The organism is Lentibacillus saliphilus (genome assembly GCF_019093865.1).
Lineage (GTDB): Bacteria > Bacillota > Bacilli > Bacillales > Amphibacillaceae > Lentibacillus_B > Lentibacillus_B saliphilus.
Genome location: NZ_JABJXD010000001.1, coordinates 288,358 through 346,028, shown reverse-complemented (window position 1 = coordinate 346,028; position 57,671 = coordinate 288,358). Strand labels below are relative to the sequence as shown.

Here is a 57,671-nt window from a genome sequence, read left to right as displayed (position 1 = left end):
AAGAAGCGGGCTTCAATGCGAAGGCATCCAAGTTTCCGTTCGCTGCAAATGGTCGTGCTTTATCACTCAATGAAACAGATGGTTTTGTGAAATTGATAACGCGGGAAGAAGATGGCCTTGTTATTGGTGCACAAATTGCTGGAGCTAATGCCAGCGATATGATAGCAGAAATGGGGCTTGCAATTGAAGCTGGTATGACAGCAGAAGATATCGCCCTGACAGTTCATGCCCATCCATCTTTAGGTGAGATTACGATGGAGGCTGCGGAAGTAGCACTTGGCACGCCAATCCATATGATGAAGTAAATGCAAAAAACCGTGGTACGTTCACTCAAATGTACCACGGTTTTTTCTTATTTCTTTTTTGCTGCTAACGTTTTCGCTTCAATCTTAAACGATTTAATAAGCGAAATGACGATGAGAATCATAATAATCGCAAACGGAAATGCGACGATAATTGAAGCGGTCTGTAAGGCACCAAGCCCTCCTTGCCATAACAAAACGGCTGCTGCTCCTGACTGAATGATTCCCCAGAAAAACTTCACACTGTTTGGTGGGTAAAGGCTTCCACCTGTTGTTTGCATCCCAAGGACAAAAGTAGCTGAATCTGCCGATGTAATAAAAAAGGTGCTAATTAGTAAAATCGCTAACACGGACATAAATGAACCGAATGGAAAATGTTCTAGCATCGCAAATAGGGCGATTTCTGTTCCCATATCTTCTACATAATGGATGATGTTCACACCTTCAAAATATTCAAGATGAATTGCTGAACCACCAAAAATTGCAAACCACAATGCGCCAAATATGGTAGGGACAACTAGGACGCCAAGAACAAATTCTCGAATCGTACGCCCTCTTGACACTCTAGCTATAAATGTTCCAACAAATGGTGCCCATGCAATCCACCAGGCCCAATAAAAGAGTGTCCAGCCACCGAGCCATTCGCTTGATTCACTAAATGGTGTCATTCTAAAGCTCATTGATGGTAAGTTTTGCACATAGCTGCCAAACGTCGTTGTGAATAAGTCGAGAATAAACTTTGTCGGGCCAGCAAACAGCAAGAACAACGATAACAATATTGCCAGGATAATGTTTGTATTGCTTAAAATCTTAATACCCTTATTCAGTCCAGACATGGCGGATATCATAAACAAGACGGTAACGATTGCAATGATGATAAGCTGTAAGCTCGTACCTTGCTCTAAACCAAATACAAATGATAAGCCACCACTAATTTGGATGGCGCCAAATCCGAGAGACGTCGCAACTCCGAATACGGTTGCGAAAACGACGATAAAATCAATTAATGTACCGAACCATCCTTTTGTATAATCACCGAATAATGGTTCAAGAATCGCACTAACTACACCAGGTGCTTGTTTGCGAAATTTAAAATATGCAAGCGCTAATGCGATTGTTGCGTATACCGCCCACGGGTGGAGCCCCCAATGAAAGAAGCTATATTGTAACGCGGTTTTTGCAGCTTCTTTTGTTTCAGCATCTCCATAAGGTGGGTTATGAAAATGGCTTAATGGCTCAGCAGCACCCCAAAAGACGAGTCCGATCCCCATGCCGGCACTAAACAACATCGCAAACCAAGTTAAATAAGAATACTCTGGCTCATCACCAGGCCTTCCAAGCTTTATGCCGCCGTACTTTGAAAAAATTAAATAAATCGCAAACACTAAAAATACAGATGCGCTAATTAAATAAAACCAACCAAATTGGTCCACTAAAAAACCTTGTATAACACCTGTAACGAGATCAAGGTTCGCATGAGGCAATACATTTTTAGGTATGACACCCCAAATAATAAATAATAACGCAACGATTGCTGAAATATAAAAAACCTTTGTCACTTTTTTCACTACTAAAATCCTTTCTCTCTGTTCTTCTCCGTTGTGTTTAATATGACCAATTTATTATTTTAACATGCCCTTAAACCCTACACTATGATTTTACTCAATGAAAAAATAAACTGTATTCTTTATAACCGCGTTTAAATCTTTCATAGCCAAAGTAATGGTCATTTTGTATAATGAGACTGTAGAAAACTTCAGGGGGTCAGACAATGAAAAAAACAATTTTGTTAGTCATCATGTTGATTATGATGCTAGCAGCGTGTTCCACCACTCAAAATGATCAAAATGATCAAGGTGAGGGACAAGCAGATAACGACGTTGACACAGAAGAGAATGAAGATAATGCCGAGGCATCAAATGATGATTCAACAAATGAACTGGATGAAGAAAAAAGTGATGAAGCACAAACTGAAGATGAGGAATTAGTTACGGAGGATGAGGTTGAGCCATTATATGAGGTTTCGCAATCAACATGGCATGTCGTTCCTACGAATGAATCAGCTAATGAAAAGGTCGTGCTTTTGACGATAGATGATGCCCCTGATCAATACGCGCTTGAAATGGCGCGCACTTTAAAGGAACTTGATGCGGGCGCGATATTTTTTGTGAACGGTCATTTTATGGAAACTGAAGAAAAGAAAGCGATCGTTAAGCAACTATATGACATGGGCTTTTTAATTGGGAATCACACGTATAGCCATTCGTCACTCCCTGATTTGTCAACTGAAGAACAAAAAGAGGAGATCGTCCGAGTTAATGATATGGTAGAGGAAATAACAGGTGAGCGGCCGGCATTTTTCAGAGCGCCTTTTGGAGCCAACACGGACTATACAAAAGAAGTTGCAAAGCAAGAAAAAATGGTGCTTATGAATTGGGTATATGGTTATGATTGGGAGAAGCAATATAGAACGCCAGAAGCACTGACTGACATAATGGTCAATACAGATCTTTTAGGAAATGGTGCGAATTTACTCATGCACGATCGTGAATGGACAAGTGCTGCACTTGGTCAAATTGTTACAGGTCTTCGCGACAAAGGATATGAAATTGTAAAACCAGAATTGATTAAAACCATACAGTAAATGGCTACCAATGAGCTGTCTTCGCTAATGAAGATAGCTTATTGTTTTTTTTATGTCTAAATAAGCTTTCACCCTTAATTAGGTCACATCATATAGATATATTGTGTTATACTATTTTAAGTGTTATTATTAATGTGTTATCGATCATTGTAATTCTAAGGGGGGAAAATCATGGGGACGATTGTTTGTAAGGATTGTCAGTCGATAATTGAACATTATAATGATGAAAAAGTGACAACACTGTATGGTACGTGCCCGACCTGTTGTACACCAAAGTAATACAAAGGTCGCATGAACACTGTGAATTGTAGAAATATAATAGTAGATGACATAAGCCGTTCTCTTGAACGGCTTATTTTCATGAATCAATAGATGGTATGTGAGGATACATGGTAATATTGATACAATAAAACAAAGGGAATGGGAGGTTTATAATTATGAACTGGGAAACACGACTAACCAAGTTGTTAAACATTAAATATCCTATTATTCAAGGTGGCCTTGCTTATTTAGCATATGCCGATCTAGCTGCTGCGGTATCAAATGCGGGTGGTTTAGGACAAATTACAGCTATGAGTTTACAAAATCCCGATGAATTGAGGCGAGAGATTAAACGAATTAAACAGATGACAGATCAACCATTTGGTGTGAACTTTGCGATCGGTCAGCACGGTAGGCCTTATGAAGATATGGTACATGTTGCGGTGTCAGAATGTGTCCCTGTTATTTCCGTAACTGGTGGAAATCCAAAAGGTGTACTTGACATTGTGAAAGATCATCCTATAAAGATACTTGTGCTCGTTGCGGCACGAAAACAAGCTGTCAAAGCTGAAGCGCTAGGAGCAGATGCTGTCATGGTCGTTGGGCAAGAGGGTGGTGGTCATTTAGGTCGCAATGACACAGGCACATTTGTTTTAACACCCCAAGTTGTAGATGCTTTAAAGATTCCTGTTGTGGCTTCGGGGGGAATTGTTGATGGTCGTGGTCTTATGGCAGCGTTAGCACTTGGCGCAGAAGGCGTGGAGATGGGGACGCGATTTATTGCGACAGAAGAATGTCAATCTGCCCATGAACTTTATAAACAAGCACTTGTAAATGCGGATGAAAATGCCACAGTCGTTATCAAACGATCACTCGGTACACCCGCTCGCGCACTTAAAAATAAATGGACGGATCATATTTTAGAATTAGAAGCACAGCAACTGGGATATGAAGCCTTGAAAGATTATATTAATGGCCGTGCCAATCAAAGGTACATAAATGAAGGGTATATTGAAGAAGGCTTTGCTTGGGCTGGACAAGGTGTCGCACGCATAAACGACATTCCGAGTGTCCATACTTTAATTCAAAATATGATAACCGAGGCTGAAGGAATTAGACGAAAATGGGAGGACTTAGGTTGAACTATACTTATCCAATTGATGACACGTGGACCACTGAGGAAGTTGTCGATGTGATCGCATTTTACACATTAGTTGAAAAGGCTTATGAAAAAAAAGTTGATCGACAAAGCATTTTAGATGCCTATCGAACATTTAAAAATATTGTACCGTCTAAAAGTGAGGAAAAACAGCATTTTAAAGTATTTGAACAAGCATCAGGCTACTCCAGTTATCATGTAGTTAAAAAAGCAAGAGAGGCTACAAATGATATGATTCAGATGTAGCCTAAGCCGATTTACGGGTTATAATGATCTTGCATGCATCGCTAATTGATAGAACGGAATTAATTGATCAAACGTATCTTTTACGGTAGACATAAATTGTTCAGGATCATGAACGCGTGGGTCGTCAGCTAGTAAGTGGCGTCCAATCAGAAATTCTGCTTTTTTCACATCACGAAATCGCTCTAAATGTGATTGATCCAGTTGCGCAATCGGAAAGGCGTCTTTTTTCATATGGTCAAGAGACGCAACGAAATCTGTCGGTAATTGTTTAAGATCATCCATTTTGTTTAAATAAGCCGAGGCAATGTCTTTTTTGCCGTCGAGTTCATAAATAAGTGCTAGCCAAATAAAGACATGGGAATCAAACAAGCCAACTTGAAAGTGTGGATGTTTTTTATAGCCTCGCTTATTGTCAGCAATTGCTAGCCATGTATCATTTGGAGGATTGACTGATCGTCTCGCGTGCTTGGCGATGTGGAGATGCATTTCGTTACCGAGCCTGGCTGCGAGATGATCGGTTAGGTCTGTGCCGATTTCTTGAAATTTAGGTTGAATATTTTGTTGTATGGCTTCCATACGTGCTTGGAGCCCGTCAATTTTAAATGTCGCAAAATCTTGTGTCGTAAAGTATTGAACCATATTACATACACCTCATTATTAGAATAAGTATTGAAATATAATTACATTAATTATTGCGGATAACACGACCTTGCGTCAAGCAGACACACTTTCACAACGACAGTAAGTAGAACGGGAAAAAGTGCGGAATATAAAATTTGAGCCTATTAATATGACGTTTTAGCCCCTCAAATAAAGAAAAGTCCGAACGTATTTTGAGTCATGACATATATATAATTAAAGTGATTTCAAGGGGTGCAAGATGTCATGAAGTTTGTAATGGAAGCGATTCGTAAACAGGAGTTAGAGGAGAAACGTCCGGTTATCCGGCTTGAAATTGATTATGAGCTGGCAACGCTCCATGACGCCTTGATTTTAAATGATCGCGTTCAAATTATAAAATCAAAAGAGCGTCTAGAGTTGTTACGTAGACAATGGTTGGGTATGAATGAAACATAGCACATTGAATGTCCCTCTATATGAACGATATATAGGGGGCTTTTCGTGCTTGTATGTTTTCTGTTCCTTTGTGCATCATGACGGTTGAACAGAAATCTGTTAACATATATATCATAAAAAGGGAGGCGTAACAATTGATGGAAGCCATTAACCGCCATGCGATAAAATGGATCTATGAAGCAGGACAAGTTATACGTGAAGCGATGAGTCAACCGCTGACAATTGATACAAAATCCAATCGAAATGATCTCGTAACATCAATGGATCGAAATATTGAACAATTTTTTGCGGAAAGAATTAGAGCGACCTATTCGGATCATTTGATTTATGGTGAAGAGGGATACGGTGATGAAGTTACCTCTCTTCAAGGAATTGTCTGGTTGATTGATCCAATAGACGGCACAATGAACTTTGTCCATCAAAAGCAACATTTTTGCATTTCCATTGGCATATATAAAGATGGGATAGGTGAGATCGGTTTAATTTATGATGTGGTGGCAGATATACTTTATAAGGCGATGAGAGGTAAAGGTGCTTACAAAAATGATAAACGTCTTCCTAACTTAACAAAAGAACAAGCTCTGGAAGACAGCTTAATCGGTATGAATCATCATTGGTTATGTGACAATCGCATCGCTGATAAAGCCGCCATGCAACAGCTCGTTAAAACTGTGCGAGGAACGCGTACATACGGGTCTGCTGCGCTAGAGTTTGCTTATGTTTCAGAGGGCATACTTGATGGGTATATGGCGTTAGGCTTATCAGGATGGGACGTGGCAGCTGGCATGGTACTCGTTTCTGAAGTAGGGGGTATGACGACTGATATAGATGGGTCTACGGTTGATTTGTTATCAAAAAATGCCATACTCGTCTGTAACAGTGCGGTTCGTACAAGATTAATGGAAGAATTTATTAAGCCTGGGAGGAAGATGGAATAGATCACGATAGGCATCCTAAATGCTGAATACAATCTCTGTTTAGGATGCCTGTTGTCTATTCTGTTTGTTTGTTGCGTTTGAGTGAAAGGCCGAATGCCATTAAGGAAAAACCGAGGATTACAAACAAAGCAATTAACCACATGTTTCGATAAGCGATGGCAACCCCTACGAGTGTAAACATTGTAATGACGAGTATTGCTAACAAAAGCATCGGTAAGTTTATCTTCTTCATATAAAACACCCCTATTTGTCTATTATTTAGTACATACAAAGATTACAAGCGGAATACATGCAATAATATGGCAACTCATTCCAAAATCTAGTATGATAGCATGTGAGTCTATTAGTGATGGAGGCGAAAAATGAATTCAGAGTTCAGTTTTTTATTCAACTACATATATGACAATTTCGGTGTAGAATATATTTGGGAAATTTTTTATGTGTTAAATCTCATTTTTGGTATTATTTCTTACAAGCTTGGCTTCGCGCGAAAGCTTACATTTCTTAAATCGCTGTTCGTGTATATCATGTTGGCGATTGGTACGATTGTGATGACGTTTTTCAGTGTGTTGTTTAGGATGCCAATGACTGAGTCACTGATCATCATCGCACTTGTTATGGGTATTTATAGGTTCCGGTTGTACAGGGAGCGTTCGAAACGAAACAGTGGTTAAAACGCGTTGTATATGGATAGTCATGGCAGTTACCATGTCTATCCATTTTTTTATTTATTGCAAATTAAAGGGTTGTAAAACGCCCGCTAATTGATTTTTACTTTATATAAATTCATCTTGTTGTTCTTTTCCATCATAAAATCGGAAACGTCCGGTTTCCTGTCGTTTAATGGTCTTTTTAGCGATCCTGTCGTCGCACGCTTGACATAAATACATATGAATTCGTCTATTTCGTAATTTTTTTGCTTGCGGTGAATCATCTTTTAGCGATTCAACCTTTTCACAAATGACACATTTAACCTTCATGTTCTCACCTCATTTTTCACGCTTCCATGTCTATCTAAACTGAGCATATGTGCATATGTCCTATGTTTTAATATAGAATAAACAGGGTAACATGTCTGTATTATCATACCGTAATTTGAAAGGGTGTTTCAATGAAAAAGACATATTTTATAGCAATAGGGGCAAGTGTGTCAGCTGCTGCGCTTGCAGGTGCGATGATGTCACGGACAAAACAGGATCATAAACGTTCCATTGCGTCCAACATTCAAGAAGCAGGGATGCCTGATCAAACAGAACATCGTGATGCTGCCCAGCTAGAAAATGCGAAGATGGTATCAGAGGGCTCGCAGTTTGGTGTCCATTATTTTAATAACGCTCAAGAAGAACAATAAAAATGTTGCCCGTTACATGGGCAACATTTTTTAAGATGTTTTTTACCAATCAATACTTTTAGTCATTTTGTTTATGATCATTTGATTGCTCTTTCTCTATGTTGTCTAGTTTATCTCTTTGATCTTTAGGGATGACATCTTTATTTTGATCAGGATCTGTCGGTCTATTTTGGTTTGGAGGCAGCTCAGGCATATAGCGGCCAACAATAGCCGAAAGCTCATCTATGATGCCTTGTATTGGATAACCTTGGGCAATTTTGTTGCCCATTCTTCTTAACCGTTCAACAATATCGCCATCTGCTATAACGACTGCTGTTTTACCGTATGGGTCATGCTGCAGTGCTTCTGTTACTGAATATTTAATTGTCCCAACTCTCGATCTGTCAAGATCTTTGTCAACATCAATTGCCACAACTGCATATGGGCCAGCGACAATAGCAGCCGCATCTGAGACATTTGGAATGTCACTTGCAACGTGTGACAAATGGTCCGCTATATCTCTATTTGAAGCCCGTTTCTTTTGCTGGTTAGGATTAGAATCTTTAACTTGTACGATTCTGTCATTATTATTGGCTTCTTCTTTTGGGATGGCTTCATCTTCTTGTTGGGAGCAGCCAGCGCCTACAATGATCATAAGTGAAAGCACCATTAAACGTATCATAAAGTCCCTCCTTAAAGGAATATCATATATAAGCTATTTTGATTCTGTTGGACGTATTTATGCAAAAAAAGATCAATTAATAAAAGCTTTTCAAAGCGGGTGTTCGATAAAAGTAATGATTTATTGTGGGTTTGATGTCTATAGATTGTATTATAAGGTGGCTTAAATATAAAAAGCTGCTCCAGCGTCATTCAAGAACGCAAAGCAGCTTTTTCTTATTTATTGAACCTCAATGCATTTCACATGTTTAATGGGTTCATTTTTATTCGAACCGTCTCCATAAATTAAATAAACTGGACCATCCGTTTTAAGTGGCCTTCCATCGACAGCGAACAAAAAATATGAATGACGTATGGTGTCCAGGGGCAGTGTGATTGTTTCATCTTTTAATGTAAGTATGACTTCTGTAGCTTCTGGGTGAGGTGCTGCCGTCGTTAAAAAAGGTTTGATCGGCATGACATATGTACTTTTTAAAATTTTTTCCCGTTCAAACCGTTTTATGCTTCGGTTAACGGGCGGCTTTATCATGTCTCGTCGAAGCTCACGATCCCATCTTTCTGAAGCGTTCTTAATGGGGGCTGTATCATTTACGTTAGCGGGCGTGGTTGAGAAAGCATTGTCGAGCTCAATTTTACGGTCATCAAAAATCCACACAGTAGGATCGAGTGTAATGGGATACGTAACATTTCCTGTAATTGGAACAATCATAATACTTTTACCACCTTTATCTTTATATGTCACAAGAATAGCAAAGATGAGGTGTTTTTTCCCAATGAAACGATTTATATTGTTCAGATTGAAATAAATTTGCAATTCTATCCACATAACGATAAAATGATAGGAGAATGCGATTGTTGCGTCAGTTAAAACACGAAATGTGGACATGGACGTTGTCGCAATTAAAGTTATGTTACGGAGGGATGATCTTGATTCCTGAGATGACAATGAATGACCGCGAAAAAGCATACGCTCTTCTAAAGGAAGATGCCGATCATATATTGCGATTAATTGAAGTTCAAATTGAAAATCTGACCATGCCTCAATGTCCACTTTACGAAGAAGTGTTAGATACGCATATGTTCGGTTTATCAAGAGAGATTGATTTTGCTGTCCGTTTGGATTTGATTACAGAGGCAGACGGTAAACTGTTGCTTGAGAATCTTGAACGGAAGCTCAATATCCTGCATGAAGCAGCTCAAAAAACGCCTTAGATTGATAAAGTTGTCGATTTATACTAATAAACTTTGCCCTGTCAATGGCAAGGTTTTTTGTTTTATTTGAATAATAGGTTGATGTTGATTTTAATCGAAAAGCACCACTTAAGGGTCTTAAATTTTCGAAAAACAATGACATGAGTGCTGAAATATGTTTATAATATAGAGGACAACGCCACAGAAAACATTATGTTCACTGCGTTTATTGCGAAAATACGAACCATTAAGAATTTGGCTATATAGGAGACGTCCGGAAATGATACGAAGACTAAAAGACTATGATTTCACACTATTGATTGTTCCTGTACTCCTTGCTTTGTTTGGAGTCGTTATGGTCTATAGTGCCAGTATGGTAACGGCTGTTGTAGAAGGCTTTGACAGTACCCATTATCTTGTGCGGCAATCTCAATGGTTCGTCCTTGGTTTAGGCTGCTTGATTGCGCTTAGCTTAATCCCTTACCAATTTCTTCAACGATTGGTCAAAATAATTATTATAACCGTTGTTCTCATGCTCATTGCTGTTAAATTGTTTGGGACGACGGTTGGGAATGCACAATCATGGTTTCGAATTGGTTCAATTGGGATACAACCAGCAGAATTTGCGAAGCTTGGCTTAATTATTTATTTATCATCGGTCTATTCCAAAAAACAGGCTTACATTAATGATTTTACAAAAGCTGTATTACCACCACTTGTTATGACAGCATTAATTTTAAGTCTGATTGTCTTACAGCCAGACATTGGTACAGCTTTTATTATATTAATGATCGCAGGATCAGTCATTATGAGCTCAGGTATTCGCACAAAGCACTTACTTTTTCTAATTATGATAGGGGTTATTGTTCTCGCCATTGCTGTTCCAAATATGGTCACAGAAGTCCGTATTAACCGTTTTACAGGTGCTTATCAACCTTTCGAGGCACCAGACTCTTCTGGACATCATTTAATTCAATCTTATTTAGCAATTGGTGTTGGTGGACTAACTGGGGAAGGATTAGGTCAAAGTGTGCAAAAACTAGGCTTCTTATTCGGGGCACACACAGACTTTATTATGTCGGTAATTGCTGAGGAACTTGGATTTATTGGGGTTATTATTGTACTTAGTTTGCTCGCAACGATTGTATTGCGTGGCTTATATATTTCAAATAGGTGTAAGGATAGCTTTGGAGCACTCTTAGCAATTGGGATTTCGTCAATGATCGGAATTCAAGCTTTCATTAATCTGGGGTCTATTAGTGGTATATTACCAATTACAGGTGTAACGCTTCCCTTTGTGAGTTATGGTGGATCATCCTTACTCGTCTTAATGGCGTCTGTCGGGATTTTAAACAATATTGCAAAGCAAGTAAAACAACGAGAACAGGATGATCAACAACAATCGAAACAGGATACAGACCATCATAATACCAATAGAGGAGGAACAAGATGGGTCAATTGAAGCGGATTAACAAGATACTTGTTGCTAATCGGGGGGAAATTGCAATTCGTGTTTTCCGGGCTTGTACGGAATTAAACATTCGTACAGTAGCCATCTATTCAAAAGAGGATACGGGCTCTTATCATCGCTATAAAGCAGATGAAGCATATTTAATCGGTGAAGGAAAAAAACCGATTGATGCGTATTTAGATATGGATGGCATTATAGAATTGGCTAGAGAAGTTGGCGCTGATGCAATCCATCCTGGATATGGGTTTCTATCAGAAAACATCCAATTTGCCCGCCGTTGTGAAGAAGCTGGTATTATTTTTATTGGACCTACGAGCACGCATTTGGACATGTTTGGTGATAAAGTAAGAGCGCGAACACAAGCTTTAAAAGCAGGTCTCGATGTTATCCCTGGTAGTGATGGTCCGGTAACAACTGTAGAAGAAATTGAAGCATTTGGAGATACACACGGTTTTCCGATCATTATTAAAGCCTCTCTCGGAGGTGGCGGTCGCGGCATGCGGATTGTACGTAACCGTGAAAATATAACAGAGGCTTTTACACGTGCAAAGTCGGAGGCGCGCGCTTCATTCGGCAACGAAGAGGTGTATTTAGAAAAGCTTATTGAAAACCCTAAACATATCGAGGTTCAAATCCTTGGCGATCAACAAGGACATATTGTTCATTTATTTGATCGCGATTGTTCAGTTCAAAGGCGCCATCAAAAGGTTGTAGAGGTTGCACCTTCACTATCCATATCTGAAGCTGTGCGCGAACGCATTTGTCGAGATGCTGTTAAACTTATGGAAAATGTTCATTATGAGAATGCTGGGACAGTCGAATTTCTTGTGACAGGAGATTCTTACTATTTCATTGAAGTGAATCCCCGTATTCAGGTTGAGCACACAATCACCGAAATGATTACAGGTGTGGATATCGTTCAGTCACAAATTAAAATTGCTCAAGGTCATGGCTTGCATGATGATCCGATAGGCATTCCTGAGCAAGAACATATTGCTACGAATGGGTATGCGATTCAATCGCGTGTAACAACAGAAGACCCTTTGAACAATTTCATGCCGGATACTGGTAAAATTATGGCTTATCGCACAGGTGGAGGCTTTGGAGTTAGACTAGATGCAGGAAATGGTTATCAAGGTGCCGATATTTCGCCACATTATGATTCTTTGCTCGTAAAAGTGTCCACGTGGGCACTCACTTTTGAACAAGCTGCATCCAAAATGGTCAGAAATCTTAAGGAGTTCAGAATAAGGGGCATTAAGACGAATATACGTTTTCTAGAAAATGTGATGACACATCATAAATTTATATCTGGAACGTACACGACGACCTTTATTGATGAATCCCCTGAATTATTCGTTTTTGCCAAACCAAAAGATCGCGGTACGAAAATGCTGTCTTATATTGGGCATACAACAGTAAACGGATTTGAAGGAATTGAGCCGAGAAAGAAGCCTGTATACACTGAACCAACTGTGCCAGTCGTAGATCATCTTAAAGATATCCCTAAAGGGACGAAAAATATTCTTGAAACAAAAGGTCCAGAAGGATTAAGTGCATGGTTGAAATCACAAAATAAAGTGATGCTGACTGATACAACATTTAGAGATGCCCATCAATCTCTTCTTGCCACGCGAGTCCGATCAAAAGATTTAGTTAAAATAGCGGAGCCGACAGCTCGGTTATTACCAGAGTTATTCTCTGTTGAAATGTGGGGCGGTGCAACGTTTGATGTGGCGTATCGATTCTTAAAAGAAGATCCTTGGGAGCGTCTCCTAAAGATTAGAGAAAGAATGCCAAATGTATTATTGCAAATGCTCTTAAGGGCAAGTAATGCAGTAGGCTATAAAAACTATCCAGATAACGTGATTTCTGCATTTGTTGAAAACAGCTCTAAAGCGGGAATTGACGTGTTTCGAATATTTGACAGCTTGAATTGGCTTGATGGAATGATACCGGCAATCGAGGCAGTAGCAGAAAATGATAAAGTTGCTGAGGCTGCTATTTGTTATACGGGAGATTTGTTAGACAAAGGCCGCCAGAAATATGATTTGAGCTATTATAAAAACCTTGCTAAAGAATTAGAAATGTCAGGTGCACATATCCTAGCTATTAAGGATATGGCCGGCTTATTAAAACCAGAAGCGGCTTATCAATTAATTACAACATTAAAAGAAACGGTAGATTTACCACTTCATTTGCATTCTCACGACACGAGTGGTAATGGCATATACATGTATGCCAGAGCAATCGATGCCGGTGTTGATGTCGTCGATGTAGCTTGTGACCCATTTAGTGGTATGACATCTCAGCCAAGTGCACAGGCGCTCTTTCATGCACTTGATGGGACAAGTCGCCAGCCTAACATTAATGTTAAGCATTATGATCAGCTATCACAATATTGGACTGGTGTCCGCAGCTATTATGAAGAATTTGAAAGCGGTATGAATGCGCCTCATACCCAAGTTTATCAGCACGAAATGCCTGGAGGGCAATATAGTAACCTACAACAACAGGCAAAAGGCGTAGGTCTTGGCGACCGCTGGGAAGAGGTTAAGCAAATGTTTCGTCGTGTTAACTTCTTATTTGGTGACATTGTCAAAGTAACGCCTTCTTCAAAGATCGTTGGTGATATGGCGTTGTTCATGGTGCAAAATAACTTAACAGAGGACGACATTTATGACAGGGGAGAATCGATTGACTTTCCAGAATCCGTTATTGAATTCTTCCAAGGTTATATTGGTCAGCCATATAAAGGGTTTCCTCAAGAGTTGCAACGGATCATTTTAAAAGGGAAAGAACCGATAAAAGGGAGACCTGGTGAATTACTTGATCCGGTAGACTTTAATCAGATGAAAGAAACGCTTTTTAAAACCCTCGGGCGGCAAGTAACGAGCTTCGATCTCGTTGCACATGCACTTTATCCTAAAGTGTATATGGATTATTATAAGTTTTATGAAACGTATGGTGATACTTCGGTACTAGATACGCCGACTTTCTTCTATGGGATGAAGTTAGGAGAAGAACTTGAAATAGAAATTGAACGAGGCAAAACGTTGATCGTAAAGCTCATTTCTATTTCAGAGCCTCGTGCTGATGGTACGCGTCTTGTTTACTTTGAATTAAATGGACAGCCGCGAGAGGTCGTCATTAAGGATGAAAATGTTAAGTCCGAGTTAACAGCACGCGCAAAAGCAGATGAGAGCAATGAAAAACATATTGGGGCAACGATGCCTGGAACAGTTGTGAAAGTCCTTTGTAAGCAGGGCGAACGTGTGAATAAGGGCGATTATTTGCTCATTGCGGAAGCGATGAAAATGGAAACGACGGTTCAGGCACCATTTACAGGGGTTGTAAGAAAAGTTCATGTGAGTAATGGTGATGCCATTGATGTGAAAGATTTGTTAATAGAGTTTGAGTAAGATGAAAAAACAGGCTGCCTGGGAGGTTCCCGGGTAGCCTGTTTGTGTGATGGATGTTCTCAGACAATTATTGCGCGTTATTCGACTTTATTCTGTGGTTGCCCTTGATCATTTGACATCGGCTGATCCATTGCTGCATGTCTCGTTGACAGCATGACGAAATAACTTAATAAAGCAAAGTAGCAGGAAATGACAAGTGCATGCATAAGGGCAATGCCAAGATTAAGCATTGTGAAAATAATCATTGCTCCAAAGAAGACTTGTAGCACGATGAGCCCAAACGCAATGCCCCAACCCCACAACATGACCGGGTTATGTCGGTAGTGTTTGACGACTTTTACAAAAAAGATTAGCGTCCAAATAAATAAAATACCAGCCGCAAACCGATGTCCCATTTGAATCCACTGTCCTAGGTTATAGCTTAATAGATTGAAAGGCGCATCATTTGAACAAAAAGGCCAGTCAGCACAAACTAAGTTCGCATTGGCATGACGAACGAGCGCACCTGTATATACAACAGCGAGTGTGTATAACGTTAAGGCATAAATTTCAACGCGATGCTTCTTTTGGATATACAAGGAGGATGTATCAAACTTTTTGTCAATCTCAAAGATCAGCAACATTAATAAGAAGACTGATGCGAAAGAAATAAGTGAGATGCCAAAATGTAGTGCTAGAATAAAATCAGATTGTCCCCACATAACTGCCGCAGCTCCTATGAGCCCTTGAAGAATCAAAAAGAATAATGATAAAAACGATAGAAATTTAGCCTCGCGTATATGGCCAATGTGCCTCCAAGCCAAAATGGATAATGCCAATACAACGATACCTATAATACTGGAAACGAGTCGGTGGCTTAATTCAATAATGAGTTCAGGTGTAATATTGGTTGGCATAAATTCACCATTACATAATGGCCAGCTTTTCCCGCACCCTGCGCCAGAATCAGTTTTTGTCACTAACGCACCGCCCAATAATATGAATATCATTCCGATAACTGCAATTGTAGATAGTCGTTTTAATCTTCGTATCATTAGTTTGCCTCACTTCACTTTAATGGTATATAACATATGTTTAACTTAGATATGTATCAATTCTGTTTCATTTTAAGGTGGGTTGCCTCTATAAGCAAATGAATCTACTTAAAAAATGACGAATGTCACACAATTGTTATATTAACATGTTTTACCCCTGTTTTCACTATGGATAGATCATAAATCCTTGCATTGTTGTACGGAATTTGCTAGAAATAGTGTAGAGGCTGGTTGTCATCATGTTGGGTACCATGCACTTGAGACGAACTAAAATGGGCGTTCTTTCCAGGTGGCACATGTCTTTGTGACGTTTTTATAGGAGCTTCATGTTTGTGAATGATATGTCGGTTATCTGTCACAAATCAGTCAAAAAAATGTTGCTTAAAGACACTTATTCTTCATCTGTATTGAAAGTTCACAGAAACGTCACAAATAGTCATGGAGTAAAAACATATACACAATAACCAGTATCCGATACATATAATCAGCTTCAAGACAAGAGACAATGACTAATTTTTAACAGGGTAAACAAGATCTAACGTTCGATTAACGCCATCATTGTGCGTGGTGACGTTAAAGGGGGGGATAAAAGCACGTGGGAAAAGTGGGAGTTACGTCATCCTCGCAAGCCTTGGGGACTGTATCGATGCTTAATGAAGACAAATGGGTATGGATGAGGGACTTGAAAGCGCTCTTTAAAATGGGCATTGTGAATGCGAATCTAATGACTGTTTTTGTCGGATTCTGGCTGGCGCACTTTATTACAGAGACACCGTTTCTTGCCAATTGGGATGTGTTGCTTCTAACACTACTAGGCAGTGGACTTGTTATTGCAGGTGGTTGTGTCATGAATAACTGGTTTGATGTTGATATTGATCCAGTTATGGAACGAACACAGTCAAGACCAACAGTTACCGGAAGTATCTCTTTAACTACTGCATTTATTATTGGAATTGTATTTACCGTCGTTGGGATTGGGCTGTTGCTCGTCATCTCTATTACAGCAGCTATTATCGCGTTTATTGGTTGGTTTCTATACGTTGTTCTGTACACGATGTGGTCTAAGCGTCGATACACTCTAAATACGGTTATTGGAAGTGTGTCAGGAGCAATTCCACCACTTATAGGATGGACAGCAGTAGAGCAAAACCTTAGCATCGTCCCTGTAACGTTGTTTCTAATCATGTTTATTTGGCAAATACCGCATTTTTTAGCCTTAGCGATCAAAAAAAATGACGAGTATACAAAAGCGAACATACCAATGCTGCCAACTGTAAAAGGCTTTCAAATGGCTAAAAGGCAAATCGTTATCTATATTATTTGTTTGTTACCGTTGCCGTTTTTTTTAATGCCTCTTGGGAGTACTTTTATGATATTAGCTACACTTTTAAATATTGGCTGGTTATTGATTAGTTTAAAGGGATTTTTCGCAAAAGATGATTTAAAATGGGCGAATCGAGTCTTTATCTATTCACTCAATTACTTAACGGTATTGTTTTTGTTAATGGTGGTATCTACAATTGAATTTCCATTTGGTTAAGAACCAATTATTCATAAAATGGAAGCTATAAAGAGAAAGAGAGGTATACATTCATGAAAGGTTGGATGGGGAAATTTCGCGCACTATTCATACTAGGGGTATTGGCGCTTGTTCTTACAGGCTGCGGTAAAGAAAATCTGACTGCGTTTGTGCCAAAGGGATATGGTGCTGAAAGTTCAATGAAATTAATCATTCTTTCTATTGTCGTAATGACCTTTGTATTTTTGTCAGTTATGATCATTTATACAATCGTGTTGTTTCGCTTTAGAGAAAAGAAAGGTCAAGAGGATTATATACCGAAGCAAGTAGAAGGGAATAAGACACTAGAGACTATTTGGACAGTCATTCCTATTATTCTTGTATTTGTTTTGGCTATTCCGACGGTCATAGCAACTTTTGATCTTGCTGATGTATCAGGTGCTGCTGAAGAAGGTGCCATAAGTGTTGACGTTACGGGTAATCAATATTGGTGGCATTTTGAGTATCAAGGTGAAGAAATTCAAACGAGTCAGGATATGTACATTCCTGTAGGTGAAAAAGTCTATTTGAATATGATTTCATCTGATGTTATTCACTCATTTTGGGTGCCGACAATTGCAGGAAAAATGGATGTAAACGTTGAAAATACGAATCAAATGTACATTGAAGCTTATGAAGAAGGGGTTTACTGGGGGAAATGTGCGGAGCTGTGTGGCCCATCTCACTCATTGATGGACTTTAAAGTGGTTGCAGTCAGTCCAGAAGAATACGAGCAGTGGGTTGCTGACATGCAAAGTGTTGATCCAGAAGAAGAACCACAAGACGCTGTAGCTGTCGAGGGTAAGGAATTATTCGAAGCTAATAATTGTATGACCTGTCACGCTATTGGCTCAACAGGTAGCAATGTCGCACCGAACTTGACGAACTTTGGAAACCGGACAAAAGTTGCTGGATTTATGGAGATGACTCCAGAAAACTTGGCAGATTGGATTCAAGATCCTGAAAAGTTTAAGCCAGGTAATAACATGACCGGCACATATCCTGATGTATCTAAAGAAGATGCAGAAAAGATTGCTGAATACCTCATGCAGTTAAAGCATACGGAAATTACACCGGATGTTGCAGGAAACTAGATTGATAAATAAATAGACATAATGGGTTGGAAGATAGAGAGGGAGGTTAATAAATTGAGTATAGCAGCTACTCAAAAGAGAAGTTTTAGTGCTATATTGTGGGATTACTTAACGACTGTTGATCACAAAAAAGTAGCACATTTATACTTGTTTGGCGGTGGATTCTTTTTCCTGCTTGGCGGACTTGAAGCACTGATTATTAGAATTCAGTTAATCAAACCAATGAACGATTTTATAAGTGCCGGGTTTTATAATGAAATGTTTACAATGCACGGCACAACGATGATATTTTTGGCGGCAATGCCATTGATACTAGCTTTAATGAACGCAGCAATGCCTTTACAAATCGGCGCACGCGATGTCGCATTTCCTTTCTTGAATGCACTCGGTGTATGGTTGTTTATATTTGGAGGCATTTTGCTCAATATGAGCTGGTTCCTAGGAGGCGCCCCGGATGCGGGGTGGACGTCATATGTCCCGCTGGCAACAGATTCAGCAACACACGGTGTTGATTTCTATGTGCTCGGTTTGCAGATTGCAGGTGCAGGGACATTAATGAGTGGTATTAACTTCTTAGCTACAATCATTAATATGCGTGCACCAGGAATGACATACATGCGTATGCCACTCTTTACATGGACAACATTTATTACAAGTGTCCTCATTTTATTTGCGTTTCCAGCTTTGACGATTGGTTTGTTCTTGTTAATGTTTGATCGTATGTTTGGATCAGCATTCTTTAATGCGGCACTTGGTGGAAACGCCATTATTTGGGAGCATTTATTTTGGATTTTCGGTCATCCAGAAGTTTACATTTTGATTTTACCGATTTTCGGTATCTTTAGTGAGATTTTTGCTACATTTTCCAAGAAACGTCTATTCGGTTATACGGCCATGGTATTTGCAACAATGTTGATTGCATTTTTAGGCTTTATGGTCTGGGCGCATCACATGTTTACAGTAGGACTTGGCGCAATGGCGAACTCCATCTTTGCTGTTGCAACGATGGCGATTGCGGTCCCAACTGGAATTAAGATCTTTAACTGGCTTGCCACAATGTGGGGCGGAAGTATCAAGATTAATTCAGCAATGCTATGGTCACTCGGATTCATTCCAACTTTTACAATTGGTGGTATGACCGGGGTCATGCTGGGGTCAGCCGTAGCGGACTATCAGTATCATGATACGTATTTTGTCGTTGCGCATTTCCACTATGTTATTGTTGGTGGAACGGTATTCGGTATTTTTGCCGGCCTTCACTACTGGTGGCCTAAAATGTTTGGACGGATTTTAAATGAAACTTTAGGTAAATGGACGTTCTGGGTATTTTTCTTTGGTTTCCATTTTACTTTCTTTGTTCAGCATTTCTTAGGCTTGATGGGTATGCCACGACGTTATTGGGTATTTCTGAATGATCAAGAGCTTGACTTAGGCAACTTCATCAGTACCATTGGTGCGTTTCTGATGGGTGTCGGTGTCATTATGTTCTTGTGGAACGTTATTGCTACAGCTGTTAAAGGGGAAAAAGCTGAAGCGGATCCATGGGACGGGCGCACGCTTGAGTGGTCAATTCCATCGCCGCCGCCGTTTTATAACTTTAAACAGGTTCCGCTTGTTCGTGGACTCGATGCCTTGTGGATTGAGAAAACAGAAGGTAATAAGCAGATGACACCAGGTGAACCACTAGACGACATCCATATGCCAAATGGTTCAATCCTACCATTTATAATGTCATTAGGGTTTTTCATTGCCGGTATTGGCTTTATCTACCAAGTTGATCATAAGCTTTGGTATATCGTGCTTTACGGTGGCATGGCGCTAGCCCTTGGAACAATGGTTGTTCGTTCTCTGAAGGATGACCTTGGTTTCTATGTTAAGAAAGAAGAGCTGGAAAGGGAGGCTAAATAAATGAGTCACATTCATCCGTTGAATCCTGAAACGATGCCAAATGAACCAGAAAAGGCTACCCTTGAAGGCAAAAACAAATTTCTTGGCCTGTGGTTTTTTCTAGGTGGAGAGACAGTTCTGTTTGCGAGTTTATTCGGGACGTACATTGCATTGCGTAATTCAACAGCAGGGGGACCGACATCGCAAGAAATGTTTGGTCTAGAGCTTGTGTTTATTATGACAATTCTTCTCTTAACCAGCTCTTTAACGAGTGTTTACGCTATGTATCATATGAAAAATCAGGACTTTAAAAAGATGCAGCTTTGGCTTGGTGTAACAGGCTTGTTAGGACTGAGCTTTCTTGGTCTTGAAATTTATGAGTTTGCCCACTATATTACAGATTATGGTTTTACGTTTCGAAGTTCAGCCTTTGGGTCTGCTTTTTATACTTTAGTAGGCTTTCATGGTGGGCACGTAACATTCGGTATTGCGTGGTTAATTACGATTATGATTCGCAATGCCAAGCGCGGACTTAACCTGTACAACGCACCAAAATACTATACGTTCAGTCTATACTGGCATTTCATTGACGTGATTTGGGTATTTGTATTTACGGTCGTTTACTTAATGGGAAAGGTGGCGTAAATAATGGAAAATACCAATTCTGATAAAATACGTGCGTATCAAAAGCAAAAGAATAAGGAAGAGATGCAAAAGCATTTAATCTCTTTTGGCTTAATGATTGTCTTGACAATCATCGCATTCGTCATTGTTGCAACTGGCATTATGGATAAAATGTTTGTCATCCCGGTGCTCGTCATACTGGCAGCCATTCAGGTTGCGTTTCAGTTTTATTACTTCATGCATATGAAGGATAAGGGCCATGAAATGCCGGCTACGATGATATATGGCGGTGTTTGGGGCGCACTTTTAACGCTAGCTGGTCTAGGTGTCATCAGCTGGTGGTAATACAAACAAAAAGGATCGGGTACACCCGATCCTTTTCTCTTGACGCATCTAATATGGAACGTCAGCTGTCTTTTTAATTCACTTCTTATGCATTAAAGTGTGAAGTGTATTAAAATAGGCGTGAATGAGTTTCATTGCATGGCTATAAAGGAGTGATACGAGATGTGGCTTGACCTACAGATTTTCGGATTTCGTGCTTTGTGGAGCCCTTATTTTTTTCTGTTTGTCCTTACACTGGGCATCGCATATTATTTGATAACAGGACCATACCGTAAATCTTTTTCTACAGAAGCTGAAAAACCAACATCGAAGCAACAAGTGTATTTTTATACGGCACTCATATTGCTTTATGTTGTTAAAGGCGGGCCGGTTGATCTGTTATCTCACATTATGCTAACTGCTCATATGACTCAAATGGCAATTTATTACCTTGTGTTTCCGATTCTCATATTGAAAAGTGTTCCAGAGTGGATTTGGATAAAGGTTACAAATCTATCGGTGATCAAGCCAATATTTAAATTGGTTACAAAACCACTTATTTCTCTATTGTTATTTAACGCGTTATTTTCATTGTATCATTTACCGGCAGTTTTTAATTTTGCTAAGTCAGGCCAGCTTGAGCATACGTCAATGTCTCTACTGATCTTGTTTTCGGCGTTTGTAATGTGGTGGCCGATTGTGGCCCCTATCAAACAGCAAGATACCATATCACCTTTATTGAAAATGGGTTATATTGTCGGGGGGAGTGTATTAATTACCCCAGCGTGTGTATTAATTATTTTTTCGGATGTACCTTTATACTCGACATACAGCTCACAAGGTGCTTGGATTCAAGCTTTAAGCTTATGTGTACCGGGCAATGTACTCGATGGGCTGCAGTTTCCGATATCAGGACCAGAAATGTTTTCTTCAATGAATATTTTGGAAGATCAACAATTAGGTGGAATTGTTATGAAAATCATGCAAGAAATCGTTTATGGGACAATGATTGGTCGAATCTTTTTCAAGTGGTTCAACAAAGAAAGTCTGAAAGTTGATCCACTTCCTTCGCATCAGCAAGCAGAGCATGTTCATACAGTATAATATAATGATAAAAGGAGTTGACTGATTGATGTCAACTCCTTTTATCTGTGTTTAACAGACGAAATCGGTTATCGTCTGTATTCTTGCTAAAATGCTAGATTTTGACGTTCCATTTAATAATGCCTGCTTCTCGAGCAGAAGTAAACGCAATAACTAATAATGGTCCTAAAATGAATCCAAGTAATCCCATCAATTTCAAGCCTAGGAACATCGCAATTAATGTGGCCAATGGAGACAAGCCGATTTGCTGTCCCATTACTTTTGGTTCCACTGTACGTCTAACCCCTAGTAAAATAATGGTTAGTATCGCCAACTGAACACCCATTTCAATATTGCCTGACAAAAACATAAACAAGGACCAAGGTCCGAGAATGATGATTGAGCCAATAATTGGAATCATATCGACTATCCAAATAATGATAGACATAATGAATGCAACTTCAGGCGCAATAAATAAAAGTCCAATGAGTGAGATGAAAAAAATAAAAATACTGACGAAGAACTGAGCCTTTAAAAATCCAAGGATGACGCTGGCTAATCGATTCGTCATAAACGATACCTTTTCCGCAGTCTCATCGGTGAACATGTTGTATACCTTTGCTTTAAGGATTGGTAGTTCTAACATAAATAAGAACAAGGCAATTAAGTAAACTAAAAACGCGATTAAATAGTTTGGAACACTTGTGAACACTTGAGCGATAGAATCGAGTGTTATTTTTTCTTTTGCTGTTTGACTCAATGATGTGACATTCTCTTCGAAGCTACTCATGACTTGATTGACAAATTCAGTTGGAAGGTTTTGGGCGTATGATTCAAAATTGCGCTCCCATTCTTCGTAAACGTCATTAAGTTGGTTAAAGTAAGTTGGTACTTCTTCAACAAATGTAATCACTTGTGAAATGGACTTCGTGACAACGAAGGTTCCGAGCAAGCTAATCATGAGCACAAAAAGAATAAAGACAATGGCAACGGCCATTTTCCGACTGGCTTTTAACCCTTTCTGCAGCATCCGTATAACAGGATTCAAACTGAGTGCTGTTATAAAGGCAAGAATAAGCGGAACAGAGATAGGTAGGATAAAGTAAAAAGAAAGTACCATTAAAATGATTAAAAAGATGATGGTCCATTGGCGTTTTGTAATAAACCGGAACAAGTTGATCGAAAGTCTCCTTTCTCAATGTATCTATAAAGAAATATAGCATTAAATGACGACTTTGAACAGATGTTTACACGAGTATTTACAACTTTAATAAGTCAAATTTACAAGTCGTTTAACGAAACACATATGACCGGTAAAAAAACCGACGCTCTCAAAAAGATGAGTGTCGGTTTGTGCCATTTAATTTGTTTGCTGTAATTCGGACCCCTGATGATCATCTTGGGGCTGTATGTCTTGATGTTCACTAATATCTGAAGTGACATTTTGTAAAAGCTTTTTAGCCCGCTCAATCAAGTTTTCAGGGAAATCCTCTTCTTCTCCATACTCTATACCATGCGGGTAATAGTGCTTACCTAAAAGTGGTGTTTTAAGCTTGATAACAGCAGTTTTGCGGTCGACATCACCTTCTATGGCATAACCTTGAACCCGAATGTAATATGTGATGTTTTTTTCTTTTGAGCCAACTTTATAATCATAAGTAACCCGCTCATAATCCCATTGGCCGGCACGGATAAATGCGTGATTAGCCATTAATTGATCTAATACTTTTATATCTATGATCATATCCTCAATGCCTAAGTTTTCTATTCTCATTCTACTCACCCCTTATTATATATCTATACATATAATGCTATCATAATATGAAATTATTGAAGTTGCAATGAATTAGATGCGCATCATGCGTAGGGGGTGTTAGACGCTCACTATCGTTCACATTGGGATTTAATCACGCATATATTAGCATGAGCCAAGAGATTGTGGAGTGGGGTGATTACGTTGACAGAGAAAGATTTACATCCGCAAGTACGTGAATTTAAAGCATTTATAAATCGGCATCCTAAATTAATCGAGTCTATAAGAAAAAGTGGCCGCTCATGGCAAGAGTACTATGAAAAGTGGACTCTGCTAGGTGAGGATGACCCGTACTGGAATAGCTATAAATCTGACGATCATAAAGTAAATGAAAAAAAGGAAGAAAAAGAAACGGATACAAAGAAACAGACGGAAATGTTCGAGCAATTAAAAAAGTTAACGGAAACCGTTGATTTAGATAAAATTCAAAAGCATGCATACCAACTCAGTGGAACGATTAATACGATCCAAGAGCTTATTGGTCAATTTCAAGATACTAAGAAAAGCCAGTTACCTCAGTTGCCGATCAAGCCAGACCGTGATCCATCTTATGATTGGTTTAAAGACTAGAGGAGGAATGAGCTGATGCAACCCTATGTATATGAGGCTTTACAAAATCGTCCTGATTTATTGCACGTCGTTAGGCATCGGCCAGAGTGGTACCGAATATTGACCCGGGAACCAGAAAAGCTGGTTGATCTCGAGAAAGCAGCAAAAGAATTTTATGGAAAAACGATGACACAACGTATTGAAAGGTTTGGGCAAAGGGCCGATATGGTTAACATGCTTATTCAAATGGCTGGAATTATGAAAGGATCATAGTAGGAAATAAAATGAATTGTACTTTCTCCCGACTTTTCATCCGTTCATTAAAATGGTAACATGTTTGGTAGAGGTGATTGACATGATTGCAACGATGGAATATGTAGATGTTTTAGATTGCAGTGAAGCGCTAGGTAAAATGATTTTGCAGTCAGACGTCATGGAAGCTTATCAACAAGCCAAAAAAGACATGAATGAAGATAAACAGGCACAACACTATATAAAAGCGTTTAATGATTTAAAGGCAGACTATGATTTGGTACGTATCATCCTGATTATAATGAGATTATGAAGCGTATTAGAGCGGCCAAACGAGCTATGGATATGCACGACACCATTGCGGCATTTAAAATTGCTGAGCGTTCTTTACAAGCTTTGCTTGATGATGTGAGTGGTCTGATTGCTCATAGTGTGAGTGAGAATGTTAAAGCACCAAAAGATGGCGCTGCGCTCTCAGACAGCGGATGTGGCTGCGGGAGTGGCGGTACATGCGGCTGTCAAGCATCATAATAGTCGATATGTATATATAGATTGGTGGGGATAAAATGATTAAAGAACGACAAGGTTTGGTTATATGGTTTCAGCATATGAAAAATACGAAACATATTAAGCGGTACGGTCATTTAATTCATGTATCAAAAAAGCTAAAATATGCGGTATTGTATGTGGACCGTGATCAAATCGATATAGTAGAACAAAAGCTGTTACGTCAATCATTTATTTCAAAAATAGAACGCTCCTACAAACCATTTGTTCAAACAAACTTTGAAAATGCAAAAGTGGACAAAGCAAAAGAATATGATTATAAAATGGGAATATAAAAAAACCTGCAGACACTGATCTGCAGGTCCTTTTTTGTCTTCTCCATAGAAAACAAAAAAGCAAAGGGAGAGGAGAAACCGGAAGAAAACTTATGGGGAAGTGTAAGTCTTCTCCGTGTTCTAAAACAGTCAAATGCATGTTATGACTGCTTCAGTATAGTATTATTGACGAAGGGTGTAATAATATACATGGTAGTTATCATGTTTTACACACTAATATTTTATGGTAGGATAAGATCAGGCTATATAATGAGGTGAAAACATGCGTGTCATATCGGGAAATCTAAAGGGACGCCCGTTAAAGGCTGTACCAGGAAAAACAACAAGACCGACAGCAGATAAAGTGAAGGAATCGGTATTTCAAGTAATGGGTCCGTATTTTACAGGTGGCCGATGCCTCGATTTATTCGCTGGTAGTGGCGGGTTAGGAATCGAAGCCATTAGTAGAGGGATGGATACGTGTGTGTTCGTCGATCAGTCTGGTTTAGCAATAAAGACAATTAATGCAAATGTGGATAATCTCGGTATTAGGGAGCAGTCGGATGTCCACCGGGCAGATGCCAACCGTGCAATCAATGCGCTCGCTAAAAAGGGTAACGCATTTGACCTTATTCTTGTCGACCCGCCTTACAAAAAAGTAAACTATGCTAAAATCATTGAGCGTCTTTTAGAGCATAACTTGTTGGTGGATAAAGGGTTGCTTTATTGTGAACATGACCCATTAGAATTGTTACCTGAATCAACCAATCAGTTATCGATTATTAAACAGGCGCAATATGGACAAACAATTGCAGTAACAATTTATGAATTCTCAAGAGAAGGAGAACAGATCCATGAATAGACTTGCGATATGTCCAGGTAGTTTTGACCCAGTGACATATGGACACCTTGATATTATTCGCCGTGGTGCACGTGTATTTGATGAAGTGATTGTAGCAGTATTTAATAATCAAGCAAAACATCCGCTATTCACTGCAGATGAACGTATACATCTATTAAAGGAAGTTACAAAGGATTTACCAAATGTCCGTGTTGATGTTTCAGATGGTTTATTAATTGATTATGCAAAAGAAGTTGGTGCTCATGCAGTACTCCGTGGTTTAAGGGCTGTTAGTGACTTTGAATATGAAATGCAAATAACATCAATGAACCGAAAGCTAGATGAAAATATCGAGACATTCTTTATGATGACGAACAATCAGTATTCATTTTTGAGCTCAAGCATTGTAAAAGAAGTTGCTAAATATAACGGGAATGTGTCAGGACTTGTTCCTAAGCCGGTTGAAGCAGCTCTGCAAGCCAAATATCAGATGAAACAATAATGGGTTATACATAAGAGGCCAACGAATCGCACATAGAGCTTTAAGTTTTGGTGATGTTAGTCAATCTCCACAAGGACTTGAAGACTGTTTCGTCACTTTCTATCCATAAAAATCATCATGCGTTTCAGGGCAATTAATGTTGCTAGCCTCTTCATCACTTTATCGAGTACTGCGACGAGCAAGAATAATAAATGCGATGAAGAGGCTTCCTAATGTCATAACTGGTCCATATTGGCTCATTAATTCTAAGATGTTAGTTGAAGCATCAATAGATGTATTACGGAAGACAAGCATCGTTTCTTCAGGCTCGGTGCTTTGCTTTAAGTAGATCGGTTTATAAAGGAATAAAGTTAAGAGTGAGCTGAACACGCCATGTAAAATTCTTGCAAAGAAATAAGGCTTAAAGCTTATGTCTGTTTTTGCGAGAATGCTTGCGACTTGTGCTTGAACAGAAAAACCATTAAAACCGAGAATGAAGCTGACGACAATGACTTTTGCCAACAACATATCCGTTGACAACTGTGAAATTAACTTTGCCCCAAGGGTGATTTCAAATAATCCAGATATAAATGGTAATGATAATTCTGGTGGCATCATCATGAGCTTAAATAAATATTGGATGTTATAGGCGATAAACGATGAAACACCGATTAAGTGGAGCAGCTTAGTTAATACTGAAAATAAAATGATAAATCCACCGACCATAACGAGTGTTTGGATAGAATGTAACACAGAATCGCCAATAATTTCACCTAACGGACGAGGGTCGTTAAGGCGTGTCCGGTGCATACTTTGGAACGCCTTTTTTATGTTAGGTCGTGTGCGTTTCGTTTCAGAAACCGATTGCTCTCTTTTTTTATAATACCGCATACACAATCCGACAAGTGTGTTACCAATATAATGCGCTAGGGCGAGTAATATACCCAAGTTAGGATCGTGAAAAAATCCAACAGCGACAGCACCGAAAATAAACAATGGACTAGAGGCGTTTGTAAAGGCCACGAGGCGTTCTGCTTCTGTTTTACTTAGTTGCTTTTCTTCCCGTAATCGAGCTGTGATTTTTGCGCCTGATGGGTATCCACTGGCCATGCCCATGGACCAGGCAAAACTGCCTGAGCCTGGTACGTTAAAAAGAGGGCGCATAATAGGCTCAAACAGAGAGCCAATAAATTTGACGACACCGAACCCTATGAGCAATTCAGCCGTAATAAAAAAAGGTAGCAGTGACGGGAATACGACCTCCCACCAAATATTAAGTCCACGAACACTCGCTTCTAGAGATTGTTCTGGATAAATAATTAACGCCAACGCCATACATAAGGCTGACGTGGAAAGCAATAGGGTCATCATTATTTGTTTCAAACTATAGGCCCCCTAATAAAATGAGCTTGGTTCTGTACTTATTGCAGTGTAAATAGTAAACTAATGCTAGCTTTCAGGTGAACGTTATTGTGCTGCAAGATTGAGGACAAGTCTTTTATCAATATACGCATGGAGACGGTGGAAATATGAATAGTACTTATAGACATTTTTTAATATTGGAAGGGGTCATATTATGAGATTGACGAAACGCCATTTATTTGGACTGGTAGCTGTAATCGTTATTGCATTTTTTCTATCAAGCTATAAGCTACCTTATTACATATACAAACCAGGTGGCGCCGATGCTCTCAATCCGATCGTAGAGGTAGCGGATGGGTATGAAAGTAGCGGTGATATGCACCTTGTCACTGTCAGTGGCGGTCAGGCAACTCCGATTCAGTATTTGTTGTCAATGGTTTTGCCGCATCATGAAATTAGGGACCTAGCTGAAGTCTTCCCTGATGATATAACACGAGAAGAGTACATGCATGCTCAATTGGAAATGATGGAAAATTCTCAAGAGGCATCTATGGTTGTTGCATATCAGGCCGCTAACGCAAATATCCAAATTGATTATAATGGCGTTTATGTCGCTCAAATATTTGATCAAATGCCCGCACAAGGTGTATTAGAATCAGGGGACCAAATCATACAAATTAATGGTCAAGATGTTAACAAGGCAGCAGATATGATTGAAATTGTCGATCAGTTGAATGCTGGTGACCCGATTGAGCTTGTCATTAAGCGTGAAGAAGCAACGATGACGAAGCAGATTACCCTTGTAGAATACGAAAACCAAGAGGGTAAAATTGGTATTGGTGTGGGTCTCGTGACAGATCGACATGTTGAAGTAGATCCAAAAGTCACGTTCTCTAGTGGGCGCATAGGTGGCCCAAGTGCAGGGCTTATGTTTTCATTGGAAATTTATGATCAGCTTACTGAGGAGGATGTGACAAAAGGGTACCAAGTTGCCGGGACAGGTCAAATTGATTATGAAGGCAATGTGTACCGGATTGGTGGTGTCGATAAGAAGGTCGTAGCTGCTGATCGAGAAGGTTGCGATATTTTCTTTGCACCAAATGAACAAGGAGATGCCGATTCCAATTATCAAGCAGCAGTAAAAAAAGCTGCAGAAATCGGCACTGATATGGAAATTGTCCCTGTTGACACGTTTAATGATGCCCTTGACTATCTGTCTAAACAATCACCTGCATCATAAAGCTGAGCTGTCATCGGAAAAACAAAGTGTGTTCAGATAACTCTTGATACCGGATTAACAAGCAGCTAGTGTGAGGCATTCATTAAAACGGGACCGCTTAATTCCTGCTTAAAAAGCCTCTTACGTGCCCCAGGCGGTAAAATGCTATAATACACATTGGATACACGTTCTTCGTGAGCGAGCATGTCACAAACACTATTCGAGAGCTTTGTAATCAACGGGACCTGCATCGTTTTCTTAACCTTGTTCAAATATGCTTGGCCATTTTTGGTCATACCCAGTATGCGAACATAAGGTAAAGATGCGTTCGGATCAGACATACGAGCCATATCCGTTTTGGTTGTTCCGGTTAAGATATGGACGAACATGCGTTGTAGCCTCGTCCGCGTATACCGTTTCGTTTTGAGCGCAGTGATCCAAGCCTCAAAAGATTCAGCTGTTTTCGCCGTTTTTTTAATTCGATGTTCAAGCCCCTCGTCGACACCGTGAATGCATGCGAGTTCGCTCAGGGTCATTGTGACCACTTTATAATGTAAATAGGGAAAATAGTGCTCCCAATCATGCCAGATCGAAGCTACGGCTTTATAAGATGTCAGCATATCTCTCATTGTATTTGGTAGGGCACGCGCGGCATCAGTTGTGACACACTTATGCTGCTTGATCTCATTTCTTATACTTGTGGCACTGGCGATATCATGAACGATGGAGGGATCATGATAGTTGCTTTTTGTCCGTTGAATGGTTAGACTTCGAATTGGTAATGTGCGGTCTCTAATTGAGCGAACGTAACTAAAGCCAAGTATATTATTTGGTTTAGCTAGGTCCATATGCTCTGAATCTAATCCAACACTTTTGTATGCCCGTTTGCTTGCCGTGGGAAATGACATGCCCTCGCTTAAACTTTCTTTTAATACGGAACGGTATTCCGTGAAATTATGACTTAATTGCTCGTAGCCGTGTTCAAATTTTTTTATGTCACCTGATTCACTTCCAAAACAAAGTGTATCGACACCTAGCTCATGTAATATGCGCACAGCACCATCCGCAAAATAAGAACTACCTTGCACAGAAAAGACGTAGGGCAGTTCTAAAACGATGTCCGCTCCACCTGAAAGTGCTGCTTGAGCTCTATGAAATTTATCAATAATCGCTGGTTCACCACGCTGTAAAAAAGAACCGCTCATAACGGCGATGATACAGTCAGCACCGGATTCTATTTTGGATTGTTCAATGTGATAGACATGCCCATTATGAAAAGGGTTGTATTCAACAACGAGACCACATGCTTGCATTCAATCAACTCCTGTATCGATTTAATGATATTGTACCAAATTTTGAGTTGTGTTAGAATGACGGCTTAACTCGGAATATTTGTTTATGGGATTGTTGATATCCGATTATTAAATGTCACACCGTGATCATAGACCAACCAACTTTTGACCATATTAGATAATAAATTGCTGTATGTAAAGAAAAAATGTTGACAAAACGTCAAATACAATTTAAAATAACCTTTGTTGCCTGAGGTGATCGTAGTGAAATTTACATTGGGTCAAATTAGGAAGAATGCTTTCAATGAACCGATGACGTTTGATCAGAAAGTCGATGTCTCTGACTTACAGACGATGGATAATGATATTAGAAAAATTGATTTTGTGAGTGTTTACGGCACCTGCTCTTATCAGGGGGACGAGATTGTTTTTTCCTTTAATATAAAGGGTGAAATGATTCTGCCATGTGCCCGAACATTGACAGATGTCGTTTATCCATTCGAAATTAAGGCGAATGAAGTCTTTTCAACATCTTTGTATTATAGTGAAGAGGATGCTGAAAATGACGTTCACCCTGTGGAAGGCGAGACATTGGATTTGGCTCCTATCATAAAGGAGATCATTTTATTGAACGTGCCTTTCCGAGTCTTTTCTAATCAGGCGAATTCAGAAGACAATGTGCCCGTAGAAGGAGAAGGTTGGGCATTTGTATCAGAGGAAAAACTGGAGGAAACAGTGGATCCCCGATTGCAAAAGCTACAATCCTTTTTTAAGGATAAGCCTGAATAAAACAGTTTATATGTTTTCGTACTAAGGAGGTGTTAGTCATGGCAGTACCTAAAAGAAGAACTTCAAAAAAGGTAAAAAACCAACGCCGTACACATAAAAAACTACATGTACCTAATATGGTTGAATGCTCCAACTGTGGTGAACTCACAAAACCACACCATGTGTGCAAAGCATGTGGTCATTATGACGGTAAAGAAGTCGTCAATAACTAATATAGAGATGAGAGAAACAGATCATTCAAATGCTGAATGGTCTGTTTTTTTGAAGGTGTGTATGTTATAGAGCGTTAAGTTATTCCTGATGTGCACAATGTTTCAAAATCAAAAGACAAAAGTAGGGATAAAAATGGAAGCACCACCAATTCAATATGATGTATTTAATGGTTTATATGGTGTTATACGACTGAATCGCCCAAAGAAGCATAATGCAATCTCAGCCGATATGACAGCTATGCTGAAGTCTATCTTAAAGAGAGCGAAGGATGACCCTATCAAATGTCTCGTCATAACTGGTGCAGGAAACAAAACGTTTTGTGCGGGTGGGGATCTAACCCAATTACATAGTGATTTAGAATCGGCTGAAGCTTATAAACTTCTTTCCGCGATGAAAGATGTATTATATGAAATAGTTTCATTTCCAGTCCCAACGATATGTGTGATGAATGGTAATGCTGTCGGTGGAGGGTGTGAGCTTGCAACTGCGTGTGATGTTCGCATCGCTCGATCAAAAACGCAATTTGGCTTTGTGCAAGCTAATCTCGGTATTGCGCCCGGCTGGGGAGGAGGCACGATACTATATGAAAAAGTCCATCCGAGCTTTGCCTATCAATGGCTTATGGAAGGAACGGTTTATGATGTTGATGCGCTACATCAAAAAGGATGGGTTCATCATATATACGACGAAAATGTCCAAGGGGATTTTGCCCATTTGTTGGAAGATTATTTAAACCGCTCCATTGACCAAATGCGCATGCTTAAACAACAATATAAACGGTCACTCTGTTTGGCGGAGTTATCAACGCATATGGATGAAGATGTACGCGCTTGTTCAGACCTTTGGGGGAGTGCGAGACATAAACAAGCGATACATGCTTTTAAGAACAAACACAAATATAATGAAAAATAGGATCTAAAAACAGTTATTCTATCACACCTATCGATTGCATATATTGATAGCAAAAGATAAGGAGTGATGGTATGAATGCAACGCGGCAGGATGCCTGGTCAAGAGATGAAGATATGATATTAGCCGAAACAGTGCTTCGCTATATTCGAGAAGGGAAAACACAGCTTGAAGCATTTAAGGAAGTAGCAAAACAATTATCCCGTACGTCTGCAGCGTGTGGGTTCCGGTGGAATGCTACAATACGAAAGCACTATGAAGAAGCCATACAACAGGCGAAACAAGATCGGAAATCGGGCTTGTCTGAGCAGTTTTCTAAAGGTGAGCAACAACTTGAGTGGGGCGATATCGATCCGATTGAAACGGCCATTCGTATGCTAGAAAACATGAAAAAAGGGGTCTCGCTTCAATCAACTTTATTCAAAGGAGAGGAACAGGCCTTAATTGAGCGCCTAAAAGAGGAAAATGATGCATTAAAACAACAACTCAATCGTTACGATGCAGCGTGGAAAGAAATGGGTAAACTATGGGAATGGGTGACAGACGGTCAAACCGAATAATATGACGTCCGTAATATATATCTTTCTTCCATAACTAAGCGAGACTGGGACATACTTAAAGTTTAACTGAGATGATGAACAATGCTCAAAATTAGCTCAGGCAATATACGTAGACTCCGGTGGGAGCAAAGGCCTAGGCGAGACCCCGCGGTGCGTGGGGATGGAAGGCTAAATCCGCGACGACAATCGCCACGCCTTCATGACCAACATCCGGTTGGCCCGAGGCTCACCGAGGGGGGGTTCGATTAAATACGGTGCGTCCTGCACCAACATCGAACGAGTAACCTCCTGTTACCCCGTGGTCGACTAAGTTCGGTCACGTGCTGTGACCAACGCCGACACTAAACCGTCCTAGTTGTCGGTCCCGTAGTATATTACCGGAGCGGTGGTATTGTTCGTTTTTTTCATTTAATTAAACCTCTTTTGTCCCAGCCTCGTTCACCTATCTTTATTTCTTCTCCTGAACACCTTCAACCATCCAAATGAGAGGATTTTCACTGAGATCTCTTTCCATATCGTAATGTGCCTTTATGAAGCCCATTTTTTCCCAAAATCCCTTTGAATTAACGCGTGGGTTTGTTTTAATCGGTAGATGATAGCTTTTAGCATAATCTACAAGTGCTCGACCAAACCCTTTACCTTGAAAATTGGGAAGAACTTCTAGCTTCCAAAGTTCAAGGTAGTCTTGTGGTGGGTCAAAATAAGCGTCGTATTTAGCTGAGATCTTGTACAAGCTCATTCTCGCCACCAGTGTATCACCGAAGTAAACCCCGTAAAAAGGTGACTCACTATTGTTTTCCACGATGTTGTTTTGCAAGTCTTCAAGCATTGAAAGCTCTTGGTTACCATACTCTCTGAACCGTTTGAATTGTTCTAGCGTCTTATAATTAATTAATAATTGTTCAACCTTTACGCGATTCATATAATCCCCCTTTGTTTTAAATTTATTATTTTTGTATATCTTTTATTATAGTATAATTTCCCTTATAATTAAATGTCGGCACACTTCTGAAAGGAAAAATAAAAATCGCTACTGGATATTTCGTAGGTCTGTGCTTACGTTTCCGATATCCTAATAAATAATGTAAAACAGATTAAATGAAATTTATGAAGTGAATCATGTAAAATACATATCATAATACCTTAACGTAAAAGGAGTATGTGATCGATGGAGATCAATTCAATACAGCTGGAGCCTAGTCAAAGATTTCTAAGTGATTATTATAAACAAACAGACGATATTTTGTCCCATTTTCAATACAACCCATTTCAAGACACAACTTATCGTGAAAGACTTAAAGCGTTACAAAGTAGAGACTATTCCCGTATACAATTGTCTGAAACGCTTTATGAGATGAATGCAAAATGGGGTGCACCAAAAGCGACCTTGTCCAATATTGAAAGGCTCAAAGATGAGGATAGTGTTGTTGTGATTGCTGGACAACAAGCAGGGCTATTAACAGGGCCTTTATATACAATTAATAAGATCATATCAGTTATTCAATTTGCGAAGGATCAAGAGGAAAAACAGAGTGTACCTGTCATACCTGTTTTTTGGATAGCGGGTGAAGATCACGATTTTGCGGAAATTAATCATATTTTCATGCCAAATGATAATGAAATGAAAAAAGTGACTATTGGTCAGTACATACAAGATAAAACACCGGTATCTGATATTACGCTTGACCAAGGGTTAGCAAAAAAGTGGCTTGATAATCTATTTGAATGTATGAGTGAAACAGAGCATACAAAAGACCTTTATCGTACAATTGAACATTGCTTATTGAATGCGACGTCGTATGTTGATTTCTTTGCACGTATTATATATTGTATTTTTCCAGATACAGGTGTCATTTTATTGGATTCTGGAGACAAAGCGCTACGTCAGTTGGAATCAGATTATTTTATTCAGTTGATCCATAATCAGCCTACCGTGGCTCAAGGTGTCCATGAAACTGTTGAACAATTAAAGCAAAAAGGTTACGAGCTCACGTTAGATACAACACCATTTGATGGCCATTTGTTTTATCATAAAGACCAGACACGGTCTCTTTTGATGCGTGATCCTGTCTCCTCTATGTGGACAAGTAAATTGGGCGATATACAGTTGACGACAGAAGAATTGTTAAATGTTGCCAAATTCTCACCAGAACGATTAAGCAATAATGTTGTTAGTCGCCCGCTTATGCAGGAATGGCTCTTTCCTACTTTAGCATTTCTAGGTGGTCCAGGAGAGTTGGCTTACTGGTCGGCCTTAAAGCCGGCTTTTGCTGCATGTCATTTATCCATGCCGCCTGTTTTACCACGTCAATCGTATACATTTGTAAACCGACATATTGAACGATTGTTGCGCAAACATCATATTAACGCTCAAGAAGCAATTACAAACGGTGTAAGCGAGCAAAAAATAAATTGGCTAGCAGCACAGCAAAATCCTCCGATCAAGGATGTTGTTAACGAAATTAAGCGGACTGTTGATTCTGCTCATCGTCCGTTACGAGACATAGCTGAAAATATGCAGCCAGATATGAAGCAACTCGCTCATAAAAACTTACAACATCTAAATAAGACGCTTGATTTTATTGAAAAACGTATGAGCAAGGCCTTGGAAGAAAAATATGCACATACTATTAATGAGTTTGATTTAATCAATATGGCGCTCCGACCAAATAATCAATTTCAAGAGCGTATTTGGTCTCCACTACCATTGATGAATGAGTACGGGATCGACTTTATTCAATCCATATCTCAACAGAGTTGGTCAATGATGAATAAACACTTTGTTGTATATTTATGACGTTTGAATGAACGGTCTACCACCCTCTCCCACGAGAATAGCTTGTAAAACAACCGCCTTTTACCGGAAAATCCGGTCAAAAGGCGGTTGTTTTCATTTGGGAATAGGACTAATGTACCATTTTTAGGATAAGACTAAAAACCTGTCATAAAGATGTGGTAGAAAGTGGGGGGTTGTGGTAGTATTGGGTTAAGAAAGTGGGGCGGCGTATATGTTTATGGGTGAATTCCAACATAATTTTGATGCGAAAGGACGCATAATTGTCCCTGCCAAGTTCCGGGATGGGCTTGGTGAACGCTTTGTTGTCACCCGCGGACTCGATCAGTGCTTATTTGCCTACCCGATGGAAGAATGGAACGTCGTAGAAGAAAAGTTAAAAAAACTCCCACTAACGAAAAAAGACGCGCGTGCATTTACCAGATTTTTCTTTTCAGGCGCAGTCGAATGCGAAGTGGATAAACAGGGGAGAATAAATATACCTCAATCCTTGAGAAACTATGCCACTCTAGAGAAGGAATGTGTTGTCATTGGGGTATCAAACCGGATTGAATTTTGGTCAGCGTCTGTTTGGGACGATTACTTCAATGAATCAGAAGCCTCATTCGATGATATCGCTGAAAACCTTTTAGATTTTGATATTTAATGAACCACTGAATGCGAGACATACATGAATTTAAAAAGTGGGTGTTAGAGTTGTTTGAACATTATAGTGTCCTAAAAAAAGAAACCATTGACGGACTTGATATAAAACCAGAAGGAACATATGTAGATTGTACACTTGGTGGTGGTGGTCACGCGGAAAAGATCGCTGAAGCTTTAGCGAGTAATGGACGTTTGATTGCTTTTGATCAAGATATTGATGCACTTACTGCTGCACAGGAGAGGCTTCGTGCCTATGAGTCATCGATTACATATGTGAATAAAAATTTTCGCCACATCACTTCAGAACTTGAAAGATTAAATATTACAAATGTGGATGGAATTGTATTTGACCTCGGTGTATCCTCACCTCAACTAGACCGAGGAGATAGAGGCTTTAGCTATCAACATGATGCGCGGCTTGATATGCGAATGGATCAAAACAGCGTGTTAACAGCGCATGAGATTGTAAATGAATGGTCATATGGAGATATGGTTAAGATCTTCTTTAAATACGGGGAGGAAAAGTTCTCAAAGCAAATCGCCCGAAAAATTGAACGGTATCGTGAGGCAGAATCGATTGATACAACTTATCAGCTTCGAGATATCATTAAAGATGCGATTCCAGCTCCTGCTAGACGTAAGGGGGGGCACCCAGCTAAACGTGTGTTTCAAGCATTACGAATCGCAGTTAATGATGAATTAAATGCTTTTGAAGATGCACTTCATCAAGCGGCTAAAATTATTGCACCTGGTGGCAGAATCGCTGTTATTACATTTCACTCTCTTGAAGACCGAATATGTAAGCAAACTTTTAAAGCGTTAAGCACACCAAAAAGCATACCTAAAAATGTTCCAGTATTGCCGGAAGCGTATGAAGCGCCTTATAAATTAGTAACGAAAAAACCTGTTATTGCAACAGATATAGAATTAGAAGAAAATCGTCGATCACGTTCAGCAAAGCTACGTATCATCGAGAAGGTCAGTAAATAAAAACTTGTGCAAGAAAGGATGGAAGTCGTAATGAATACAAGTCATGCTCGGAATTGGGAAAAATCATACATACATGAAACCCCTCAACAAAAAACGGTCGTTAAAGTCAAGCAGTCGGGTTGGATTACAAAAGGCGAAAAGATCATTTATGCGTTCATGAGCATAGGCCTATTAGTGGCAGCCGTGTATATTGTAACATTTTCCTCTAATACAGATGCTGTCAATCGTGATGTACAATCGCTAGAGCGCAAGATTACAGCTCAGCAAGTGACAAATGAGAATTTGTTGTTTGAGTTAAAGGAGTTAAAGCGCCCAGAGCGAATTATCCGTATTGCTCGCGAAAATGGCTTGAACATTCAAAATGCTGAAGTCAAGCAAGCTAACTTAGTCAGTGTCCAACCAAGGTGATTGATGATGAAGAAAATGAAGCACAAGCATACACACGTGATGTCGGGTATTTTTATTCTTATATTTGCTTTTGTATTTATGCTGATCGGTGGTCGTTTTTTATACATTCAAGCATCTGGAACCGTCAATGATGTTTCTTTATCGGAATGGGCGCAAAAAATAAGGACGGCATCTTATCCATTGAGTGCAGAGCGTGGTAAAATACTCGATCATAATGGCTTGACGCTTGCTTATGATCATCCAACTTTTACAATATATGCCACGGTGGATGAGGCATACACCGTAAACGAAAAGGAGCCTAAGCATGTCGTTGATGTCGAAACTACGGCAGAGAAGCTTGCTCCTTTTTTGGATGTTGAAAAAAGCTATATCGTCGAACGCATTCAATGGGGAATAGACAACGAAAAGACACAAGTTGAATTCGGGTCTAATGGAAAACAGCTCTCTCAGCAAACGAAGAAAGATATTGAAGCACTGTCGTTACCTGGGATAGGTTTTACGAAACAAGCTATTCGAAATTATCCGAATGGCATGTTCGCTTCTCGAATCATTGGGTTTGCGCAAAAAGATGAATCAGGTGACATTAAAGGTATAACTGGAATGGAAAAGCAAATGGAGGATCTATTGAAGGGAGAAGCTGGACATATATCCTACGAAAGAGATCGCTATGGTGCTAAATTACTAGATCCGAATGAAGTTATTCAAAAGCCTCAAGATGGTCAGGATGTTTATTTAACCCTCGATCAAAAGATCCAAATATTATTAGAGGATTCGATGTCACAGGTTGATGAGACATATGAACCGGAGCGCATGACAGCCATCGTTATGAATCCGAAAACAGGCGAAATTCTGGCTATGAGTAATCGACCGAGCTTCAATCCAAATAATCCTGATCAGATTGAAAACTGGTATAATGATGCCATTTCCACCCCCATTGAACCCGGTTCTACATTGAAGATGGTAACCTGGGCTGCTGCTATCGAATCAGGCAATTACAATGGAGCGGATACATTTAAATCTGGTACTTATAAAGTGAGTGATTTGATAGATACGGTTCATGATCATAATGCAGGTAAAGGGTGGGGAACCATTTCGTTTGACGAAGGTTTTGAACGCTCTTCAAATGTTGCCGCTTCAAAGCTCGTTTGGGAGAATATGGGACCTGACATATTTCTAGACTATTTACATGCATTTGATCTTGATAAAAAAACGAATATTGATCTTCCTGGTGAAGTAGCTGGGAAAATTGTTTATAGATGGCCTTATGAAAAATTAACTGCTGCTTTTGGTCAAGGCAGTACGTATACACCTATGCAAATCATGAAGGCGGCGACTGCGATTGCCAATGACGGTCAAATGATGACACCGTATGTGATTTCTAAGATTGTTAATCCAGCCACAGGAGATGTAGTCCAACAAAACGAACCGAAGAAGGCTGGGCAGCCCATTTCAAAGGAAACCGCACAGCAAGTGATGGGTTTACTAGAAAATGTTGTTTCTGGGGATCATGGAACAGGAAAATCCTTCGCCCTCAAAGGTTATTCGGTAGCTGGCAAAACCGGTACAGCTCAAATAGCCAATCCTGATGGCCCGGGTCATTTATATGGAAGGGAAAACCACATATTCTCTTTTCTTGGAATGGCACCAAAAGATGATCCAAGTTTAATGATGTTTGTCATGGTTAAACAACCGAAACTCGAGCCACATGAATATGGCTCACTCCCAGTTTCTTTCATCTTTAAAAATGTCATGGAAAATAGCTTGCATTATTTGGACATTGAACCGGATAAAGAAACAGGAAATGAGATTAGTGCAGTGGAAATGCCTGAGCTAGTTGATCAATCCGTAGAAAGAGCCCGTCAAATCATTACCGACAAAGGGTTAGAAGCTGTATTTGTAGGGAATGGCAAAACTGTAAAGGGTGTAAACATCACAAAGGGAACGCTCGTAATGCCTGGACAGCGGCTTATTCTATTAACAGACATTCCCGAAATGCCAGACATAATTGGGTGGTCGAAGCGAGATGTTCTGCAATTAGCAGAACTAATGGAATTAGAGGTTGAGATTAAAGGTAACGGATATGTGCACAAGCAGAGTGTTTCAGAAGGTGATCAGATTGATCAAAATACACGTCTCGTAGCAGAATTTGCTGAACCAGAAAAACCGGCTACAGAAATAGAAGAAACAGATGCACCTGATGCGACTAATGAAGCATCTCAAAATGAACTAGACGAAGAAGCGTCTTGACCATATGCAGTGTTCTAATTCAGTTTTTTATTCATATAGTGGATACAAGCCTACCTATGAGAAGGGGATGGATTATGCGGCACGTATCTACTGTAACGATAAGAAAACGGATTGTCACTGCATTTTTTATTGGTCTATTATTGTTTCTGATTATTGATATCCGTCTTGGCTATGTGCAATTTGTCATTGGAAGTGAGCTGCACGAAAAGGCGAACGAATCTTGGACAAGAGATATTTTGTTTGAGGCAGAACGCGGGTTAATCCTTGATGAAACAGGTGCCGTGCTAGCTGAAAATGTCACAGCACCTTCTGTTGTGATCGTTCCAAGACAGGTCAACAACCCTGAAGAAACAGCTCACTATCTAGCAGATATCTTGGACATATCAGAAGCGAAGGCGCTGGAATATGTCACGAAGAATGCATCCAGTGCTAGTATACATCCTGAGGGAAGAAAAATAACTGAAGAACAGGAATTGGTAATTCGAACGCTTGACTTACCCGGCGTCTACCTTGCAAAAGACTCAAAAAGACATTATCCCCATGGAGATGATCTATCTCATGTTCTTGGTTTTGCTGGAATTGATAATCAAGGTCTTATGGGGCTGGAGTTATATTACGATGAACAATTGAGTGGTGAAGCGGGCAGTCTTTCGTATTTTTCAGATGCAAAAGGAAGACGAATGAACACGCTCGCAGATCAATACACCCCGCCTAAGGATGGGTTGAATTTAAAAACAACCATTAATTTTAAAGTACAGTCCATTATTGAACGTGAATTAGATCTTGCAATAGAAAAATATAATCCAGATGGTGCGCTGACCATAGCGATCAATCCTAAAACAGGCGGAGTACTTGGAATGTCTTCTCGACCTAATTTCAACCCCGAATCATATCAGGAAGTGGAGTCAAGCATATATGACCGTAACCTTCCAATTTGGAGTACGTTTGAACCTGGTTCAACGTTCAAGATTATCACATTGGCATCAGCGCTTGAGGAAGATATTGTAGATCTTGAAAACGATCATTATCATGATACAGGATCAATAGAGGTTGGCGGTGCTAAATTACGCTGTTGGAAAAGTGGTGGTCATGGTCATCAAACGTATTTAGAAGTCGTCCAAAATTCCTGTAACCCTGGCTTTGTAAGTTTAGGTCAGGAACTTGGTAAGGGAAGATTATTTTCGTATATTAAGAAGTTCGGATTTGGTCAAAAAACTGGCATTGATCTTCAAGGTGAAGGCAACGGCATTTTATTTGATTTAGATCGGGTCGGTCCTGTTGAACTCGGGACAACAGCCTTTGGTCAAGGTGTATCAGTGACCCCCATTCAACAGGTCATGGCGGTATCAGCTGCCATTAATGGTGGATTCCTTTATGAACCACATATTGCGAATGAATGGCTAGATCCCCAGACTGGTGATGTTGTCGATGTGATTGAACCTAATATGAAGGAGCGTGTCATTTCGGAACAAACATCCGAAAAAATCCGTCATGCACTCGAAAGTGTTGTTGCAAAAGGAACGGGAAGACCTGCATATGTTGAAGGCTATCGTGTGGGTGGAAAAACGGGTACAGCTCAAAAAGTAGGCGCTGATGGTCGTTATATGAAAAACAATTACGTCTTATCCTTCGTCGGATTTGCCCCCGCAGATGATCCGGAAATCGTCGTTTATACGGCAATAGACAACCCGAAAAACACAGTGCAATTTGGAGGTGTCGTTGCTGCCCCTATTGTAGGCAGAATCATTGAAGATAGTTTACAAGCATTGGGGGTTGAGCGGCGCCAAGATGGCATCGATAAATCTTATCAATGGCCAGACCGTCCGAAAGTAGAAGTCCCTAACCTTGTCGGCTTAGAAAAAAGTGAGTTAAATGAATATATGACGGCACTCTCTATAAAAACAAGTGGCAAGGGCACATATATTATTGATCAGCAACCGAAGCCAGGTGTAAAAGTGGATGAAGGAGATACGATACGATTATATTTAGCTGAAAAAAACATCGAGAATGATGAATGATTTTGCTATAATGAATACGTGCGCGAAAATAAACGCATTAACTGAACACACAACCTATACAATGACATGTTATCAGAGCACTCTCACCTATAAAGATATGCGCACATGCGTTTTTTAACTAAAACGCTTTGAAAAATTGGGTAAGGGGGCTTTTATGCATGTTGTATTTAGCTGGTAAACCTAAAAGGTTGGTGTTCTTTAATGGAATTTGCTGAAATGCTATCTGTTTTGTCGTATTATAAAGTGGACCGTACGATTGAAGATATTGATATAAAAGCACTTGAGGATGATTCACGGCGTGTTAACGTAGGCACCTTGTTCATTTGTATAAAGGGTTTTATGGTTGATGGTCATGATTTTGTTGAAGAAGCCATTCATAATGGTGCCGTTGCGATTCTCGCGGAGAGACCGTTAAATGTTAAACAGGTTCCTGTTGTATATGTAGAGGATACGTCTCGCGCAGCAGCTATGCTCGCAGCAAAATTTTATCGTTATCCAACGCAACACCTGCCTGTCATTGGTGTAACAGGCACGAACGGGAAGACGACCGTGACATATTTGCTCGATGCTATCTTCTCTCAACACGGTTTGAAGACAGCGGTTATAGGTACGATACAGTTGAAGATTGGAACTCAAACGTACCCTATAGAAAATACAACTCCAAATGCGTTATATTTACAAAAAATGTTTCGGAAAATGCTCGATAATGGTGTTCATATCGTCATAATGGAAGTGTCATCACACGCACTAGACATGGGGAGACTTTATGGCACACAGTTTACGACGGCTATTTTAACAAACGTATCGCAAGATCATTTAGATTATCATAAAACGATGGAATCGTACATTCACGCCAAGAGTTTGTTATTTGCGCAATTAGGCAATCAATACGATCCGGAAACCCCACTGTTTGCGATCTTGAACACGGATGATGCTGCTTATGAAACAATGAAAAAAAATACAGCTCAGCATGTTGTCACATATGGTCAGTATGGTTCAAGCCAAATTACAGCGGCGAATGTTGAATTGAGACATGATGGTACGACATTCACCCTGCATACGACGGGTGGATCAATTGATATACAGAGTCAATTGCTAGGCCATTTTAATGTGTACAATATGCTGGCAGCCTGTGGTGCAGCCATCGCAAGAGGCGTTCCTTTAGATACAATAAAACAGGCACTGGAAACAATATCAGGGGTAGATGGACGGTTTGAACAAGTCGATGCGGGGCAACCATTTTCCGTCATTGTCGATTATGCACATACACCAGATTCACTCGTTAACGTTTTAAAAACGATTCACAGCTTTGTTGAAGGACGTATATACGTTGTTGTAGGCTGTGGTGGTGATCGTGACCGTACAAAACGCCCCTTAATGGCTCATGCAGCACTTAATCATGCCGATTGGTGTGTGTTTACGTCGGATAATCCACGTACCGAGGATCCTGCAGCCATTTTAGAAGATATGACAGCCGAGCTTACAGAAACGCATTACACCATCATCATGGACCGTAAGCAGGCCATTGAACATGCGATCGCACTGGCAAGTGAAAATGACGTTATTTTAATTGCTGGGAAGGGTCATGAAACATATCAACAGATCGGGCATAAAAAATATACGTTTGATGATAGAAAAGTGGCGTACGATGCCATTCTCAATAAGGAGACATAATCATGTTATTTACAACACAATGGGTTTCTACAGTTTTGCCAGAACATGCAGGTGTAGCAACCGATCAAATTCCAATTGAACACATTACAACTAATAGTAAGCAAAAACTTTCCAAATCCTTATTCATTCCAATTGTTGGTGAGCGTTTTGATGGGCATGATTTTATAAAGGAAGCGTTTGATAACGGCGCAATTGCAGCTGTTTGGGACAAGAAAAAAGAGCGTCCACGTTTTTTGCCGACAGACTTTCCATTATTTTACACGGACGATACGACCTTTGCATTACAGCAACTCGCAGCTGCATATAGACGTGATGTCGATCCAATTGTTGTTGGGATTACCGGTTCAAACGGAAAAACATCGACAAAGGATATGGTTGCTGCAATTGGCAAAACAAGTTACCGCACGCATCATACACTTGGTAATTTCAACAACTTAATTGGATTACCACTGACCATTTTGTCAATGCCAAGCAATACGGAATTGCTCGTCCTTGAAATGGGGATGGATCGATTCGGCGAAATTGAACAACTGTCTAATATATCCAAGCCAGATATCGCTATTATTACGAATATCGGAGAATCACACTTGGAGTTTCTTGGTTCTAGGGAGGGGATTGCTAAAGCTAAGGTCGAAATCTTGAGCGGTCTTCATGAAAACGGTGCGTTAATTATAGATGGCGATGAACCACTTCTGGCACAGACAAAAGATCTACGTCGTAAGGTGGTCACATGCGGTTTGAGCACATCCAATCAATTTACAGTATCCAATGTACAGATCGAGCCTCATCAAACACGATTTACCGTTAATCAAAATGACCACTATACCATTCCTTTGTTAGGAAAGCATCATGCGGTAAACGCTACATATGCCATTCAAGTGGGAAAACTGTTAAAGGTGGATGACAGCAACATTAATCGTGCATTGGCTCATTTAGAATGGACTGCAATGCGCTTTGAAATTATGAAAGGGACAGGTGGTGCATCCATTATTAATGATGCCTACAACGCGTCGCCGACATCAATGAAAGCAGCAATTGATGTCGTTCAAGCTATGCAAGGCTATCAGAACAAAATTCTCGTTCTTGGTGACATTTATGAACTTGGACCAGATTCGCTGGAGCTGCATCGTTCTGTTGTGGACCATATAGATGAAGCCTATTTTACGGCTGTGTTTACAATTGGAAAAGATGCAAGTGCTATTGCAGATGAACTTCATCAGCGTTATCCATCCTTTAAAGCCATACATGTTGAAGAAAAATATGATATTATTAATGATCTAAAGCCTTATTTACAAGAAGACAGCCTTATATTATTTAAAGCATCACGTGGTATGCAATTTGAAACCCTTATTGAAAGGTTGATCAATCCATCCTAACGTTGTGGGCGGTTGTCGTACAAGGAGGAAATACAGTGAACATATATACACACATTATAACAATTACAATTGCATTTCTTATGACCGTCCTGATTTCACCAATCTTCATTCCATTTTTACGACGTTTAAAATTTGGGCAGAGCATTCGTGAAGAGGGACCTAAATCTCATTTGAAAAAAACCGGAACACCGACAATGGGAGGCATTATGATCGTCATTAGTGCCTTAGTGACAACCGTAGTTATGACGTATAAATTAGTGCCGGGCGCGATTGGGTATGAGTTCTGGTTACTTTTGTTCGTAATGCTCGGTTATGGACTACTCGGTTTTATGGACGATTTTATTAAAGTGGCAATGAAACGTAACCTGGGCTTAACGTCAAAGCAAAAAATGCTTGGCCAAATTGCAATTGCGATTATTTTTTATGTCATTTTAATGAGGTATGAGTTTTCTACTGTTATTCACATCCCAGGTACAGAGCTCCAATGGGATTTAGGCTGGGGCTATTTACTGCTCGTTATTTTAATGCTTGTTGGGGGATCAAACGCCGTGAATTTAACCGATGGACTAGATGGGTTGCTCGCAGGTACGGCTGCCATTGCTTTTGGGGCATTTGGTATTTTAGCAGCGTATAGTCAATCTGCCCCTGAGACGGTTATTTTTGCTTTGGCTATTGTCGGCGCCTTACTTGGGTTTCTAGTGTTTAACGCCCATCCCGCCAAAGTGTTTATGGGGGATACAGGATCTCTTGCACTCGGAGCCGCAATTGCTAGTATTGCTATCTTAACAAAGATGGAAATCTTACTTGTCATTATCGGTGGGGTATTTGTCATCGAGACATTGTCTGTTATCATTCAAGTGATATCATTTAAAACAACAGGAAAGCGTGTCTTTAAAATGAGTCCGCTCCATCACCATTACGAACTACTCGGCTGGTCAGAGTGGCGTGTCGTTACGACGTTTTGGCTTGTTGGACTTGTTTTTGCCGCGTTAGGGGTTTATATCGAGGTGTGGTTAGGATGAGTTTTTTGAAGCATTTCCCATATAACAATATATTAGTGCTTGGGCTAGCTAAAAGTGGAACAGCAGCAGCCAAGCTTCTTTTACATGAGCATAAGCGGGTCAGAATAAATGAACTTAAACCAGAAAGTGACACCATATTGGATGAGCTCCAGCAAATGGGAGCTGAACTTGTTATTGGTTCGCATCCGATATCAGTTATAGATGATATTGATATCATTGTTAAAACGCCTGGTATTTCTTATGACCATCCAATACTTCTGGAGGCAATGGCACGCCAAATTCCGATTATTACCGAAATTGAAATTGCAAGCTTGTTGACGACAGGACCGATAATAGGGATAACCGGTTCAAATGGCAAAACGACAACGACGTCTCTTATTGGTGACATGCTGCGAGCAGATGGTCTTCAAGCAAAGGTAGCTGGTAATATCGGTGTGGCGGCAACGGAAACTGTCCAATCGATGACACCTGATGATCATCTTGTTTTAGAATTGTCCTCATTTCAACTGATGGGTACTCAAACGTTTAAGCCGAAAATTGCGGTCTTATTAAATTTATATGAAGCGCATTTAGATTATCATAAGACGTTTGAAAGCTATGTAGAAGCAAAAACGAGAATATTTAAAAACCAATCGGCTGATGATTATCTTGTATACAATGCTGACCATGCTAAAGTTAAAGAAGTCGTCCAACATGCTCATGCTTTATGTGTTCCTTTTTCGGCGACAGTGCCTCAGAAGGAAGGGGCGTGGGCAGATGAAAACACGATTTACTTTAAAGAAGAACGTATCATGTCTCGATCAGAAGTAGCGCTCGTTGGACATCATAACCTCGAAAATATTTTAGCAGCGGTTGCAGTTGCAAAGCTGGTTGGGGTTCATAACGCTTCTATCAAAAATATTTTAATGTCATTTACAGGCATTCGTCATCGTCTGGAATTTGTTGCGGATATTAACGGACGTCTCTATTATAATGATTCAAAAGCTACCAATATTCTTGCTGCTCAAAAAGCCCTTTCTGCTTTTGATAAACCAATTATTTGGCTAGCAGGGGGCTTAGAGCGTGGACAGTCATTTGATGAGTTGCTTCCGTTTATGAAGCATGTGAAGAGCGTTGTTGCTTTTGGTGAAACACAACAAAAGTTAATTGAACTCGCTCAACAGGCTGGAATTGAGCATGTTATTCCGGCAAAGGATGTTTCGGAAGCGGCCATAAAAGCGCATGATATGAGTGAGACAGGTGATGTCGTGTTATTGTCACCAGCTTGTGCGAGCTGGGATCAGTATCGCACGTTTGAGGAAAGAGGTGACATGTTTATACAAGCTGTGCATAGATTAATGTAGGGGCTTGTTTCGAGCATGTTATAACGATAAAGGATTCAGCCCCAATTCCGTTTACTTTGGAAAAGGGGTGTTTTTTTTGAAGTTAAAAAGCAATTCGAACTATGCACCAGATTATACAATGCTTGGTGCTATCATACTTCTTTTACTTATTGGGATCATTATGGTATTTAGTGCATCTTATATTTGGGCGGAATATAAATACGATGATGCATACTTTTATGTGAAGCGTCAACTTTTATTTATCGGTGCAGGTGTTGTGGCGATGGTCTTTATTATGAGAATTCCGTATACGTTGTTTAAAAAATACGCGAATCTCATATTGGTGCTTTGCTTTTTATTATTGCTTGTTGTGTTAATTCCAGGGATTGGTATTACACGTGGCGGTGCTCAAAGCTGGATTGGAGTCGGTGCATTTAGTATTCAACCTTCAGAATTTATGAAGCTCGGTCTAATTATTTTCTTAGCAGTATATTTATCTTCTAATCAAAAACATATGATGTCATTCACAAAAGGCTTTTTTCCGTCACTCATTCTTGTATTTACGGCATTTGGCCTGATTATGCTTCAACCAGATCTAGGTACAGGCGTTGTTCTCGTTTTAACGTGTATCGTTATGATTTACGCTTCTGGTGCCCGCTTGAGTCATTTTTTTGGACTTGGCATTGTCGGTGTAATTGGCTTTTTATTTTTAATTATATCGGCACCCTATCGAATCAGCCGTATTACTGCTTTTATAAATCCGTGGCAGGATCCTTTGGGGGATGGCTTCCAAATCATACAATCACTTTATGCAATAGGACCTGGGGGATTATTAGGTGTTGGACTAGGACAAAGTTTACAAAAATACTTTTACTTACCTGAGCCACAAACTGATTTTATTTTTTCGATTTTAGGAGAAGAGTTAGGTTTTATCGGTGGTACATTTGTCTTGTTGTTATTTGCAATTCTTTTCTGGCGGGGGATAAAAGTTACATTGCAAGCACCCGATATGTTCGGAACCTTTTTAGCTCTTGGTATTGTCTCTATGTTAACATTGCAAGTCATGATTAACATAAGTGTTGTTATTGGGCTCATTCCAGTAACGGGTATTACACTCCCTTTTTTAAGTTATGGGGGGTCGTCTTTGACACTAACATTATGCTCAGTCGGTATACTGTTAAATATAAGCAGATATACGAAAATATAGGAAACTTTACTAAACATAACTTATTTCCAAAAAAGGCGAAAACTGTATGACCTGGGTATATATATATGGCCCATATTATGATATAATTTAGATAATCAATCATGAAACGGCTTAAAAAGCGCCGTTTTCTTCTGTTTTTGCAAAAAATAGAACATTTACCTTAAAGGACGATATGAATGAGCAAAAAGAACATTGTATCGATTGAAGATCGAATACCTAAATTAAAACAGGCACGTAAAAAGAAAGCGAATCGCCGACTTATAACATACTTGACGATCTTCTTTTTGTTGGTTTCAGTAGTCGTTTATTTACAAACCCCTTTAAGCCATATTAAAACGATTCACGTTAGAGGCCATAACCAAGTTGCTCAATCGTCTATTATTCAGTTAAGTGGTTTGTCGACAGATATGAACATTTGGTCTGTTGATCTTACAGATGTTGAGAACACGATTACGGACAAGCCTGAGATTCGATCAGTAAAGGTGGAACGTGAACTACCCTGGACAATAAACATCCAAATAGATGAATTTGACCGAGTTGGTTACGTACATCAGGACAAGTCTTATATTCCACTTCTTGAAACTGGTGAACTCCTTTCGAAGGAAAAGTTAAAGCAACCTCATGGTGATGCGCCGCTTTTAATCGGCTTTCGTGATAGTGATGTAAGATACAACATGAGCCAACAATTAAAAGAACTACCAGCTAGTATAAGGCATTTAATATCGGAGATTCATTGGACGCCTGAGCCCGACAATAAAAACAAATTACGCCTTTACATGATCGATGGTTTTGTAGTTGAAGGAACAATTCGCAATTTCTCCGACCGTATGAAGGTGTATCCATCTATCGTTTCACAGCTTGCACCGGGTAGTAAAGGCATCGTCCATATCGGAGTTGGTGCTTATTTTGAAGCGTATGACCAAGAATTAAAAGATGAGCTTGAAGAATAAAAGAAATTGACGAATAAACTTCATTTCAAGGCGCATTTAAACGATAATATAAGAGATAATGTTTTTGGGCATAGAATTCTATATAAAATATTTTCTTTTTCATAAACTTCATTTACAATAATAGAATACAGTTAATGATATTAGGAAATACATGAGTTTAAATTGATTCTATGAAAAATATACGTGATGAGATGCTGACGCAGGAGGTGCCTTTTTTGAACAACGGTGAAGTACTAGTTAGTCTTGACATCGGTACATCAAAAGTAAAAGTAATAATTGGTGAAGTTTTAAATGATTCATTAAATATCATTGGTGTAGGAAGTGCCTCGTCAAATGGCATGAAAAAAGGGGCAATAGTAGATATTGATCAAACCGTACAGTCCATAAAGAGTGCGGTAGAACAGGCAGAACGAATGGTAGGCATGAGCATTGATAGCGTGATTGTTGGCATAAACGGCAGTCATATACAACTCCAGCCTTGTCACGGTGTTGTTGCCGTTCAAAGTGATAATCGTGAAATTGGAAATGAAGATGTGCAGCGTGTAATTGACGGTGCGCAGGTGATTTCCGTTCCCCCAGAACGTGAAATCGTTGATGTCATTCCAAAGCAATTCATTGTTGATGGCTTAGACGAGATCAATGATCCGAGAGGCATGATCGGTGTAAGGCTAGAAATGGAAGGAACCATTATTACATGCTCAAAGACCGTTCTGCATAACATTTTACGTTGTGTTGAGCGAGCAGGTCTTAAAATTACTGATATTTGCTTACAGCCACTTGCTGCCGGGACAATTGCCTTATCAAAAGATGAAAAAAACCTCGGGGTTGCTCTCATTGATATTGGTGGTGGATGCACAACCGTTTCCGTATTTGAGAACGATCATCTCGCAGCAACACGCGTGACACCACTCGGTGGTACAAATATTACAAAAGACATATCGATTGGATTAAGAACTTCAACAGATGAAGCAGAGGATATTAAATTGAATTATGGTCATGCGTTTTACGATGACGCGCGATCCGAAGAAGTTTTTGATGTTTCGGTAATTGGCAGTAATCATCGAGAAACACATAATCAATTAGAAATGGCAGATATTATCGAAGCCCGATTAGAAGAAATCTATTTATTTGCCAAGCAAGAAATTAGACGTATGGGTTATGATCAATTACCTGGTGGATTTGTGCTGACAGGTGGAACGATGAAAATGCCCGGCGTTCAAGAGCTTGCTCAAGCCGTTCTCCAATCGAATATTCGCATTGCCATTCCAGATTACATAGGTGTGAGAGAACCACAGTATACAGCTGGTGTCGGCATCTTGCAATTTGCTTATCATAATGCGAAAATACAAGGCAAAGACTTATTTCCAGCAGTCATAATTAATCATGCTGAAGGTAAGCCGAAACGCAAGAAAGTAAAACAACAATCTGCTGACAATGCACAGCCTAAAGAAAAACGCATTGCTAATCTATTTAAATACTTTTTCGATTAATGAGACGTTCTGCATTAAAATGCTGTAAGTCTTCATTGCTCAACTTAATCAACAAAGAACACGCTTGTGATTTTGCATAATAGGAGGAACAAAGATATGTTGGAGTTCGATACAAATTCAGATCAATTGGCTACAATAAAAGTGATCGGTGTAGGTGGCGGCGGCAGTAATGCTGTAAATCGCATGATTGAACACGGTGTCGAGGGCGTTGACTTTATTGCAGTTAACACAGATGCTCAGGCTCTCAATCTATCAAAAGCAGAAGTAAAGCTGCAAATAGGAGATAAACTCACACGTGGTTTAGGTGCTGGTGCAAACCCAGAAGTCGGGAAAAAAGCAGCTGAAGAAAATCGAGAACAAATTGAAGATACACTTCAAGGTGCAGATATGATATTTGTAACTGCCGGTATGGGCGGTGGTACAGGTACAGGTGCAGCTCCTGTCATTGCTGAAATTGCAAAAGAGCAAGGTGCATTAACAGTCGGTGTTGTAACACGTCCTTTTTCCTTCGAAGGCAAAAGAAGATCCACACAAGCGGTCTCAGGAATAGAAGCCTTAAAAAACAGTGTCGATACATTAATTGTCATTCCAAATGACCGTTTACTGGAGATTGTTGATAAAAACACACCAATGCTCGAAGCATTCCGTGAAGCAGACAATGTCCTGCGTCAAGGTGTCCAAGGCATTTCTGATTTAATTGCCAAGCCAGGTCTTATCAATGTTGACTTCGCTGATGTGAAAACGATCATGTTTGATAAGGGCTCGGCACTTATGGGAATTGGTGTTGCAACTGGCGAAACACGTGCTACAGAGGCAGCAAAGAAGGCCATTTCTTCACCACTATTAGAAACATCAATTGATGGTGCTCATGGTATATTAATGAATATTACAGGTGGCACGAACTTGAGTTTATTTGAAGTTCAAGAAGCGGCAGACCTGGTAACATCAGCAGCAGATGATGAAGTGAATGTGATCTTTGGATCAGTGATTAACGAGAATCTAAAAGACGAGATTGTAGTCACTGTTATTGCAACAGGCTTTGATGAAAGTAAAAAGACTGTCCAGCCTTCAAAGCAACGATCATTTCAACATCAACAACATGCGGCAACACGTGAAGAAGTTGATGAAACGGGGGGACAAGCAAAGCAAACACCGGTACATGATGATGATACGCTTGATATCCCTACCTTTTTAAGGAATCGAAATCGATCCCGATAAATGATAATCGAACGAAAAAGCAATTGGCTATTAAAGTCAATTGCTTTTTTTTGTTTATTTTTTTATGTTTCATAGTTTTAAAGCAACCGACATACTTATTGATAAGTCGTCTAAATTAGTAGGCATTCACATACAAATTGTGACAGACTTTGCTTTAATGCTTGGATATACTCTACTATAACGCAAAAGAAAAAGACAGATGTGGTGTTTAATAGGATAGAAGGGAGATTAAGGTGACAATTTATCTTGATGCCATCTGGCTATTGAACTTTTTGCTGGATTGGATGCTATTAATGCTAACACAATCACTAGCCCGAGACGGAACACATAAGGTAAGAGTTATGGTGGGAGCAATTGTTGCTTCAATGATTGTCCCAGTCTCCCTTTTTTATCCAGACTCATTTTTGACGACATTATTTGGTAAAGCTCTGTACTCTGTTTGGATAATTTTAGTCGCATTTCGTTTCAAAAATGTGTATCAAACAGTTAAATGTTTACTGTTATTTTATTTTACAACGTTTACAATCGGAGGTGGTTTGATTGCTTTGCATTTTTTGCTCCAAAGTCCTATAGAGCAATCTCCTGGCGGGGTGTTAACAATGACGGAAGGATTTGGCACTCCAATTAGCTGGGTGTTTGTCGTGATTGGCTTTCCTATCGTTTGGCTGTTTACAAAACTACGTATGGACGGGCAAGCGAGTGATAACATCCGCTATGAGCAATTCGTCTCGGTGACGATGGAATTACAGGGGACACGTTTATCAACAACGGCTTTAATTGACAGTGGTAATCAACTTGTTGATCCGCTTACAAACTATCCAGTCATTATAGGTGATGAATATTTTATGCGGCAATGGTTTAGCGAACCGGAATGGCAAGCGCTAAAAGATGCGTCAAGCTCACATCAGTTGGCTAATATCCCTATAAGCATACAAGATCGGTTATACTTCGTACCGTATCAAGGTGTAGATGGCAAGCGGATGTTAATGCTTGCAATCAAACCAGATCAGCTGCTTGTTGAATATGAAGGACAAACGTTCGTTACCAAAAAGGTTCTAATTGGTCTTCAGTTTGCTGAATTAACGCGAGATCAATCCTATCATTGCTTACTTCATCCACTCGTTTTGCATTTTGCAACTGTTAAATCGGCATAAGGCATAGAAAGGAGCGAAATCATTTTGAAATTGTGGAAGCTACGTTTACGTTTGTGGTGGTATAAGCTACTCATAAAGCTGGGCTTTAAGCCAAAAGAAGTCTATTATATTGGAGGTAGTGAAGCGTTACCACCTCCCTTATCTAAAGAAGAAGAACATCAGTTATTGACATTGCTCCCTCAAGGAGATGAATCGGCACGTTCTATGTTGATTGAACACAATTTACGTCTCGTCGTTTATATTGCTAGAAAGTTTGAAAACACCGGCATTAACATAGAGGACTTAATAAGTATTGGTACAATAGGCCTTATAAAAGCAGTCAATACCTTTGATCCGGAGAAAAAAATAAAATTAGCGACATATGCATCAAGATGTATAGAAAATGAGATTTTAATGTATTTGCGTCGAAACAACAAAACAAAATCAGAGGTGTCTTTTGATGAACCGTTGAACATTGATTGGGATGGCAATGAATTATTATTATCAGATGTTCTAGGTACAGAAGAAGATATTACGACGAGAGAACTCGATGTGACGGTTGATAAAGACCTTCTAAAGAGATCTCTGTCAACGTTATCCGATCGTGAAAAACAAATTATGGAGCTGCGTTTCGGATTAATTGGGAATGAGGAACAAACACAAAAAGCGGTTGCTGATATGCTTGGCATTTCTCAATCATATATTTCAAGGCTAGAAAAAAAGATCATAAGCAGGCTGCAAAAAGAATTTAACAAAATGGTTTAGCCTTTATTTCAAGCCGGTTTAACGACAATTGATACGTTGTCACGACATATATGCATTGCATAAAATAACTCCCTCCCGGAGATACTGTCCATGAACAGCATGAGGAACTGGGAGGGCAGAACATGTCGAGACATAAAGTTGAAATATGTGGTGTGGATACATCAAAATTGCCGGTACTTAAAAATGAGGAAATGAGAAAATTGTTTGTAAAGATGCAGAACGGTGATTTATCTGCAAGGGAAGAATTAGTCAATGGAAACCTACGTCTCGTCTTAAGCGTTATTCAACGCTTTAACAATCGTGGTGAATACGTTGATGATTTGTTTCAAGTTGGCTGCATTGGCTTAATGAAGTCCATAGACAACTTTGACTTAAGTCATAATGTTAGGTTTTCCACTTATGCCGTACCTATGATTATTGGAGAAATTCGCCGATATTTAAGGGATAATAATCCAATTCGCGTGTCAAGATCATTACGTGACACCGCTTATAAAGCCTTGCAAGTTCGGGAGAGGCTGATCGGCAAAACATCAAAAGAACCAACAGCTATGGAAATTGCTGAGGAAATGGGTATTCCGCATTCAGAAATTGTTTTTGCCCTTGATGCCATACAAGATCCGGTATCATTACATGAGCCGATATACAATGATGGCGGTGATCCAATTTATGTGATGGATCAATTGGGAGATGAAAAAGAAAAAGATTCAAGCTGGGTAGACAAGCTGTCTCTTAAAGAAGGAATGCATCGTTTAAACGAACGGGAAAAAATGATTTTAAACAAACGCTTTTTTCAAGGAAAAACACAAATGGAAGTTGCAGATGAAATTGGCATTTCTCAAGCACAGGTCTCGCGGTTGGAAAAAGCGGCAATTGAACAAATGAATAAACAAATGTTTGAATAAGGTTTTAATAATCCCGATGCATCATGACATTTAATATGTTGGTTTTACAGACGGTTTAGCAGATAACTTTAATTTGCCATTGTAAATGTATCATTTACTTAAAAAGGTTGACCGTCGCAATATTAACTAGAAGTAAGGCAGGCATTATGTCTGCCTTATTTTTATTTCTCTCAGTCAATAATAGCGCTACTTTGACATGCATATACATGTAAAAAAAAGGTAGGTGTGGATCATTGGTGCTATTATCAGAATTACAAATCAAAGAAGTTATTATCGTTGAGAATGGAACGAGACTTGGACATATTTCTGATTTAGAAATAAATGAGCAAACTGGTCGAATTGTTGCCCTCATTCTCTATCATAAAAAAAGTGGTGTATTCGGTAAAGCAGAGGAAATTGTAATACCGTGGAATCATATTGTTACGATAGGTTCAGATGTTATTCTAATTCATGAAGCACATAACCCTGATCTTTATCCAAAACCACTCTTACTCGAATAAACTCTTAAATTAGGTTGAATAAAACGTTTAAGGACATGAACACATCACCACTCATAATCCATTGTATCTGGTTTAACGTTGGCTATGTAGTTCTGTTCTTTATTTTGGATCAATCAACACAGAATCCGTTTTCAGAATTACACGACATAAAATCACATACGAAAACAGTTCAAAATATGGTAAAATAAAAAGAAATGTGTTGTGAGGGTGGTGAAATGATGAACACCTTTATAAAGCAACGTAGTCATTTCCTAGAACTTAATCAATGGCAGCAGATTGCGCCATCATTAAGAGCGGGATTTACGACGAGATATGGTGGTTATGGAGAAGCCCCATATGATACGTTTAATCTTGGTTTTCACGTTGGTGATGATCGATCAACGGTTATTAAAAATCGCTCATTACTTGCTGATAAAATTATGATGCCACTTGATAACTGGGTTGTTGGAGAACAGGTTCATGGAAATGAGATCGCGTACGTAAATGCTTCTGACAAAGGGAAAGGTGCATTTTCTTTAGAAACTGCTAAGACGGGTGTCGATGGATTGATGACAGATACAAGGGGTATTTTATGCGCAGCGTTTTTTGCAGATTGTGTCCCGTTGTTTTTTTTCGATCCTAAAACGTCTCGTGTTGGAATAGCACATGCTGGCTGGAAAGGAACTGTTAATGAAATTGCCGGAAAAATGGTAGAACGATTCTCACGTACTGGTTCAAATGTTAACGATTTACGCGTCACAATCGGTCCTGCTATTTCACAAGATGTATATGAGGTCGATGACCGTGTGATTCAACATATACCGAGTGATTTCATTATAAAAACTGTGAAACAAACGAAAGATGGGCATGGTATGCTGGACTTGAAGCAGTTAAATATGGAAATCCTTTTAAAATATGGCGTTTTACGTCATAATGTAGATATTATACAACATTGTACATTTCAGGAAGATCATTTGTTCTTTTCGCATAGAAGAACGGGTGGTCAAACAGGTCGAATGTTAGGGTATATTGGCTTTTTAGCTAATGATAATACAGGAGGAATAGACGGTTGACAAGTGTAGTACACAATTTAGAAGCAATTCACAATAAAATGCGGCACGCTTGTGAACGAAGCGGGCGCCAACTCAACGATATTACAATTATCGGTGTGACAAAATATGCTACAATAGAGCGAACAGAAGAAGCAATCAATGCTGGTATTTCTCACATTGGTGAAAACCGTCTTGAGGGCTTTTTGAAAAAATATGAAGCGATTCAATCACAAGTGGGCTGGCATTTCATCGGCACTCTCCAATCAAGGAAGGTGCGCGATATCGTTAACAAAGTCACAGCGATTCATTCTTTGGACAGACTGTCGCTCGCTCAAGAGATCAATAAACGAGCAGAAGAACCTGTCGAATGTTTTGTTCAAGTGAATGTCAGTGGTGAAGCATCAAAGCACGGTCTAGCCGTTGGTGAAACGGAGGAATTCATACAAAAGTTGTCTGCATTTGAGCATATTAAAGTGATCGGCTTGATGACAATGGCCCCTTATACCGATCATACTGATGATATACGCCGTCAATTTCGAGCTTTAGCAGATC

60 protein-coding genes and 1 pseudogene (2 of these 61 only partly in view) are annotated in these 57,671 nt (G+C 39.6%); 49 read left to right on the top strand and 12 right to left on the bottom strand.

Going from position 1 to position 57,671, the window contains the following annotated elements; translation table 11 throughout:
- A protein-coding gene (gene lpdA / locus HPC67_RS01825; RefSeq protein WP_217585729.1) for a dihydrolipoyl dehydrogenase crosses the window boundary here: on the top strand, window positions 1–305 show its final stretch. Its footprint begins 1,105 nt before the window's first position; only the last 305 of its 1,410 coding nucleotides appear in the window; the start codon falls outside the window, past its left edge; it ends in the stop codon at window positions 303–305.
- A gap of 47 nt (window positions 306–352) precedes the next feature.
- Here lpdA and HPC67_RS01820 read toward each other — a convergent pair whose 3' ends face one another.
- Window positions 353–1,870, bottom strand: coding sequence for a glycine betaine uptake BCCT transporter (locus HPC67_RS01820; RefSeq protein WP_217585728.1), 1,518 nt, complete (start codon window positions 1,868–1,870; stop codon window positions 353–355).
- A gap of 203 nt (window positions 1,871–2,073) precedes the next feature.
- Here HPC67_RS01820 and HPC67_RS01815 point away from each other — a divergent pair, with 203 nt between their 5' ends.
- The 4 genes from HPC67_RS01815 to HPC67_RS01800 all read left to right on the top strand — a co-directional run bounded on the left by HPC67_RS01815 (window position 2,074) and on the right by HPC67_RS01800 (window position 4,612).
- Window positions 2,074–2,946 carry a polysaccharide deacetylase family protein gene (locus HPC67_RS01815; RefSeq protein ID WP_217585727.1) on the top strand — a complete coding sequence of 291 codons (873 nt, stop codon included), beginning with the start codon at window positions 2,074–2,076 and terminating at the stop codon, window positions 2,944–2,946.
- Between the two features lie 171 nt (window positions 2,947–3,117).
- Window positions 3,118–3,225: a GapA-binding peptide SR1P gene (locus tag HPC67_RS01810; RefSeq protein WP_217585726.1), complete on the top strand. Its 108-nt coding sequence runs from the start codon at window positions 3,118–3,120 to the stop codon at window positions 3,223–3,225.
- 158 nt (window positions 3,226–3,383) lie between these two features.
- Window positions 3,384–4,349, top strand: coding sequence for an NAD(P)H-dependent flavin oxidoreductase (locus HPC67_RS01805; RefSeq protein ID WP_217585725.1), 966 nt, complete (start codon window positions 3,384–3,386; stop codon window positions 4,347–4,349).
- Window positions 4,346–4,612 carry a UPF0223 family protein gene (locus HPC67_RS01800; RefSeq protein WP_217585724.1) on the top strand — a complete coding sequence of 89 codons (267 nt, stop codon included), beginning with the start codon at window positions 4,346–4,348 and terminating at the stop codon, window positions 4,610–4,612. The genes HPC67_RS01805 and HPC67_RS01800 overlap by 4 nt, the downstream gene beginning before the upstream one ends.
- An 18-nt stretch (window positions 4,613–4,630) precedes the next feature.
- Here the strand turns inward: HPC67_RS01800 and HPC67_RS01795 are convergent, their stop codons facing one another.
- Window positions 4,631–5,251, bottom strand: coding sequence for a YktB family protein (locus tag HPC67_RS01795; protein ID WP_217585723.1), 621 nt, complete (start codon window positions 5,249–5,251; stop codon window positions 4,631–4,633).
- 246 nt (window positions 5,252–5,497) lie between these two features.
- On the opposite strand from HPC67_RS01795, the gene HPC67_RS01790 reads away from it, so the two are divergent.
- Together HPC67_RS01790 and HPC67_RS01785 are read left to right on the top strand one after the other, a co-directional pair.
- On the top strand, window positions 5,498–5,689 hold the full coding sequence (locus tag HPC67_RS01790) for a hypothetical protein (protein ID WP_217585722.1): 192 nt from the start codon (window positions 5,498–5,500) through the stop codon (window positions 5,687–5,689).
- Window positions 5,690–5,826: 137 nt separating this feature from the next.
- Window positions 5,827–6,627, top strand: coding sequence for an inositol monophosphatase family protein (locus HPC67_RS01785; RefSeq protein WP_217585721.1), 801 nt, complete (start codon window positions 5,827–5,829; stop codon window positions 6,625–6,627).
- 55 nt (window positions 6,628–6,682) lie between these two features.
- Here HPC67_RS01785 and HPC67_RS01780 read toward each other — a convergent pair whose 3' ends face one another.
- Window positions 6,683–6,859, bottom strand: a complete 177-nt coding sequence (locus tag HPC67_RS01780; RefSeq protein ID WP_217585720.1) for a DUF5325 family protein — start codon at window positions 6,857–6,859, stop codon at window positions 6,683–6,685.
- Window positions 6,860–6,989: 130 nt separating this feature from the next.
- On the opposite strand from HPC67_RS01780, the gene HPC67_RS01775 reads away from it, so the two are divergent.
- Complete coding sequence (locus HPC67_RS01775) at window positions 6,990–7,301, top strand: YlaH-like family protein (protein WP_217585719.1); 312 nt, start codon at window positions 6,990–6,992, stop codon at window positions 7,299–7,301.
- A gap of 102 nt (window positions 7,302–7,403) precedes the next feature.
- On the opposite strand, the gene HPC67_RS01770 is transcribed toward HPC67_RS01775, so the two are convergent.
- On the bottom strand, window positions 7,404–7,607 hold the full coding sequence (locus HPC67_RS01770) for a YlaI family protein (RefSeq protein ID WP_217585718.1): 204 nt from the start codon (window positions 7,605–7,607) through the stop codon (window positions 7,404–7,406).
- Between the two features lie 131 nt (window positions 7,608–7,738).
- On the opposite strand from HPC67_RS01770, the gene HPC67_RS01765 reads away from it, so the two are divergent.
- Window positions 7,739–7,978 carry a hypothetical protein gene (locus HPC67_RS01765; RefSeq protein WP_217585717.1) on the top strand — a complete coding sequence of 80 codons (240 nt, stop codon included), beginning with the start codon at window positions 7,739–7,741 and terminating at the stop codon, window positions 7,976–7,978.
- 58 nt (window positions 7,979–8,036) lie between these two features.
- Here the strand turns inward: HPC67_RS01765 and HPC67_RS01760 are convergent, their stop codons facing one another.
- Window positions 8,037–8,639, bottom strand: coding sequence for a YhcN/YlaJ family sporulation lipoprotein (locus HPC67_RS01760; protein WP_217585716.1), 603 nt, complete (start codon window positions 8,637–8,639; stop codon window positions 8,037–8,039).
- Window positions 8,640–8,858: 219 nt separating this feature from the next.
- Entirely contained in the window at window positions 8,859–9,347 is a 489-nt protein-coding gene (locus HPC67_RS01755; RefSeq protein WP_217585715.1) for a hypothetical protein, read from the bottom strand.
- A gap of 230 nt (window positions 9,348–9,577) precedes the next feature.
- On the opposite strand from HPC67_RS01755, the gene HPC67_RS01750 reads away from it, so the two are divergent.
- From HPC67_RS01750 to pyc, 3 genes are all read left to right on the top strand, one after another.
- Window positions 9,578–9,850, top strand: a complete 273-nt coding sequence (locus tag HPC67_RS01750; RefSeq protein ID WP_425514297.1) for an Fpa/YlaN family protein — start codon at window positions 9,578–9,580, stop codon at window positions 9,848–9,850.
- Window positions 9,851–10,109: 259 nt separating this feature from the next.
- Complete coding sequence (locus HPC67_RS01745) at window positions 10,110–11,291, top strand: FtsW/RodA/SpoVE family cell cycle protein (RefSeq protein ID WP_217585714.1); 1,182 nt, start codon at window positions 10,110–10,112, stop codon at window positions 11,289–11,291.
- Window positions 11,279–14,722: a pyruvate carboxylase gene (gene pyc / locus HPC67_RS01740; RefSeq protein WP_217585713.1), complete on the top strand. Its 3,444-nt coding sequence runs from the start codon at window positions 11,279–11,281 to the stop codon at window positions 14,720–14,722. The genes HPC67_RS01745 and pyc overlap by 13 nt, the downstream gene beginning before the upstream one ends.
- A gap of 77 nt (window positions 14,723–14,799) precedes the next feature.
- Here the strand turns inward: pyc and HPC67_RS01735 are convergent, their stop codons facing one another.
- The gene (locus HPC67_RS01735; RefSeq protein WP_217585712.1) at window positions 14,800–15,756 is read right to left on the bottom strand and encodes a COX15/CtaA family protein; all 957 of its coding nucleotides are present in this window, start codon (window positions 15,754–15,756) and stop codon (window positions 14,800–14,802) included.
- Window positions 15,757–16,351: 595 nt separating this feature from the next.
- Between HPC67_RS01735 and cyoE the strand changes: the two genes are divergently transcribed.
- From cyoE to ctaG, 6 genes are all read left to right on the top strand, one after another.
- Window positions 16,352–17,296, top strand: a complete 945-nt coding sequence (gene cyoE / locus HPC67_RS01730; RefSeq protein ID WP_343327788.1) for a heme o synthase — start codon at window positions 16,352–16,354, stop codon at window positions 17,294–17,296.
- 53 nt (window positions 17,297–17,349) lie between these two features.
- Window positions 17,350–18,408, top strand: coding sequence for a cytochrome c oxidase subunit II (gene coxB / locus HPC67_RS01725; RefSeq protein ID WP_217585711.1), 1,059 nt, complete (start codon window positions 17,350–17,352; stop codon window positions 18,406–18,408).
- Between the two features lie 54 nt (window positions 18,409–18,462).
- Window positions 18,463–20,316 carry a cytochrome c oxidase subunit I gene (gene ctaD, locus HPC67_RS01720; protein WP_217585710.1) on the top strand — a complete coding sequence of 618 codons (1,854 nt, stop codon included), beginning with the start codon at window positions 18,463–18,465 and terminating at the stop codon, window positions 20,314–20,316.
- Window positions 20,317–20,940 (top strand): cytochrome (ubi)quinol oxidase subunit III, encoded by a 624-nt coding sequence (locus HPC67_RS01715; protein WP_217585709.1) that lies wholly within the window; start codon window positions 20,317–20,319, stop codon window positions 20,938–20,940.
- Window positions 20,941–20,943: 3 nt separating this feature from the next.
- A complete protein-coding gene (gene ctaF / locus HPC67_RS01710) occupies window positions 20,944–21,264 on the top strand; it encodes a cytochrome c oxidase subunit IVB (RefSeq protein WP_217585708.1) in 321 nt (106 codons plus the stop codon).
- Between the two features lie 162 nt (window positions 21,265–21,426).
- Window positions 21,427–22,347 carry a cytochrome c oxidase assembly factor CtaG gene (ctaG, locus tag HPC67_RS01705; RefSeq protein ID WP_217585707.1) on the top strand — a complete coding sequence of 307 codons (921 nt, stop codon included), beginning with the start codon at window positions 21,427–21,429 and terminating at the stop codon, window positions 22,345–22,347.
- 94 nt (window positions 22,348–22,441) lie between these two features.
- Here the strand turns inward: ctaG and ytvI are convergent, their stop codons facing one another.
- Window positions 22,442–23,500, bottom strand: coding sequence for a sporulation integral membrane protein YtvI (ytvI, locus tag HPC67_RS01700; RefSeq protein ID WP_217585706.1), 1,059 nt, complete (start codon window positions 23,498–23,500; stop codon window positions 22,442–22,444).
- A 186-nt stretch (window positions 23,501–23,686) separates the two neighbouring features.
- Window positions 23,687–24,100 (bottom strand): YugN family protein, encoded by a 414-nt coding sequence (locus HPC67_RS01695; protein WP_217585705.1) that lies wholly within the window; start codon window positions 24,098–24,100, stop codon window positions 23,687–23,689.
- Window positions 24,101–24,283: 183 nt separating this feature from the next.
- On the opposite strand from HPC67_RS01695, the gene ylbD reads away from it, so the two are divergent.
- The 6 genes and pseudogenes from ylbD (at window position 24,284) to coaD (ending at window position 27,104) form a co-directional block, all read left to right on the top strand.
- Window positions 24,284–24,709 (top strand): YlbD family protein, encoded by a 426-nt coding sequence (gene ylbD / locus HPC67_RS01690; protein ID WP_217585704.1) that lies wholly within the window; start codon window positions 24,284–24,286, stop codon window positions 24,707–24,709.
- A 15-nt stretch (window positions 24,710–24,724) separates the two neighbouring features.
- Window positions 24,725–24,961: a YlbE-like family protein gene (locus tag HPC67_RS01685; protein ID WP_217585703.1), complete on the top strand. Its 237-nt coding sequence runs from the start codon at window positions 24,725–24,727 to the stop codon at window positions 24,959–24,961.
- Between the two features lie 82 nt (window positions 24,962–25,043).
- A pseudogene (locus tag HPC67_RS15965) lies at window positions 25,044–25,471 on the top strand (YlbF/YmcA family competence regulator).
- A 35-nt stretch (window positions 25,472–25,506) separates the two neighbouring features.
- Window positions 25,507–25,782 (top strand): YlbG family protein, encoded by a 276-nt coding sequence (locus tag HPC67_RS01675; RefSeq protein ID WP_217585702.1) that lies wholly within the window; start codon window positions 25,507–25,509, stop codon window positions 25,780–25,782.
- A gap of 262 nt (window positions 25,783–26,044) precedes the next feature.
- On the top strand, window positions 26,045–26,623 hold the full coding sequence (gene rsmD, locus HPC67_RS01670) for a 16S rRNA (guanine(966)-N(2))-methyltransferase RsmD (RefSeq protein ID WP_217585701.1): 579 nt from the start codon (window positions 26,045–26,047) through the stop codon (window positions 26,621–26,623).
- On the top strand, window positions 26,616–27,104 hold the full coding sequence (gene coaD / locus HPC67_RS01665; RefSeq protein ID WP_217585700.1) for a pantetheine-phosphate adenylyltransferase: 489 nt from the start codon (window positions 26,616–26,618) through the stop codon (window positions 27,102–27,104). The genes rsmD and coaD overlap by 8 nt, the downstream gene beginning before the upstream one ends.
- 159 nt (window positions 27,105–27,263) lie before the next feature.
- Here the strand turns inward: coaD and ylbJ are convergent, their stop codons facing one another.
- Window positions 27,264–28,466, bottom strand: a complete 1,203-nt coding sequence (ylbJ, locus tag HPC67_RS01660) for a sporulation integral membrane protein YlbJ (RefSeq protein WP_281417487.1) — start codon at window positions 28,464–28,466, stop codon at window positions 27,264–27,266.
- Window positions 28,467–28,659: 193 nt separating this feature from the next.
- Between ylbJ and HPC67_RS01655 the strand changes: the two genes are divergently transcribed.
- A complete protein-coding gene (locus tag HPC67_RS01655) occupies window positions 28,660–29,685 on the top strand; it encodes a SepM family pheromone-processing serine protease (protein WP_217585699.1) in 1,026 nt (341 codons plus the stop codon).
- A 65-nt stretch (window positions 29,686–29,750) separates the two neighbouring features.
- On the opposite strand, the gene HPC67_RS01650 is transcribed toward HPC67_RS01655, so the two are convergent.
- The gene (locus HPC67_RS01650) at window positions 29,751–30,977 is read right to left on the bottom strand and encodes a nucleotidyltransferase (protein ID WP_217585698.1); all 1,227 of its coding nucleotides are present in this window, start codon (window positions 30,975–30,977) and stop codon (window positions 29,751–29,753) included.
- Between the two features lie 243 nt (window positions 30,978–31,220).
- Here HPC67_RS01650 and HPC67_RS01645 point away from each other — a divergent pair, with 243 nt between their 5' ends.
- From HPC67_RS01645 to HPC67_RS01630, 4 genes are all read left to right on the top strand, one after another.
- A complete protein-coding gene (locus tag HPC67_RS01645; protein ID WP_217585697.1) occupies window positions 31,221–31,745 on the top strand; it encodes a YceD family protein in 525 nt (174 codons plus the stop codon).
- Between the two features lie 38 nt (window positions 31,746–31,783).
- Window positions 31,784–31,957 (top strand): 50S ribosomal protein L32, encoded by a 174-nt coding sequence (gene rpmF, locus HPC67_RS01640; protein ID WP_217585696.1) that lies wholly within the window; start codon window positions 31,784–31,786, stop codon window positions 31,955–31,957.
- Between the two features lie 133 nt (window positions 31,958–32,090).
- On the top strand, window positions 32,091–32,870 hold the full coding sequence (locus HPC67_RS01635; protein ID WP_217585695.1) for an enoyl-CoA hydratase/isomerase family protein: 780 nt from the start codon (window positions 32,091–32,093) through the stop codon (window positions 32,868–32,870).
- A gap of 71 nt (window positions 32,871–32,941) precedes the next feature.
- Window positions 32,942–33,427, top strand: coding sequence for an RsfA family transcriptional regulator (locus HPC67_RS01630; RefSeq protein ID WP_217585694.1), 486 nt, complete (start codon window positions 32,942–32,944; stop codon window positions 33,425–33,427).
- A 448-nt stretch (window positions 33,428–33,875) separates the two neighbouring features.
- On the opposite strand, the gene HPC67_RS01625 is transcribed toward HPC67_RS01630, so the two are convergent.
- Window positions 33,876–34,349, bottom strand: a complete 474-nt coding sequence (locus HPC67_RS01625; protein ID WP_217585693.1) for an N-acetyltransferase — start codon at window positions 34,347–34,349, stop codon at window positions 33,876–33,878.
- Between the two features lie 246 nt (window positions 34,350–34,595).
- On the opposite strand from HPC67_RS01625, the gene bshC reads away from it, so the two are divergent.
- The 20 genes from bshC to HPC67_RS01525 form a co-directional block, all read left to right on the top strand.
- Window positions 34,596–36,224 carry a bacillithiol biosynthesis cysteine-adding enzyme BshC gene (gene bshC, locus HPC67_RS01620; RefSeq protein WP_217585692.1) on the top strand — a complete coding sequence of 543 codons (1,629 nt, stop codon included), beginning with the start codon at window positions 34,596–34,598 and terminating at the stop codon, window positions 36,222–36,224.
- A 211-nt stretch (window positions 36,225–36,435) separates the two neighbouring features.
- The gene (gene mraZ, locus HPC67_RS01615; RefSeq protein WP_217585691.1) at window positions 36,436–36,867 is read left to right on the top strand and encodes a division/cell wall cluster transcriptional repressor MraZ; all 432 of its coding nucleotides are present in this window, start codon (window positions 36,436–36,438) and stop codon (window positions 36,865–36,867) included.
- A 50-nt stretch (window positions 36,868–36,917) separates the two neighbouring features.
- A complete protein-coding gene (rsmH, locus tag HPC67_RS01610) occupies window positions 36,918–37,856 on the top strand; it encodes a 16S rRNA (cytosine(1402)-N(4))-methyltransferase RsmH (RefSeq protein WP_217585690.1) in 939 nt (312 codons plus the stop codon).
- Window positions 37,857–37,886: 30 nt separating this feature from the next.
- Window positions 37,887–38,264, top strand: a complete 378-nt coding sequence (gene ftsL, locus HPC67_RS01605) for a cell division protein FtsL (protein ID WP_217585689.1) — start codon at window positions 37,887–37,889, stop codon at window positions 38,262–38,264.
- Between the two features lie 6 nt (window positions 38,265–38,270).
- Window positions 38,271–40,511: a penicillin-binding protein gene (locus HPC67_RS01600; protein WP_343327785.1), complete on the top strand. Its 2,241-nt coding sequence runs from the start codon at window positions 38,271–38,273 to the stop codon at window positions 40,509–40,511.
- A 74-nt stretch (window positions 40,512–40,585) separates the two neighbouring features.
- Window positions 40,586–42,529, top strand: coding sequence for a stage V sporulation protein D (locus HPC67_RS01595; protein ID WP_217585688.1), 1,944 nt, complete (start codon window positions 40,586–40,588; stop codon window positions 42,527–42,529).
- 201 nt (window positions 42,530–42,730) lie between these two features.
- Complete coding sequence (locus tag HPC67_RS01590) at window positions 42,731–44,203, top strand: UDP-N-acetylmuramoyl-L-alanyl-D-glutamate--2,6-diaminopimelate ligase (RefSeq protein ID WP_217585687.1); 1,473 nt, start codon at window positions 42,731–42,733, stop codon at window positions 44,201–44,203.
- A gap of 2 nt (window positions 44,204–44,205) precedes the next feature.
- Entirely contained in the window at window positions 44,206–45,579 is a 1,374-nt protein-coding gene (locus HPC67_RS01585) for a UDP-N-acetylmuramoyl-tripeptide--D-alanyl-D-alanine ligase (RefSeq protein WP_217585686.1), read from the top strand.
- An 80-nt stretch (window positions 45,580–45,659) separates the two neighbouring features.
- Window positions 45,660–46,601 (top strand): phospho-N-acetylmuramoyl-pentapeptide-transferase, encoded by a 942-nt coding sequence (gene mraY / locus HPC67_RS01580; protein WP_246569657.1) that lies wholly within the window; start codon window positions 45,660–45,662, stop codon window positions 46,599–46,601.
- Window positions 46,598–47,944: a UDP-N-acetylmuramoyl-L-alanine--D-glutamate ligase gene (murD, locus tag HPC67_RS01575; RefSeq protein ID WP_217585684.1), complete on the top strand. Its 1,347-nt coding sequence runs from the start codon at window positions 46,598–46,600 to the stop codon at window positions 47,942–47,944. The genes mraY and murD overlap by 4 nt, the downstream gene beginning before the upstream one ends.
- 118 nt (window positions 47,945–48,062) lie before the next feature.
- Window positions 48,063–49,130 carry a stage V sporulation protein E gene (gene spoVE, locus HPC67_RS01570; protein WP_217586223.1) on the top strand — a complete coding sequence of 356 codons (1,068 nt, stop codon included), beginning with the start codon at window positions 48,063–48,065 and terminating at the stop codon, window positions 49,128–49,130.
- A 176-nt stretch (window positions 49,131–49,306) separates the two neighbouring features.
- Window positions 49,307–50,080, top strand: a complete 774-nt coding sequence (locus HPC67_RS01565; RefSeq protein ID WP_217585683.1) for a cell division protein FtsQ/DivIB — start codon at window positions 49,307–49,309, stop codon at window positions 50,078–50,080.
- A gap of 215 nt (window positions 50,081–50,295) precedes the next feature.
- The gene (gene ftsA / locus HPC67_RS01560) at window positions 50,296–51,570 is read left to right on the top strand and encodes a cell division protein FtsA (protein WP_217585682.1); all 1,275 of its coding nucleotides are present in this window, start codon (window positions 50,296–50,298) and stop codon (window positions 51,568–51,570) included.
- A gap of 96 nt (window positions 51,571–51,666) precedes the next feature.
- Window positions 51,667–52,788 (top strand): cell division protein FtsZ, encoded by a 1,122-nt coding sequence (gene ftsZ / locus HPC67_RS01555; RefSeq protein ID WP_217585681.1) that lies wholly within the window; start codon window positions 51,667–51,669, stop codon window positions 52,786–52,788.
- Between the two features lie 233 nt (window positions 52,789–53,021).
- On the top strand, window positions 53,022–53,942 hold the full coding sequence (gene spoIIGA / locus HPC67_RS01550; protein ID WP_217585680.1) for a sigma-E processing peptidase SpoIIGA: 921 nt from the start codon (window positions 53,022–53,024) through the stop codon (window positions 53,940–53,942).
- Window positions 53,943–53,966: 24 nt separating this feature from the next.
- Entirely contained in the window at window positions 53,967–54,686 is a 720-nt protein-coding gene (gene sigE, locus HPC67_RS01545) for an RNA polymerase sporulation sigma factor SigE (RefSeq protein ID WP_217585679.1), read from the top strand.
- 122 nt (window positions 54,687–54,808) lie between these two features.
- Window positions 54,809–55,588: an RNA polymerase sporulation sigma factor SigG gene (gene sigG, locus HPC67_RS01540; RefSeq protein WP_217585678.1), complete on the top strand. Its 780-nt coding sequence runs from the start codon at window positions 54,809–54,811 to the stop codon at window positions 55,586–55,588.
- A gap of 236 nt (window positions 55,589–55,824) precedes the next feature.
- Window positions 55,825–56,088, top strand: coding sequence for a YlmC/YmxH family sporulation protein (locus tag HPC67_RS01535; RefSeq protein WP_425514292.1), 264 nt, complete (start codon window positions 55,825–55,827; stop codon window positions 56,086–56,088).
- Between the two features lie 218 nt (window positions 56,089–56,306).
- Window positions 56,307–57,140: a peptidoglycan editing factor PgeF gene (pgeF, locus tag HPC67_RS01530; RefSeq protein ID WP_246569573.1), complete on the top strand. Its 834-nt coding sequence runs from the start codon at window positions 56,307–56,309 to the stop codon at window positions 57,138–57,140.
- A protein-coding gene (locus HPC67_RS01525) for a YggS family pyridoxal phosphate-dependent enzyme (RefSeq protein WP_281417486.1) crosses the window boundary here: on the top strand, window positions 57,137–57,671 show its 5' portion. Its footprint extends 143 nt past the window's final position; the window shows 535 of its 678 coding nt (coding positions 1–535); the start codon lies at window positions 57,137–57,139; its stop codon lies off the right edge, out of view. Before pgeF ends, HPC67_RS01525 begins: the two co-directional genes overlap by 4 nt.

Coding starts and splice junctions, on each gene's coding strand:
- HPC67_RS01755 (WP_217585715.1), bottom strand. CDS start 9,347: ATGATTGTTCCAATTACAGGAAATGTTACGTATCCCATTACACTCGAT.
- ftsL (WP_217585689.1), top strand. CDS start 37,887: ATGAATACAAGTCATGCTCGGAATTGGGAAAAATCATACATACATGAA.
- ctaG (WP_217585707.1), top strand. CDS start 21,427: ATGTGGCTTGACCTACAGATTTTCGGATTTCGTGCTTTGTGGAGCCCT.
- HPC67_RS01715 (WP_217585709.1), top strand. CDS start 20,317: ATGAGTCACATTCATCCGTTGAATCCTGAAACGATGCCAAATGAACCA.
- bshC (WP_217585692.1), top strand. CDS start 34,596: ATGGAGATCAATTCAATACAGCTGGAGCCTAGTCAAAGATTTCTAAGT.
- spoVE (WP_217586223.1), top strand. CDS start 48,063: ATGCTTGGTGCTATCATACTTCTTTTACTTATTGGGATCATTATGGTA.
- HPC67_RS01785 (WP_217585721.1), top strand. CDS start 5,827: ATGGAAGCCATTAACCGCCATGCGATAAAATGGATCTATGAAGCAGGA.
- HPC67_RS01565 (WP_217585683.1), top strand. CDS start 49,307: ATGAGCAAAAAGAACATTGTATCGATTGAAGATCGAATACCTAAATTA.
- HPC67_RS01585 (WP_217585686.1), top strand. CDS start 44,206: ATGTTATTTACAACACAATGGGTTTCTACAGTTTTGCCAGAACATGCA.
- HPC67_RS01780 (WP_217585720.1), bottom strand. CDS start 6,859: ATGAAGAAGATAAACTTACCGATGCTTTTGTTAGCAATACTCGTCATT.
- HPC67_RS01815 (WP_217585727.1), top strand. CDS start 2,074: ATGAAAAAAACAATTTTGTTAGTCATCATGTTGATTATGATGCTAGCA.
- mraY (WP_246569657.1), top strand. CDS start 45,660: ATGACCGTCCTGATTTCACCAATCTTCATTCCATTTTTACGACGTTTA.
- HPC67_RS01810 (WP_217585726.1), top strand. CDS start 3,118: ATGGGGACGATTGTTTGTAAGGATTGTCAGTCGATAATTGAACATTAT.
- coaD (WP_217585700.1), top strand. CDS start 26,616: ATGAATAGACTTGCGATATGTCCAGGTAGTTTTGACCCAGTGACATAT.
- HPC67_RS01795 (WP_217585723.1), bottom strand. CDS start 5,251: ATGGTTCAATACTTTACGACACAAGATTTTGCGACATTTAAAATTGAC.
- mraZ (WP_217585691.1), top strand. CDS start 36,436: ATGTTTATGGGTGAATTCCAACATAATTTTGATGCGAAAGGACGCATA.
- pgeF (WP_246569573.1), top strand. CDS start 56,307: ATGAACACCTTTATAAAGCAACGTAGTCATTTCCTAGAACTTAATCAA.
- HPC67_RS01805 (WP_217585725.1), top strand. CDS start 3,384: ATGAACTGGGAAACACGACTAACCAAGTTGTTAAACATTAAATATCCT.
- HPC67_RS01790 (WP_217585722.1), top strand. CDS start 5,498: ATGAAGTTTGTAATGGAAGCGATTCGTAAACAGGAGTTAGAGGAGAAA.
- HPC67_RS01630 (WP_217585694.1), top strand. CDS start 32,942: ATGAATGCAACGCGGCAGGATGCCTGGTCAAGAGATGAAGATATGATA.
- rsmD (WP_217585701.1), top strand. CDS start 26,045: ATGCGTGTCATATCGGGAAATCTAAAGGGACGCCCGTTAAAGGCTGTA.
- murD (WP_217585684.1), top strand. CDS start 46,598: ATGAGTTTTTTGAAGCATTTCCCATATAACAATATATTAGTGCTTGGG.
- HPC67_RS01770 (WP_217585718.1), bottom strand. CDS start 7,607: ATGAAGGTTAAATGTGTCATTTGTGAAAAGGTTGAATCGCTAAAAGAT.
- coxB (WP_217585711.1), top strand. CDS start 17,350: ATGAAAGGTTGGATGGGGAAATTTCGCGCACTATTCATACTAGGGGTA.
- rpmF (WP_217585696.1), top strand. CDS start 31,784: ATGGCAGTACCTAAAAGAAGAACTTCAAAAAAGGTAAAAAACCAACGC.
- HPC67_RS01745 (WP_217585714.1), top strand. CDS start 10,110: ATGATACGAAGACTAAAAGACTATGATTTCACACTATTGATTGTTCCT.
- HPC67_RS01625 (WP_217585693.1), bottom strand. CDS start 34,349: ATGAATCGCGTAAAGGTTGAACAATTATTAATTAATTATAAGACGCTA.
- HPC67_RS01685 (WP_217585703.1), top strand. CDS start 24,725: ATGCAACCCTATGTATATGAGGCTTTACAAAATCGTCCTGATTTATTG.
- ftsZ (WP_217585681.1), top strand. CDS start 51,667: ATGTTGGAGTTCGATACAAATTCAGATCAATTGGCTACAATAAAAGTG.
- HPC67_RS01735 (WP_217585712.1), bottom strand. CDS start 15,756: ATGATACGAAGATTAAAACGACTATCTACAATTGCAGTTATCGGAATG.
- HPC67_RS01775 (WP_217585719.1), top strand. CDS start 6,990: ATGAATTCAGAGTTCAGTTTTTTATTCAACTACATATATGACAATTTC.
- sigG (WP_217585678.1), top strand. CDS start 54,809: ATGTCGAGACATAAAGTTGAAATATGTGGTGTGGATACATCAAAATTG.
- HPC67_RS01655 (WP_217585699.1), top strand. CDS start 28,660: ATGAGATTGACGAAACGCCATTTATTTGGACTGGTAGCTGTAATCGTT.
- HPC67_RS01595 (WP_217585688.1), top strand. CDS start 40,586: ATGCGGCACGTATCTACTGTAACGATAAGAAAACGGATTGTCACTGCA.
- ctaF (WP_217585708.1), top strand. CDS start 20,944: ATGGAAAATACCAATTCTGATAAAATACGTGCGTATCAAAAGCAAAAG.
- HPC67_RS01650 (WP_217585698.1), bottom strand. CDS start 30,977: ATGCAAGCATGTGGTCTCGTTGTTGAATACAACCCTTTTCATAATGGG.
- HPC67_RS01760 (WP_217585716.1), bottom strand. CDS start 8,639: ATGATACGTTTAATGGTGCTTTCACTTATGATCATTGTAGGCGCTGGC.
- HPC67_RS01695 (WP_217585705.1), bottom strand. CDS start 24,100: ATGAGAATAGAAAACTTAGGCATTGAGGATATGATCATAGATATAAAA.
- HPC67_RS01590 (WP_217585687.1), top strand. CDS start 42,731: ATGGAATTTGCTGAAATGCTATCTGTTTTGTCGTATTATAAAGTGGAC.
- pyc (WP_217585713.1), top strand. CDS start 11,279: ATGGGTCAATTGAAGCGGATTAACAAGATACTTGTTGCTAATCGGGGG.
- HPC67_RS01600 (WP_343327785.1), top strand. CDS start 38,271: ATGAAGAAAATGAAGCACAAGCATACACACGTGATGTCGGGTATTTTT.
- HPC67_RS01635 (WP_217585695.1), top strand. CDS start 32,091: ATGGAAGCACCACCAATTCAATATGATGTATTTAATGGTTTATATGGT.
- HPC67_RS01765 (WP_217585717.1), top strand. CDS start 7,739: ATGAAAAAGACATATTTTATAGCAATAGGGGCAAGTGTGTCAGCTGCT.
- HPC67_RS01675 (WP_217585702.1), top strand. CDS start 25,507: ATGATTAAAGAACGACAAGGTTTGGTTATATGGTTTCAGCATATGAAA.
- HPC67_RS01750 (WP_425514297.1), top strand. CDS start 9,578: ATGACAATGAATGACCGCGAAAAAGCATACGCTCTTCTAAAGGAAGAT.